The 56,044-nt window shown below is 64.2% G+C and carries 50 protein-coding genes (1 of these 50 cut by a window edge); 20 read left to right on the top strand and 30 right to left on the bottom strand.

The genetic code is table 11. The annotated features are described in order from the left end of the window. The 3 genes from HRL41_RS03160 to HRL41_RS12080 form a co-directional block, all read right to left on the bottom strand. Positions 1–702: the 5' portion of a nitrilase-related carbon-nitrogen hydrolase gene (locus HRL41_RS03160; protein ID WP_172135501.1), read on the bottom strand. The gene continues 135 nt to the left of window position 1, outside the view; 702 of the gene's 837 nt are visible here — the first part of the coding sequence; the start codon lies at positions 700–702; the stop codon falls past the left edge of the window. A gap of 233 nt (positions 703–935) precedes the next feature. Further along, entirely contained in the window at positions 936–1,283 is a 348-nt protein-coding gene (locus HRL41_RS12085; RefSeq protein WP_253904672.1) for a helix-turn-helix transcriptional regulator, read from the bottom strand. Then, the gene (locus HRL41_RS12080) at positions 1,171–2,430 is read right to left on the bottom strand and encodes a hypothetical protein (protein WP_253904671.1); all 1,260 of its coding nucleotides are present in this window, start codon (positions 2,428–2,430) and stop codon (positions 1,171–1,173) included. The genes HRL41_RS12085 and HRL41_RS12080 overlap by 113 nt, the downstream gene beginning before the upstream one ends. Positions 2,431–2,666: 236 nt before the next feature. On the opposite strand from HRL41_RS12080, the gene HRL41_RS03150 reads away from it, so the two are divergent. From HRL41_RS03150 to HRL41_RS03105, 10 genes are all read left to right on the top strand, one after another. After that, positions 2,667–3,911 carry an MFS transporter gene (locus HRL41_RS03150; protein WP_172135499.1) on the top strand — a complete coding sequence of 415 codons (1,245 nt, stop codon included), beginning with the start codon at positions 2,667–2,669 and terminating at the stop codon, positions 3,909–3,911. A gap of 258 nt (positions 3,912–4,169) precedes the next feature. Continuing rightward, on the top strand, positions 4,170–4,406 hold the full coding sequence (locus HRL41_RS03145; protein ID WP_172135498.1) for a hypothetical protein: 237 nt from the start codon (positions 4,170–4,172) through the stop codon (positions 4,404–4,406). A gap of 38 nt (positions 4,407–4,444) precedes the next feature. Next, positions 4,445–6,781, top strand: a complete 2,337-nt coding sequence (locus HRL41_RS03140) for a molybdopterin-dependent oxidoreductase (protein WP_172135497.1) — start codon at positions 4,445–4,447, stop codon at positions 6,779–6,781. A gap of 35 nt (positions 6,782–6,816) precedes the next feature. Continuing rightward, positions 6,817–7,149, top strand: a complete 333-nt coding sequence (locus HRL41_RS03135) for a 4Fe-4S dicluster domain-containing protein (protein WP_172135496.1) — start codon at positions 6,817–6,819, stop codon at positions 7,147–7,149. Between the two features lie 67 nt (positions 7,150–7,216). Next, positions 7,217–8,719 carry an MFS transporter gene (locus HRL41_RS03130; RefSeq protein ID WP_172135495.1) on the top strand — a complete coding sequence of 501 codons (1,503 nt, stop codon included), beginning with the start codon at positions 7,217–7,219 and terminating at the stop codon, positions 8,717–8,719. Positions 8,720–8,889: 170 nt separating this feature from the next. Then, positions 8,890–9,141, top strand: a complete 252-nt coding sequence (locus HRL41_RS03125) for a hypothetical protein (protein WP_172135468.1) — start codon at positions 8,890–8,892, stop codon at positions 9,139–9,141. Between the two features lie 101 nt (positions 9,142–9,242). After that, a complete protein-coding gene (locus tag HRL41_RS03120) occupies positions 9,243–10,541 on the top strand; it encodes a trigger factor (protein WP_172135494.1) in 1,299 nt (432 codons plus the stop codon). Positions 10,542–11,251: 710 nt separating this feature from the next. Continuing rightward, the gene (locus HRL41_RS03115; protein WP_172135493.1) at positions 11,252–13,558 is read left to right on the top strand and encodes a molybdopterin-dependent oxidoreductase; all 2,307 of its coding nucleotides are present in this window, start codon (positions 11,252–11,254) and stop codon (positions 13,556–13,558) included. A 2-nt stretch (positions 13,559–13,560) separates the two neighbouring features. After that, on the top strand, positions 13,561–13,920 hold the full coding sequence (locus tag HRL41_RS03110; protein ID WP_253904670.1) for an oxidoreductase: 360 nt from the start codon (positions 13,561–13,563) through the stop codon (positions 13,918–13,920). Between the two features lie 113 nt (positions 13,921–14,033). Further along, positions 14,034–15,200 (top strand): MFS transporter, encoded by a 1,167-nt coding sequence (locus tag HRL41_RS03105; RefSeq protein WP_172135492.1) that lies wholly within the window; start codon positions 14,034–14,036, stop codon positions 15,198–15,200. Positions 15,201–15,208: 8 nt separating this feature from the next. Here the strand turns inward: HRL41_RS03105 and HRL41_RS03100 are convergent, their stop codons facing one another. The 4 genes from HRL41_RS03100 to HRL41_RS03085 form a co-directional block, all read right to left on the bottom strand. Continuing rightward, positions 15,209–15,742 (bottom strand): hypothetical protein, encoded by a 534-nt coding sequence (locus HRL41_RS03100; protein WP_172135491.1) that lies wholly within the window; start codon positions 15,740–15,742, stop codon positions 15,209–15,211. A 22-nt stretch (positions 15,743–15,764) separates the two neighbouring features. Next, complete coding sequence (locus HRL41_RS03095) at positions 15,765–15,968, bottom strand: helix-turn-helix transcriptional regulator (RefSeq protein ID WP_172135490.1); 204 nt, start codon at positions 15,966–15,968, stop codon at positions 15,765–15,767. A gap of 746 nt (positions 15,969–16,714) precedes the next feature. Further along, positions 16,715–17,188 (bottom strand): zinc ribbon domain-containing protein, encoded by a 474-nt coding sequence (locus HRL41_RS03090; RefSeq protein ID WP_172135489.1) that lies wholly within the window; start codon positions 17,186–17,188, stop codon positions 16,715–16,717. Between the two features lie 545 nt (positions 17,189–17,733). Then, complete coding sequence (locus tag HRL41_RS03085; RefSeq protein WP_172135488.1) at positions 17,734–18,378, bottom strand: TetR/AcrR family transcriptional regulator; 645 nt, start codon at positions 18,376–18,378, stop codon at positions 17,734–17,736. Between the two features lie 555 nt (positions 18,379–18,933). Here HRL41_RS03085 and HRL41_RS03080 point away from each other — a divergent pair. Continuing rightward, complete coding sequence (locus tag HRL41_RS03080) at positions 18,934–19,200, top strand: hypothetical protein (RefSeq protein ID WP_165170395.1); 267 nt, start codon at positions 18,934–18,936, stop codon at positions 19,198–19,200. A 6-nt stretch (positions 19,201–19,206) separates the two neighbouring features. Here the strand turns inward: HRL41_RS03080 and HRL41_RS03075 are convergent, their stop codons facing one another. From HRL41_RS03075 to HRL41_RS03010, 14 genes are all read right to left on the bottom strand, one after another. Continuing rightward, positions 19,207–21,891 carry a DEAD/DEAH box helicase gene (locus HRL41_RS03075; protein WP_216662483.1) on the bottom strand — a complete coding sequence of 895 codons (2,685 nt, stop codon included), beginning with the start codon at positions 21,889–21,891 and terminating at the stop codon, positions 19,207–19,209. A 407-nt stretch (positions 21,892–22,298) separates the two neighbouring features. Next, the gene (locus HRL41_RS03070) at positions 22,299–23,711 is read right to left on the bottom strand and encodes a sodium-dependent transporter (RefSeq protein ID WP_172135487.1); all 1,413 of its coding nucleotides are present in this window, start codon (positions 23,709–23,711) and stop codon (positions 22,299–22,301) included. Positions 23,712–23,977: 266 nt separating this feature from the next. Further along, positions 23,978–27,199, bottom strand: coding sequence for an ABC transporter permease (locus HRL41_RS03065; protein ID WP_172135486.1), 3,222 nt, complete (start codon positions 27,197–27,199; stop codon positions 23,978–23,980). Next, positions 27,196–27,879 (bottom strand): ABC transporter ATP-binding protein, encoded by a 684-nt coding sequence (locus HRL41_RS03060; protein WP_165170366.1) that lies wholly within the window; start codon positions 27,877–27,879, stop codon positions 27,196–27,198. The genes HRL41_RS03065 and HRL41_RS03060 overlap by 4 nt, the downstream gene beginning before the upstream one ends. A gap of 496 nt (positions 27,880–28,375) precedes the next feature. Continuing rightward, positions 28,376–28,624, bottom strand: a complete 249-nt coding sequence (locus tag HRL41_RS03055; RefSeq protein ID WP_172135485.1) for a hypothetical protein — start codon at positions 28,622–28,624, stop codon at positions 28,376–28,378. A 2-nt stretch (positions 28,625–28,626) separates the two neighbouring features. Next, entirely contained in the window at positions 28,627–29,112 is a 486-nt protein-coding gene (locus tag HRL41_RS03050) for a DUF3990 domain-containing protein (protein WP_172135484.1), read from the bottom strand. Next, positions 29,109–29,333, bottom strand: a complete 225-nt coding sequence (locus tag HRL41_RS03045) for a DUF3791 domain-containing protein (protein WP_165170360.1) — start codon at positions 29,331–29,333, stop codon at positions 29,109–29,111. The genes HRL41_RS03050 and HRL41_RS03045 overlap by 4 nt, the downstream gene beginning before the upstream one ends. A 179-nt stretch (positions 29,334–29,512) precedes the next feature. Then, positions 29,513–30,466 (bottom strand): 4Fe-4S binding protein, encoded by a 954-nt coding sequence (locus HRL41_RS03040; RefSeq protein ID WP_172135483.1) that lies wholly within the window; start codon positions 30,464–30,466, stop codon positions 29,513–29,515. Further along, a complete protein-coding gene (locus HRL41_RS03035; RefSeq protein WP_172135482.1) occupies positions 30,459–31,208 on the bottom strand; it encodes a 4Fe-4S dicluster domain-containing protein in 750 nt (249 codons plus the stop codon). Before HRL41_RS03035 ends, HRL41_RS03040 begins: the two co-directional genes overlap by 8 nt. 57 nt (positions 31,209–31,265) lie before the next feature. Further along, on the bottom strand, positions 31,266–31,970 hold the full coding sequence (locus tag HRL41_RS03030; RefSeq protein WP_253904669.1) for a molecular chaperone: 705 nt from the start codon (positions 31,968–31,970) through the stop codon (positions 31,266–31,268). Between the two features lie 155 nt (positions 31,971–32,125). After that, positions 32,126–32,968, bottom strand: coding sequence for a DmsC/YnfH family molybdoenzyme membrane anchor subunit (locus tag HRL41_RS03025; protein ID WP_172135481.1), 843 nt, complete (start codon positions 32,966–32,968; stop codon positions 32,126–32,128). Beyond that, complete coding sequence (locus tag HRL41_RS03020) at positions 32,965–33,543, bottom strand: 4Fe-4S dicluster domain-containing protein (protein ID WP_172135480.1); 579 nt, start codon at positions 33,541–33,543, stop codon at positions 32,965–32,967. Before HRL41_RS03020 ends, HRL41_RS03025 begins: the two co-directional genes overlap by 4 nt. Further along, positions 33,540–36,473 carry a molybdopterin-dependent oxidoreductase gene (locus HRL41_RS03015; RefSeq protein ID WP_172135479.1) on the bottom strand — a complete coding sequence of 978 codons (2,934 nt, stop codon included), beginning with the start codon at positions 36,471–36,473 and terminating at the stop codon, positions 33,540–33,542. The genes HRL41_RS03020 and HRL41_RS03015 overlap by 4 nt, the downstream gene beginning before the upstream one ends. A gap of 187 nt (positions 36,474–36,660) precedes the next feature. Further along, a complete protein-coding gene (locus HRL41_RS03010; RefSeq protein WP_172135478.1) occupies positions 36,661–37,107 on the bottom strand; it encodes a MarR family winged helix-turn-helix transcriptional regulator in 447 nt (148 codons plus the stop codon). 260 nt (positions 37,108–37,367) lie between these two features. On the opposite strand from HRL41_RS03010, the gene HRL41_RS03005 reads away from it, so the two are divergent. Beyond that, positions 37,368–38,135, top strand: coding sequence for an NADPH-dependent FMN reductase (locus HRL41_RS03005; RefSeq protein WP_216662482.1), 768 nt, complete (start codon positions 37,368–37,370; stop codon positions 38,133–38,135). A gap of 71 nt (positions 38,136–38,206) precedes the next feature. Here HRL41_RS03005 and HRL41_RS03000 read toward each other — a convergent pair whose 3' ends face one another. Both HRL41_RS03000 and HRL41_RS02995 read right to left on the bottom strand, forming a co-directional pair. Continuing rightward, positions 38,207–38,650, bottom strand: coding sequence for a helix-turn-helix domain-containing protein (locus HRL41_RS03000; protein WP_172135477.1), 444 nt, complete (start codon positions 38,648–38,650; stop codon positions 38,207–38,209). A 29-nt stretch (positions 38,651–38,679) separates the two neighbouring features. Further along, the gene (locus tag HRL41_RS02995) at positions 38,680–38,853 is read right to left on the bottom strand and encodes a type II toxin-antitoxin system HicA family toxin (protein WP_172135476.1); all 174 of its coding nucleotides are present in this window, start codon (positions 38,851–38,853) and stop codon (positions 38,680–38,682) included. A 410-nt stretch (positions 38,854–39,263) separates the two neighbouring features. Between HRL41_RS02995 and HRL41_RS02990 the strand changes: the two genes are divergently transcribed. Then, entirely contained in the window at positions 39,264–39,515 is a 252-nt protein-coding gene (locus HRL41_RS02990) for a GlsB/YeaQ/YmgE family stress response membrane protein (protein ID WP_172135475.1), read from the top strand. 353 nt (positions 39,516–39,868) lie between these two features. Next, a complete protein-coding gene (locus HRL41_RS02985; RefSeq protein ID WP_172135474.1) occupies positions 39,869–40,102 on the top strand; it encodes a hypothetical protein in 234 nt (77 codons plus the stop codon). A 180-nt stretch (positions 40,103–40,282) separates the two neighbouring features. Here the strand turns inward: HRL41_RS02985 and HRL41_RS02980 are convergent, their stop codons facing one another. Continuing rightward, positions 40,283–41,503 carry a hypothetical protein gene (locus HRL41_RS02980; protein WP_165170354.1) on the bottom strand — a complete coding sequence of 407 codons (1,221 nt, stop codon included), beginning with the start codon at positions 41,501–41,503 and terminating at the stop codon, positions 40,283–40,285. Positions 41,504–41,765: 262 nt separating this feature from the next. Between HRL41_RS02980 and HRL41_RS02975 the strand changes: the two genes are divergently transcribed. The 4 genes from HRL41_RS02975 (at position 41,766) to HRL41_RS02960 (ending at position 47,052) form a co-directional block, all read left to right on the top strand. Beyond that, positions 41,766–44,273, top strand: coding sequence for a molybdopterin-dependent oxidoreductase (locus tag HRL41_RS02975; RefSeq protein ID WP_253904668.1), 2,508 nt, complete (start codon positions 41,766–41,768; stop codon positions 44,271–44,273). Further along, positions 44,270–45,013, top strand: coding sequence for a 4Fe-4S dicluster domain-containing protein (locus tag HRL41_RS02970; RefSeq protein ID WP_172135473.1), 744 nt, complete (start codon positions 44,270–44,272; stop codon positions 45,011–45,013). Before HRL41_RS02975 ends, HRL41_RS02970 begins: the two co-directional genes overlap by 4 nt. Before the next feature lie 78 nt (positions 45,014–45,091). Further along, on the top strand, positions 45,092–45,556 hold the full coding sequence (locus HRL41_RS02965; RefSeq protein WP_172135472.1) for a VOC family protein: 465 nt from the start codon (positions 45,092–45,094) through the stop codon (positions 45,554–45,556). Positions 45,557–45,861: 305 nt separating this feature from the next. Continuing rightward, positions 45,862–47,052: a CynX/NimT family MFS transporter gene (locus tag HRL41_RS02960; protein WP_172135471.1), complete on the top strand. Its 1,191-nt coding sequence runs from the start codon at positions 45,862–45,864 to the stop codon at positions 47,050–47,052. Between the two features lie 392 nt (positions 47,053–47,444). Here HRL41_RS02960 and HRL41_RS02955 read toward each other — a convergent pair whose 3' ends face one another. The 4 genes from HRL41_RS02955 to amaP all read right to left on the bottom strand — a co-directional run bounded on the left by HRL41_RS02955 (position 47,445) and on the right by amaP (position 49,927). Further along, positions 47,445–47,825: a hypothetical protein gene (locus HRL41_RS02955; protein WP_172135470.1), complete on the bottom strand. Its 381-nt coding sequence runs from the start codon at positions 47,823–47,825 to the stop codon at positions 47,445–47,447. 137 nt (positions 47,826–47,962) lie between these two features. Beyond that, positions 47,963–48,673 (bottom strand): Asp23/Gls24 family envelope stress response protein, encoded by a 711-nt coding sequence (locus HRL41_RS02950; RefSeq protein ID WP_216662481.1) that lies wholly within the window; start codon positions 48,671–48,673, stop codon positions 47,963–47,965. Further along, positions 48,670–49,323: a DUF2273 domain-containing protein gene (locus tag HRL41_RS11930; RefSeq protein WP_216662480.1), complete on the bottom strand. Its 654-nt coding sequence runs from the start codon at positions 49,321–49,323 to the stop codon at positions 48,670–48,672. The genes HRL41_RS02950 and HRL41_RS11930 overlap by 4 nt, the downstream gene beginning before the upstream one ends. 10 nt (positions 49,324–49,333) lie before the next feature. Then, positions 49,334–49,927, bottom strand: coding sequence for an alkaline shock response membrane anchor protein AmaP (amaP, locus tag HRL41_RS02940; protein WP_172135469.1), 594 nt, complete (start codon positions 49,925–49,927; stop codon positions 49,334–49,336). Between the two features lie 498 nt (positions 49,928–50,425). Between amaP and HRL41_RS02935 the strand changes: the two genes are divergently transcribed. Beyond that, entirely contained in the window at positions 50,426–51,610 is a 1,185-nt protein-coding gene (locus tag HRL41_RS02935; protein WP_172135467.1) for a hypothetical protein, read from the top strand. Between the two features lie 494 nt (positions 51,611–52,104). On the opposite strand, the gene HRL41_RS02930 is transcribed toward HRL41_RS02935, so the two are convergent. After that, entirely contained in the window at positions 52,105–52,398 is a 294-nt protein-coding gene (locus HRL41_RS02930; protein WP_172135466.1) for a hypothetical protein, read from the bottom strand. Between the two features lie 385 nt (positions 52,399–52,783). On the opposite strand from HRL41_RS02930, the gene HRL41_RS02925 reads away from it, so the two are divergent. Next, complete coding sequence (locus tag HRL41_RS02925; protein WP_371808788.1) at positions 52,784–54,871, top strand: RecQ family ATP-dependent DNA helicase; 2,088 nt, start codon at positions 52,784–52,786, stop codon at positions 54,869–54,871. Here the strand turns inward: HRL41_RS02925 and HRL41_RS02920 are convergent. After that, on the bottom strand, positions 54,868–55,965 hold the full coding sequence (locus HRL41_RS02920; RefSeq protein ID WP_172135506.1) for a YafY family protein: 1,098 nt from the start codon (positions 55,963–55,965) through the stop codon (positions 54,868–54,870). The two genes, HRL41_RS02925 and HRL41_RS02920, sit on opposite strands and share 4 nt — an antisense overlap. Positions 55,966–56,044: the final 79 nt, after the last annotated feature.

Genomic DNA, 56,044 nt, shown 5'->3' with positions numbered 1-56,044 from the left:
GTCGACCACGCGGCTGCACCCGATGCAGCGCTCGTCGGCGCGCGAGAGGCCCGCCACGTACATCTCGTTCTCGACGGCGCGCGCGGTGAGGAGCGCCGCCCACTGGTCGGCCTTGCGCGGGCCGTCCACCCATGCGGCGGGGAGCACGAACAGCTCGCATCCGACGCAGGCGGCGGCGCGCATCACCTCGGGGAAGCGCAGGTCATAGCAGATGGCGAGCCCGAGCTTGCAGAACGGCGTGTCGATGGGCTCGAACAGCCTCCCGCCCGCCGCCATGCGCTCCGACTCGCGGCAGTCGCCGGCGTCGAACAGGTGCGCCTTGCGGTAGAACCCGCGCCGCGCGCCCGCGCTGTCGACCACCACCGCCGTGTTGTAGGGGAGGTGCGTGCCGGCCGCCTCGGGTGCGTTGCCGTTGGCCGCCTTTGGCGTGTTGCCGTCGGCGCGCTCGTTCATCGTGTAGATCATCCAGAGGCCGTGCGCGGCGGCGATGCGGCTCATCTTGCGGGCGAAGGCGCCGTCGAGCGGCTCGGCCGAGGCGAGGAAGTCCTCGCGCGTCTTCTCGAACGGCGTCATGAGGCACTCGGGGAAGGCGAGCAGGTCGACGCCGGCTGCCTGCGCGTCGCGGGCGCAGCGCTCCACGAGCGCGACCACGTCGCCGTCGGCGGGGTGCGTGCACTGGGCGAGCCCGAGTCGAAACGTCATGGGGAGCCTCCTCTTCGCGGTGCGCGTCGGCTTGCGCGCTCGGGCGCGCGGTGGTCTGCGCGCGGCGCGCGGTCTTGAGCCCATGGTAGCGCATGCGGCGCGAGCGCAGCGCCGTCCTTCGGGGAGCGATGCGCGCCGGCGGTGTTCTTGCAACTCTCCTTCTTCTCGGAATCGCGGGCCCGCCTGGTGCGGGCGCGCCGCGTTGCCGGCGAATAGGGATGCAATGCTGATGACTAGCCTTCGATGTTTTCCACGATGTCCATGAGCTCCTGCTGGGAATGGATGCCCATCTTCTGGTAGATGTGGTAGGTGTGGGTCTTGACTGTGCGATCAGCCACATAGAGACGCTCGGCTATGTGCTTAGCGTTCCGGCCTTTGGCCAGATAGAATAATATCTCTCCCTCACGTGGAGTGAGGCCGTATGCTTTGATTGCCTGAGTGCATTTGCGTTTATAGGGCCGTTCTACCTCAGCAGGCTCGAGGATTGGTGTTGGCTCGACGACTTCTGCTGCCTGCGACGATGTGATGTTGTCTTCGGCGACGGACTCGATGGGGTACTTGTTGGGTTTGATGATGGTCATGGTCACGTAGGCGCACATCAGCAGGATGATGGATCCGGCGATGACGGGCATGGCGCCCCTTCCTGCGTTTGTGGCGAGGAATCCTCCTGTAAGCCAGCCTGCTGCCTGCCCAAGCACCATGAACAAGCGACCCTTGGAAAAGCAGAAGCTCGGTGACACTGACAGCAGGTAACCTCTGATGGAGAGCGATGCGGAGTTGATGTAGTCGAACAGATACATGAGGACAAAAAAACGGCAGCGCGATGATGGTGTTCCAGGGACTGTCCAAAAAACCAGCTAGCACCAGGCCTATTACCATGAGGGGTAGGAATATAAGCTGGCTACGGCCGATGGACAGTGCGTGTGGAACCTTCTTGTCCAGCACGTAGAACGTCAAGGCGACGCAGATGAAGGCAATGCCCATAGCGGCTGAGGGTATGACATCTTTGCTCGCGCGTGCGACAAGGAGTCCCGCGAACACGCCGATGGCCACACCGTCGATGAACAAGACATAGGATCCGTTAGTGCTGAAGCTGCCGTTTTCAGCAAACCATTGCTCGTCATGTTCTTCGGATCTCTCCTGGGCTTCTGCATTATGTGGGAGCAATATGCAGGAGGCTGCACACAGAACGATAAAAGCAATGATGCTTGCTTCGTCGGGGATGGCTAGCACGATGGTCGTGAGAATGCCTGCTGCGGCGAATGACCACAGGTTGACGCGGCGAATGAGCTCCTCGCCCAGCGTATTCAGCGTGTCGATCCATGTGCAGGTAAAATAGGCGCACGCTGTGCCAAATAGAGCCCAGAGCACTAGCATGAAGGGCCAGGCCAGAAGTAATCCTGCCATGTTTTCGATGAGTACTGCACAGGGCAGTGCAACCTCGCAAGCTAGAAAAGTCCAGTGCATCGTATGGGAGCGAATGAGTTTGTCTCGCCGTATGTCGGCACGTGATAAGGCAAGATAGAACGCCGCCATAAAAAGGAACATGGTGCCATGCGTCGCTCCGTGCAGAGACGGGCTCGTGGTGCTAGCGGTCTCAAGCAGCGGGCTGTAGGCGGAGGCTAGCACGACGGCGGTGGCAAGTGCAAATCCCCCGATACTCAGCATTTCTCGCTCAGTGAACGCTGAACCTTGTGACTGGCTTCTTCTTATGGTGATTTCTGCCATGTCGGCCCCCCTCATGCCCTCGCAAAACCATCGCTTTAGCGCCATTATTCTATCGCGAATGGTGTGAGGTCGAGAGTAAGTTTTTCTTGCCAATACGTCGAATTGGTCAATCTAATACTCCAGGTATCAAGACATTGCATGTCCTTCTGGCGGAATATGCCCCACGAGGCTCCGGCGCACTTACGCCGTTGCCTTGACTGCGCTTCACAATCGGAACGAGCAAGGGGGAGACGATCGTGAAAGGGCTGTTTCGAGGAATCGTTGAATACTTCGCGATCGAGCATGCACTGTTCTTGGTTCCCATTTTCGGATTTGCTCTATATGACAGTGTGTTTCAGTCGTTCTCCTCCATTCTGGGTGCGTTGAGCGACTCCTATCCGGATGTCTCAGTTACCACAATCCAGATGATCCTGGCTATCCCGCCTATGGCGAGCATACCTGGCACGCTTGCGTCGGGTCTGCTGTCCTCGTACGTACGTAAAAAGGTCATTGCCGAGATATCGTTGGCTGTCATATTTGCAGGCGGCATGATCCCGGTGATATTTCCGAACCCTACCATCCACGCCATGCTCGTGTGCAGCGCGTGCGTGGGCTTGGGACAGGGGTTCTTGCACCTAATGGCCAACACATTCATCTGCCGGACATGGGAGGGCGAGGAGCGCGGTCGCGCCTTGGGGTTCAAGCAGGCGTTTAACTTTGTCGGAGATGCGCTCATCGCTCTAGTGGTGGGTTATCTTGCGCTTGCGAACTGGAAGAACGCGTTTCTCGTGTACTTAGGCGTCATTCCTGTATTGGCGTTTGCGCATATGCTGTTTCCGCGTGGTGGTCTCGATGAAAAGCTAGTAAGCCGTCACGGGGGAGCTAAAGGCCTCAAAGAGCTATTGAACCCGCGTATGCTGTATCTCGTCGTGCTGTTCATGTTCGCCATGATGTTCCTTTACGGGTTCAATACGAACATCGCTCTGCTGATAAAGAGTCGTGGGCTGGGTACGACGGCCGATGTTTCCAAAGTCGCTTTCATTGTCAGCGTCGTCTCGTGCTGCTTGGGCGTTCTCTACGGCAAGGTGCTGGGCATGATGGGTCGCTATACGCTTACGGCTGGCTTCGGGTTCCTCGCGGCGGGCATGATTCTCGCTTCGTTTGGGACCAGTCTGCTTATCGTCATTTGCGGTGGAGTGCTGTTCGGCGTGGGGTCGGGCATTCAGCAGGTGAGCACGATCTATAACGTATCGAAGGCGGTCGACAAGTCGGCGGTCACCATGGCGATATCGATAGTTTTGTCGTTCGTCTCGTTAGGTGCGGCGCTTTCGCCTGTGGTTATAAACGGCGCTCAGGAGCTCATCTTCGGATCAGTTGCTCCTCACCAGGCGTTGTTGGTGGCGGGATTTGGGTATGTGGCGTTGACCCTCGTGGAAGGTCTCACGACGAAGATGCGGGCACGGGTGCGACAAGGTTGCATCAAATCGGGAAAGCAAGCATGACGGGGCTAATACTCTGCGTTACACATGCTGTGCCAGACTCTGCAAAACACCAGGTAAAGAGCATATTTTCGATTAATACTCATCAGCAGATGCCGAGAGGTAGCCAAGACATAAAAATGGGCTTTGTCGGTGTCAATCGGTTGTAAAGGCTCCAACGCCTCTGTTTTCAAGACGAGGTCTTTCAGCCGTGACATGAATGAGGTGAAGCGCCCGTGAGGGCGGGTTCGCAAGGCCAGAACAAAGAAGGAGGAGGTTTGCATGGCAGAGCAGGAGTTGCTCGACAAGTACGCGCCGACGCTCGACTCGATGGAAACGAAGGAGGCCTACTTGATGGATGGCGATCTGTACATTCGCCATGAGTTTCGTGATCCGGCGGAGCTCCAGACGCGCATGACGTACCACAAGGTGGGCGAGGATAACGTTGTCTCCAATGACAACCTCATCATGCTGGGTGTCTGGGCTCGCGCCCAGAAGCAAGGCGAGCGCGTCAAGTAACGCAAGGTAGAGAGATTAGGTTCTTGGAAGGAGTTTGCATGAGAGATTGCTTTAATCCTGAGGTCTACAAGAAGGATTGGCAGTATCAAGAGGGGGATCTGACGGTCACGCGCTCCACGCAGTGGTCTGCTCCCGGCTGCCACCAGGGCTGCAGCATCCTGTTCTACACGGACAAGGACGGTAAGCTGGTTAAAGTTGAGGGTGATCCGAACTCGCCGGTCACCGACGGCCGCCTGTGCATGCGCTGCTTGGCCATGGTCGAGGCCGTGTATCACCCCGACCGCATCACCCATCCCATGAAGCGAGCCCGTGAGGACCGCGGCCTTGACAAGTGGGAGCGCATCACCATGGACGAGGCGTATGAGCTGTGCGCCGAGATGGTGAAGGACACCACTGAGAAGTATGGCGCGAAGTCCATCTGCACCGGTGCCGGCACAGGCCGTAATGCCACCTGGCAGTCGAACGTACTAGGCCAGGGCGCGTTCGGCACTCCCAACGACAACTGCGGAATGCTCGCTGGCAACTGCTGCTATACTCCGCGCATGCAGGGCATGAACGCCGTTCTGGGCGACACTTTCATCGCCGACTGCGGCCAGCTTAACGAGGCGCGTTTCGACCATCCCGAGTACCGTCGTCCCGACATGTTCCTCATCTGGGGAAACAACCCGCTTCGCGCCAACGCTGACGGCTTCTACGGCCATTGGATCATCGACTGCATGCGTCGCGGTTCCAAGCTGATGGTAGTCGATCCTCAAGTGACTTGGCTGGCTGCGCATGCCGAGCACTACATTCAGGTGCGCCCTGGCACCGATGCTGCGCTCGCCTTGGCCATCGGGCACGTGATGGTAGAGGAAGAGCTCTACGACAAGGAGTTCGTGGACTGCTGGTGCTACGGCTTCGATGAGTACAAGCAGCGCGTGGCTGACTGGACGCCTGAGCGCGCCGCCGAGATCTGCTGGTGCGCTCCTGAGGACATCTACAAGGCGGCCCGTCTTATTGGCACCGTGGGCGTCACCGCGCTGCAGTGGGGCGTGGCCTTCGATCAGAACAAGGAAGCTAACGGTACCGCTCATGCCGTGGTGTGCCTTCAGGCCATGACCGGCAACATCGACAACCCCGGCGGCTTCGTGGGCATCAACTTCGGCTACGTGCAATCCGACATCCGCGAGAACGTCGCCAAGGGTCTGCCGAATGTGCGCGAGGGCCGTCTGGGAGATGACGGCAACTGGGGCCTCATGAACGCCAAGGGCAAAGGCGGCCATGCCATCCCCGAGGCCATTCTCGACGCTTGCGAGACGGGCAAGCCCTATCCGGTCAAGATGCTGTTCATGTGCTCCACTACCGCATTCACCAACATGGCCGGCCAGGCTCGTCGCATCTACAACGCCTTCAAGGAGATGGATCATGTTGTGGTATGCGACCTGTTCATGACCCCTACGGCTATGGCCATCGGCGACCTGTTCATCCCCATGGCCATGGGCTGCGAGCGTAATGGCGTGCGCGGCTGGTACACCCCGCTGCGCGCTATCACCAAGGTCACCCAGACGGGCGATGCCGTGGGCGATGAGCAGATGATGCTTGAGTTGGGCAAGAAGATGAACCCCGACCTGTTCTACTGGGACGATGTGCCCGAGATGCTCGAGTTCTGCACGAACAACATGGCCACCGTGCCCGTGCAGATCACCTTCAGCGAGCTGCGTGAGAAGGTCATCGTGTATCCCGAGTTCACTTACTACAAGTACAAGACCGGTAAGCTGCGTTTCGACGGCACCCCGGGTTTCAACACGCTGTCCGGGCGCGTCGAGTTCTTCTGCAACATGTACAACAACGTCGGCATGGATCCGCTGCCCTACTTCAAGGAGCCGCCGGAGAGCCCCGTATCCACTCCGGAGCTGTTCGCCGAGTATCCGCTGGTAATGACTACCGGCCGCCGCTGCTGGCAGTACTTCCACTCTGAGCATCGCCAGCTGCGCACTATGCGCGAGTTCCATAAGTGGCCGATGTTCGCCATCAATCCGAAGGACGCTGCGGCTGCGGGCATCAAGGAAGGGGATTGGGCAGTCATTGAGAACTCCCATGGCAAAGCCATCGAGGTCGCGCATGTGACTGACACCATGCTGGAAGGCGTTATCAGCGCCGAGCATGGCTGGTGGTTCCCCGAGCGTGCGAAGGAGGAGCCGTCGCTGTTCGGTCTGTGGGATTCCAACATCAACTGTTGCACTGTCCAGGGCGACTTCGGTCCGAGCGGCTACGGCTCGTCATACAAGACGCAGCTTGCCAAGGTGTATCCGGCTCCCGAGGGTTACGGTGCCGAGTTCGAGCGCATCTACGAGGAGTACTTTGATCGCATCTACGCCGGCAAAGACAACCAGTAGGCTCGGGTGAATTATAAGGAAAGGAGTTCAGACGCATGACACAACAAGGTCTTCTGATTGATTACGAGTTCTGCACTGGATGCCATGCTTGCGAGGTGGCGTGCAAGGTGGAAAAAGGTCTCGGCGAAGGAGAGTTCGGCATCAAGCTCACCGAGATCGGGCCATGGAAGATGGGCGAGGGCAAGTGGGAGTGGGACTTCGTACCCATGCCTACCCAGCGCTGCGACCTGTGTGCTGATCGCGTGGCTGCAGGCAAGGTTCCCACGTGCGTGCATCACTGCCAGTCGTTGGTGATGGAGTATGGTCCCGTAGAGGAGCTTGCGAAGAAGGCTACCAAGCCGCGCATGGTTCTTTTCACGGTCGAATAAGGTGCACTGCCCGGCGCCTTGCACTCAAGGCGCCGGGTTTGATAAGCGAGAGGAAAAGGGGAGTTCAATGAGTGAGAAGATGGAAGCTGCGGGTGATAAGCTTGCAGGCGCAATCCAGAACAACGTCTCGCAGGCGTTAGGTCTGATCTACGGCCTCGGCATGTTGACCTGGACCGCGTTTAACCAGATGAACAGCAACTATTGGTCGTACTTCCTGACGGAGATATGCGGCCTTGAGCCTGCCATCATGGGCACGGTCAAGGCTGTCACTGGCGTGGGCGAGTGGTTCTTCGTCATTATCGCTGCCATTATCATCGAGCGTTTCTGGATGAAGCACGGCCAGTATCGTAGCTGGCTTCTGGTGGCACCCCCCATCACCTTCGTCTGCCTGATGATGACGTTCGTGGATCCGGTGTTTCTTGATGCGGGCGCTAAGACAGCGTGGATGATCTTCTTCCAGATCGTGGGCGGCTTCTTCTCGAGCTTCTTCATGATCGCCGCGACGTCCATAGTTCCGGTCATTAGCCGTACCGAGGCTGACCGCACGCTACTCTCGCAGCGCAAAGCCCAGGGCAATATGCTAGTGAAGGTGCTGTTCGCTGCCGTCTCCCTGCCCTTCATCCTGACCATCAACGGATTGGTGTATGCGGTTCCTGCAGGTGAAAACGCTCAGAATGCCGGTCCTGCGGGCTTCACCATTCTGGCGCTTATCTTCGGCATCATCATGATCATCATGTTCATCGTGATGTTCAAGCGCATTGACGGCATGGATCCCACTCAGAAGCTGTGCGAGGAGCGCGCCGCCGCCAAGAAGCGCGGTGAGAAGGTGCCGCCGATCGACCCGGGTGAGAAAGTCAGCCTGTCCGAGATGCTGAAGTACTGGCTGACGAATCTACCGGCGCTGGTGGGTCTGTTCGCCGAGATCATTCGATTCATCGCGCAAATGACCATTCAAAGCATGGCGATGTATGTATTCACCTATGCGTTTGGCGATGTGGCCATGGCTGCCGTCATGCTGACCGCCTGCAACATCACCGGCTTGGTAGCAACGTTCGTGTCCGAGCCCATAGCACGCAAGCTCGGCATCCGCAGCACCTATCTGATAGGCATAGCTATCGGCTGCGTTTCCATGATGGCATGCTATTTCGTCGGCGCGTCCAGCGAGATGGCGTTCATCGCGTGCATTTGCGGTGCGTATTTCGGCATGAACTTCATGAACGGCACCATGATGGGCATGCAGTCCAATGCCGTTGCCTACGGCGAGTGGCGTGATGGCAAGACTGCCAAGGCATTCATCATGTCCACGTTCCAGTGGTGCCCGAAGATCGGCAACGCCGTAGCCGGTCTGCTGACGGGCTTCGGCCTGGCTGCCATCGGCTTTGTGTCCGGCATGGATCCCTCACCAGAGCTGACCCAAGGCATGATCAACATCATCTGCCTCATTCCTATGGTTTGCTTTGCGATTTCCTTCGTCGGGTTCTTCTTCGGATATCGTCTTGACTCGAATAAGATGGAGCAGATCGCCGCTGATCTGGCTGAGCGCGAGGCGGCAAAGAAGGCAGCCGAGTAGCCTTGCTCCGCATAACGGGCTGTCCCTCCACTTTGGCGGCTGACACGTCGGCCGCCAATGCAGCCCTGCGTGCGAACGGGGCATTGAGGGAAAGGGTTGCTGCTTGGGCGAAGAATCGCCGAACAGCAACGAACAACAACGAACAACAACGAAGAAAGGAAGAACGAACTATGTGCTTCAGACCAGCTGCGATTAGCGTGGAGAAGACCTGCCCCGAGTGTGGTGCGCAGAACGACTTCATCAACGAGACGTGCGAGAAGTGCGGTGCCAAGCTTCCGAGCGCCCCGCCCATCGTCGGCGTGCCGGGCGGTACTGGGGTTCCGGGTGCTCCGGGTACTCCAAGCGCTCCGAAGGTGCCGGGTGCCCCTGCGCCGGCACCGGCTCCAGCCCCCGGCGCTCCGAAGCCGCCTGCGGGCAACTAGCAATCGAGAAAGGCTGTTTGCAACAGACCGGCATCGTGTCGGTCTGTTGGTCATGAAGACGCGCCGTTGCGGGCGCGGCACGTCGACGCGAGGACGGACAGATGGACTTTACAGAACTGACGAGAACTGACAGCTTCGAGACCGGCGCCATAGAGATCTCCTTGGCGGTCGCTGCGGGCTCCGTGCACGCGTGTTTGGCAGAGTTCTATGAGGTGGTGGCGCCACATCACGGATTGGCGCTCGATGCTCCATGGAATGAGGTGGACATAGCGGCTGAAGCGCGCATGGGGCAGGAGAACTATCGCGAGCTGCGTCGCGACTTCGTGGTGAACCAGATTGTGAGCGCCGCCGTGCGAAAGCTAGACGTCACGCCGGCGCTCACGCCGCAGATAAGCGTGCTAGACTACCCCCGCGCTGACGATGCCTTTGCGTTCAAGCTCTCCGTGGTGGAGCGTCCCATGCTGATGCTCACTTCGTACGAGCCGGTGGAGGTCGACCCTTATGAGGAGCACGTTACTGATGACATGGTTGCTTCTCGCATCGCGGGGCTTTTGGAGACGCATGCCGCATATGAGGAGGCTCCGGCGCATCCCGTGCGATTGGGGGACTGCATTGCCGTGGACATCATGACGATATGCGAGGGTAGGCCCGTCGCACATATGACGGGTTCTAAGATGTACTTTGAACTGGAGCCGGGTTTCATGCCCGACGAGTTCATGGATGGTGTTGTGGGAATGGACGTAGGCGAGACGAAGGTCATTGACTACCGCGTGCCGCGAGCGCGTGGAATATCGGATGACGACATGGATGAGTTCTCGGCAACGGTGACGGTGCTCTCGCAGCAGACAAAGACGGTGCCAGAGCTGACCGACGCCTGGGTGAATGCCAATGTGGAGAAGGCGGCGAGCGTGGACGAGCTCTATGCTGGCGTGCGGGCAGGCATGGAGGCTGAGATGACCATTTTGAACCGGGACACGTTAGCGCGTCTGGCTAACATTGAGTTGGAAAAGCGCCTGGTGGGCAAGATTCCCGACGAGTTTTATAAGGCCTCAGGCGCAGGCCAGAGAGCCAAGCTCGAGCGTGAGCTGGCCGAGAGGGGGCAGACGATCGACGACTACCTTGAGGCCGAGCATATGAACGAGGAGGAGCTGAGCGTCCAGATGCTTATCAAGTCGGGTGAGAACTTGCGCCAGGGTTTTGCCCTGGAGGCGCTGTTCGACGGTCGCGACATGAGGTTGACCGAGGAGGACTTGCGTTTTTCATGCGAGCAAGCGTTTGGTGCGGGCTCGTACGACCCTGAAGCTCTTCGTCGGACGGGGCGCTTTGCGCTGGTGGAGTCATCGGCCAAGCGCATGCGCGCCCTCAATTGGCTGGCCGATACGGCGACGGTGAGAGGGTAGCCCCCATGTGCTATCCCTGCAGGAATTGCGGTAGCTGCACCAACGACACGTCATCACGCGACTTGCGTTGCCCGCATTGCGATGCAGTGGTGCCGTTGCGCGCGCGGGTCTGCCCAGGCTGCGGCTGGTGTGTGCCGCTACCGCCTGGACAATCATCGAGCGCGGTTAGCGCAAACGGTGTGGCTGCTGTGGGCGAAGCGGTCGATGCAGGCGGTAGTGCGGCGGTACGTTGAGAGCGGTGATGAGAGGGGGCGAGCATTTACCGCCCCTTCTGTTGTTTTAGATGAAAGGATATTCGAAGGTGGAACGCTGCTATGTGTGTAACCATTGCGGCAGATGCAAGGATCCCGACCTCGGCATCTCTTTTCTCGTTCTTGCGTGTCGCGACTGTGGGCATGTGGTGGAGCCGGGTGAGAGTCCGAAGACGTGCGCCGCATGCGGCGGTGAGCATATCGAGTCGCGTGGCAAGCCGGACGCGTAAGGACTGCGCGTGAAAGATCGCCGAAGGACCCGCAGAGACGTGCGCCCCTATGCCTCCGAACTAATACCTGTGGTCTTACGGGCGGATCTCGCAAGTGGTATTTTACATTGCCTGAACAGGCAATACGCCTAATTCCTACCAGTGAGCAGATGATGTGGGCGCGCCGGACGTGAAAAATGGGCTTTGTTGGGTAAGCCAACGAGAAACGAAGGAGAGAGGAGCAAGCAGGATGAGTGAATTGACGCGAGTTTCCGAAACCCCGCGCGTCACCGAGCTTGAGGACGGTACGTTGGTGTACCGCACGGCTCAATGGTCGCCTCCGGGATGCCACGGCGTCGGTTGCGGTCTGAAGGCGTTCGTCAAGGACGGCAAGCTGATCAAAGTTGAGGGCGACCCTGACCAGCCCATCACAAATGGCCGCCTTTGCATTCGCTGCCTCACGATGCCCGAGTACATTTACCACGAGGATCGTCTGCTGTACCCCATGAAGCGCGAGCGCCAGTTCCGCGGTCAGCCCGACAAATGGGAGCGCTGCACATGGGACGAGGCATACGATATTATCGTCGAGAAGTACCACGAGCTGACTGAGAAGTACGGCCCCGATACGGTTTCTGTGTGGACAGGCACTGGTCGTGAGGCGAGCGCGTATCAATTCCAGACGTGCAACCAGGTGTTCCACAGCCGCACCGCCATCCATGCAAACGGTGGTTGGTCGTGCGTTATCCCGCGTCAGACCGCGATGGACTGGTTGCTCGGCTGCGCTTACGTTGAGTACGACGGCGCATTCGGCTTCAAAGACCGCTTTGACGATCCTCGCTACGAGTTGCCAAAGTATATGTTGATATGGGGTCGTGATACCCTGTGGTCGAATCCCGACGGCTTGTTTGGGCACAGCACGGTCGACATGATGAAGCGCGGCATGAAGATCATCGTTGTCGACCCGCGTGCCAACTGGCTTGCGCGCCATGCTGAGATCCATTTCCAGATTCGTCCCGGCACTGACGCAGCGCTCGCCATGGCGTTGAATACTGTCATCATCGAGGAAGATCTCTATGATCACGAGTTTGTCGAGAAGTGGACGTATGGATTTGACCAGTATGCTGAGCGTTGTCGCACCATGACACCTGAGATGGCTGCTGAGATCTGCGAAGTTCCGGTTGAGGATATCTACAAGGCTGCCCGCCTGCTTGCGCAGAAGCCCTGCACGGCGTCAGTGGGCCTGAAAACCGATCAGAATCCCAACACGCTGCAGATTTGCCATGCGATTTGGGGCATATTCGCCATCTGCGGCAATTTGGATAACCCTGGTGGCATTAAGCTCGGCCAGACGATGCTTAACGGCGGTTCCACAGGTCGCAAGGGTGTTGGCATGCAGGTGAACGAGGAGGATACCAACCCCATTCCGATTGCCGGCCATGACCAGTATCCCGCGATGGACTTCATCATTAATACTACACAGCCTGATTGCACGTTGGATACGCTGCGCACCAACATCCCCTATCCGATTGAGTTTCTGTTCATCCAAAGCTCGAACTTCATCTCCTCCTGCATTACGCAGCAGCCGATGCAGTGGATGGAGGCGTGCCGCCACAAGGAGTTTATTTGTGCCACCGACATCTTTATGAACCCCACCATCCAGGCGCTTGCTGACGTGGTGTTGCCGGTTTCCACGTCGCTTGAGCATGAGGGCATCGTCACCTTCCACGGCTGCAATCAGCCTGGCCAGTTCCATGCGCTCACGCAGGTGCTTGAGCCTTTGGGCGAGTGCAAGAGCGATCTGCAGATCATGCTCGATCTCGACCACCGCATCAATCCGGATCGCACCGAGGATGCTGAGAAGTGGGCTGACGAGCGCGGTTACCTGGACAATAAGATCCAGAACATTCCCTATACGGCAGATCCTGAAACGGGCGAGCCGATGACCTACGAGAAGCTCCGCGAGTGGGTGTACGGCCGCTACGAGATTCCCTACTACCAGTACGAGAAGGGTCTGCTGCGTGCTGATGGCAAGTCGGGCTTTAAGTCTCCTACTGGTCGCGTGGAGCTGTGGAGTACTGTGAAGCAGCATCTCGGTGAGGATCCCCTGCCCTACTACGAGGAGCCTCGCTTCTCGAAGCGCTCGCGTCCCGAGTGGATAGAGGAATACCCGCTCGACTTCGTAACTGGAGCGCGTCGTCCCACCTCGTTCCACACTGAGCATCGCATGATCAAGTCCCTGCGTGAGATTCGCAAGGCTGCGACGGTGGAGATCAATCCAGTGACCGCCGAGAAATACGGCATCAGCCAGGGCGATTGGGTGACCATCGAGAATCCATGGGGTAAGTGCAAGATGATGGCTGACGTAACTCCCATCGTGAAGGAGGGCGTCATCGGCTGCGACCACGGCTGGTGGTATCCCGAGGACAAGGACACCGAACTGTTCAGCGTACGCAAGTCCTCAATCAACTCGCTCATGCCGTGGAAGGAGATTGGCAAGTTGGGATTGGGATCCCACTATGGCGCGCTGCCGTGCAAGATCTATCGCTCTGAGAACTAAACATGGAAAAGAAAGGGGGTAATACGATGGCCACCTATGGATTGATGATTGATAACGAGTACTGCACGGGCTGCCATACCTGTGAGATTGCGTGTCGCAACGAGCTTGGTTTGCCTCAGGGCCAGTGGGGTATTAAGCTTTTGGAAATGGGTCCGTGGCGTAAGATGGACGGCAAGTGGGAAGGCAAGTATGTTCCTGTGCCGACGACTTACTGCACTATGTGTGAGAGCCGCGTGGAGGCAGGAGGCGTGCCGTCGTGCGTGCTGCATTGCCTAGCGAATGCTATCGAGTACGGCACGCTCGAGGAGCTGGCTCATAAGATGGCAGAAAGAGGAGAGCAGTGTTCGATCTTCCTGCCCTAATCGCCTGATAGACGTTGTGTGGAAGACGCGATAAGTTTTGGTGAGATGATTATTGCGACCCCGGGTTTCGCTTCAGCGGAAGGCCGGGGTCGCGTGCTTGGGGGCGAAGAGTCATGAGTGGCGAGAAGATGTGGAATAGTCGATTTGTACAGCTGTTTCTTGTTGAGGCAATGTTGCAGATGGGAGCCTTTCTTACGCGTCCGCTTGTTTCTGGTTACGCGGTATCGCTCGGTGCTTCCGTGCCTGTGGCGGGCTTCCTTGCAGGTCTTCTTGCTACGTCTGCGTTGGTCATTCGTCCGATAAGCGGGGTTGTATCAGATTATGCAAGCAAGAAGGTTCTGCTGGTGGCATCCAGCGCGCTGTTTTGCATGGGTGCGTTTGGATGCGCGTTGTTTCGGTCGGTACCAGCCTTGGGCATATGTTTGGCGTTGCAGGGCTTTGCGTTCGCGTTCAAGTCGACGATCGTTGTCTCGTTGGTGCCGCTAATCGTGCCGCATGCTCGTGTGGGCGCTGCGGTGGGCTGGATGGGACTTGCTTACACTGCTGCCGTAGCGGTGGGGCCTGCAGTGGGCTCCGAAGTGAAGGCAACCTGGGGGTACGCGGTTTCGTTTGCGGCTTCAGGAGCCCTTTTGGCAGGTGCGCTGGTGTTGGCGCTGCAGTTTCGGGTTCCAGGAGGAGAAGGCGATGGCATACGTGGGAGTATGCCCGGGTGCGCGCGGCAACGCTTCTCGCTTCGCACGTACTTCTACCTGCCCGCTGCTCCTTTAGCGCTGGTTGCGGGTATGTTGATGGTGGCGCAGGGAACCACGTCGTCTTTCATTCTGCTTGCCAGTGAGTTGCGTGGCGTCCAAGCAGCCTCGCTGTACTTTGCGTGCTACGCGATGGCAACGTTGGGAGCGCGTCCTCTGGCGGGACGTGCGAGCGATGCTTGGGGGGTGCGGTGCGTGACTCTGCCTATGATAGCAGTGGCGGCGTTGGGGATGCTGTTGCTGGCCGCGTTTGACTCAGTTGCCGGTGTGGTGATCGGCGGCATCTGCATGGGGATAGGGCAAGGCTCTGCCTATGCTTCCATCCAAGCGGAGTCAGTGCGCAATGTGCCTGAAGCCATGCTCGGGCGCTCGGCGAACACGTTCTTTATCGGACCTGATTTGGGGATGGGCTTAGGCCCCATAGCTGGTGGAGCGGTTCTGCAGACATGGGGGCCTTCAGCCATGTTTTTCTTCAACGCTGCAATGGCGCTGGCGGCTCTCGCTCTTTTTGAGGCGATCTATCATAAGTAGCTTGCGGGCTACTCCTCCTCTTGCTGGGCGAGGCGGTCCTCACGCGCGCGGTAGCTGCGCCAGGTGAAGTACTGCACCACCATGAACAGCGTGCCGAACATGCCGAACATGAAGACGAACATGGCGATGTCCCCTGCCCAGGTGACCCCGCCCCAGCCGAAGAAGGCCACCTCGTTGTAGAGGCGCCCGCCCACGGCGGCGATGCAGATGAGGGCGGTGACGCCGAGGGTGGGGGCGATGGCGCCCGTGTCGAGGAAGCTTCTCGCCTCCAGGTAGCGCAGCGAGTCGCTGTAGATGCCGCGCCTCGCCATGAGGAGCGCGACGAGGGTGCAGGCAGCCACGAGGAAGGCGAGCTCGAGGGAGCTTGTCGCAAGCGGGGTGCCGTCGGCGTCGGTCTGCGCCAGGTAGTTGTAGCGCGTGAAGACGTCGAAGAGGATGCCGAACGCGAGCACGTAGAAGCCGGCCTTGTAGATGGGGCCGAGCTGCGCGGATACGCGCTCGTCTTTGGGCGAGGGGGTGAAGAGGCGCTTGAGGGTGTTCATGGGGATTCCTTTCATCATAATATCACTCTTCCCAGAAGAGCTCGTCGAGCGTCTTGCCGAGCGTCTTGCAGATGCACACGCACAGGTTGAGCGTGGGGTTGTAGCTGCCCGACTCGATGAGGCAGACCGTCTGCCGCGTGACGCCCACGGCAGCGGCCAGCTGGGCTTGCGAGAGCCCCGCCGCGCGTCGCGCCTCCCTGAGGCGCACGTTCTTGGTTCCTTCCATGCAGTTCCTTCCTGCGCATCGCGCGAACGAACTTCAGCTTGTAGCAAGTGGAGCTTGGCAAGGCACAATGAGCGCTCCGTTGCACCTTGCCAAGCTCCAGCTTGCGGCGATACGTCGCTTCGCTGTTGCCGGTTCTCAACTTCCAGCGGCGTGTTCGCTTTGCTGACGTCTGACCCTGTTTGCGATGACGTGCCGCTTCGTTGGCGTCAGGTTTCGGCCTGTGGCAGGATGTTGGCTTCCCCTGCGGGATTCCTCTGATCTCTGCCGGGCTCGATGTCGGAAATATATGACATTTCAAAATATGTGTCAACTATATCTGACAAATTGTTTTCAGGATTCCCTCATCCTTCAGTTCGGAGTTGTCTCTTTTCGTTCGTCCCGTATCTCGAAAAGAAGAAGGCGCCTATCGACCAAGAAGCCGACAGGCGCCAAATTCAGGGCGGTTTTAACGGTTGCGTTTCGCAAAACACGTTTCGCGAAACATGTTTTGCTGGGTACGATTCGCGAAACTCAATCTGCTAAACGCGATTCGCTAGGTACGATTCGTCAAGCATGATCCTCTAAGTACGATACGCTGGGTACGATCCGCTAAACGCGATCTACTAAACGTGATCCGCAGATTGCTATTCTCAAAGCGGAACGCTGGGTTGTAGCTCGTGAATCACGACCCGCAATCACGGCACGAAAAGCGCGTTTCGCAAAACGCAAAGCGGGTTGCGGATTGCGGGTCGTGCGTGTGCTTGGGATTAGGCGGAAGCGCCCTCCTCTTGCCAGCGCTTGAGGTGGGGGAGGATGGCTCCCATGATGGAGACGGCCTCCTCGTAGCTGACGTGGGCGGACTCCATCATGTAGGGCGCGCAGCGCTCGATGAGGTCATCCATCGACTCCTCGCCTTGAAACGCGCCGTTCTGGTAGCACCACGTGCAGTACTCGTCTGACATGCTTCCATCGGCGTTGGTCCCGTGCGTCTCGGGATCTCCGAAGAACCCCATGCCGCAGCTCTGGCAGTACCCGTCGATGCTCTCGGGCGCCTCAACGAGGTGCATGAGCGGCACGTCGAGCGTGACCGCGATGAGCTTGCACATGTCGATGCCGGGCGTCGTCTCGTCGTTCTCCCAGCGCGACACGGCCTGCCGCGTGACGTAGAGCTTGCGCGCCAGCTCTTCCTGGGTGAGTCCGCGTGCCTTGCGATGCGTTGCGATGGCGTTTCCGATAGCCATGGGGGCTCCTTTCGTGAGAGTGCCCTCACATTCAACCATGATATGCGACATGCGTAAAGCAACGCGCTGTTGCGTGACGGGCGTCGCATGCAGGTTGCTGCAGCTTGCGGGCCGTTGCCGCACCTCTCGCGCGAACGAATGTTTCACGTGAAACATTCGCGGATGACGAGTTAAATCCAGGGGTAGCTTTTCCGAAAGGTAGCGAAAGGTAGCGAAAGGTAGCGAAAGGTAGCGAAAGGTAGCGAAAGGTAGCAGTAAGCGTCCTTTTGATCCATCCCCAAGCCTAAGCGACGTATCACGCAACGTGCCACGCAAGGCGCATGACGCTCGTTTCGTATGTGAGAAGGCGTACTCCAATGAACGAACGAATGTTTCACGTGAAACATTCGCGGATGAGCTGGTGCGCTGCGTTTGCGACAACGCACGAAGAGAGGCAGATCAGGATGACAAAGCATGATGAACGTCGTGTCGGGGTAGCGTACATGAGTGCTGCGTCAGGGCAGCGTGTAGAAACGAAGCGAGGAGGTGATGTGGTGGACGCTGCGTCAGATATTGCGGTGAGTGCTGTGTTCAGCGCGGTGGGCTCGCTCGAAGGCGCGCAGGATCGCTCTCAGGCGCGGCATGGCCTCGGTCCACGAGAGGTTCTGGCTGAGGAGGACGAACGCAGCGCCGTGGAGCTCATAGGCGGCGAGGCGCGCGTTGCACTGCGCGAAGAGTCCTTGGGACACCATGCGGTCGAAGAGCGTGGTCTGCAGGCGCAGGGGCTGCTCGATGAATACGGCTTGGTAGAGCTCGCCTGCGTGCGGGTCCTCGAACTGGTTGACGGTGAGCATCTTGCGCAGGCAGATGAGTCCGGCGTCTTCGAAGAAGGGACGGTAGCTAGAGAAGATCACAGCTTCGAGTTCGTCGTCGCTTTGCGCGAGAGAGGATGCGGGATCGATGGTCACTTCATGGGGCGCACCGTCTTGCTCGAAGAGATTTTGGAGGTGCGCGAGCTCGCGTTCGACGATGGCGTCGAAGATGGCGCGCTTGCTCTTGAAGTGGTTGTAGAGCGAAGCGTCCTTGACGCCGACACGTGCTGCGATGTCCTTCACGGTGGTGGCGGCGAACCCCTGCGTTGCGAAGAGTTCCATGGCGGCGTTGAGGATGTCGTTGCGCGTGTCGCGGGCGGGTCCTGCTGGTCTCGGCATGGTGACGTTCCTCTCGTTGCGATTCACAAAACACACGATAACTAGTAAAGACTAGTATAAATATAAAATAAGTAAACGCTAGATATAAATGTAAAAATGCTGGTATATGCTGGAGATAGCGATGCAAACTCTAAAGATAAGCAACCTTGTCCCAGATGTTTCTAACCGAGTGAATGCTCGTATATTGATATAAGCTAGCAATTATTAGTTAAGTCCAAAATGAGGTGCGATAACCGATGAACGACAGCCAATGAGGTAGCGCGCTGGCGGTCGTTCTGATGTGCGGCCGCTCGCTTATGCCGCCAGGCACAGAGGCCATGCCGATGCTTCAGCCCCCTGTCTCATGCGGAGACGCTGTGGGCTGTTGACAGGGCGTTGTTGTGAACGAAGGACGCTGTGGGCTGTTGGCAGGACGTAGCTACGTGCGCGAGAGGCGGCGCGAGACGAGGATGGTCGCGACTCTGTGGACGAGGGGGCCGGGCGTGCGTAGGCGAAGGGGGCTGCGTGTGATATGATCGCGCTGATGTCCCCGAGCAGTTGAAGGAGGTGGGGTGCATGTCGAAGAAGCGACGCGCGGATGCGCGCGGCAACGCGAACGTGGTGTGGCGGCAGTCGGCTGAGGAGGCCACGCTGGCGAAGAAGCCGCGCTACAACGGGTTCGCCTGCGGGCATGGCGCGCAGGGCGACGTGAAGTACAACCGCGCACGAGCCAAGCGCAGCTGGCGCGATCAGATGAGACAGGAAGGAGCCCCGCGGGGCTCCTTCCCTTGTCTGCGGATGAGTTCGCGTCAGTTGGCGCGAACTTTTTACCAGCTCGCGTGACGGGCGCTACTTGATGCGCGTGTACTTCTCGCGCAGCTTGCGCTCGCCGAACGCGCGAATGCCGTTGGGGTTCGCGGGCGCGCCCGCGTCGCGCTTCGGCTTGCCCTTGCCCGCGTCGTGCTTCTTGGCGCCCTGGTAGCCTTGCCCGTCGCGGCTGGCGAAGCGACGGGGCTTCTTGTCGAAGTCGCGTCCGCCGCGCCCGCGGTCGTCAAAGCGACGCTCTCCGCCGTGGCGCTCGTCGCGGCCCTTGAAGCCGCCCTTGCCGCCCTTGCGGTCGTCGCGATCGAAGCGACGCTCCCCGCGGCGCTCGTCCCTGCGGTCGAAGCGACGCTCGCCGTCACGGCGGTCATCCCGTTTCTTGCCGGCGAACCCGCCGCGACGATCGTCATGCCTGCGGTCGTCGCGGCCCTTGAACCCGCTCTTGCGGTCATCACGGTCGAAACGACGTCCGCCGCGCTCGCCTTCGCGCTTCTTGTCGAACCCGCCGTGACGGTCATCGCGCCTGCGGTCGTCACGGTCGAAGCGGCGCTCGCCGTCACGACGATCGTCCTTCCGGCCGAACCCGCCCTTGCGCTCGCCGAACCCGCCGCGCTTCTCACCGCGGTCGTCGCGGCCCTTGAACCCGCCCTTGCGGTCGTCGCGGTCGAAGCTGCGCTCCCCGCGATGCTCGTCCTTGCGGTCGAAGCGGCGCTCTCCGCGGCGGTCGTCCCTGCGATCGAAGCGATGCTCCCCGCCGCGGTCGTCCCGACGCTCGTCGCGTCTGTCGAACCCGCCGCGCTTCTCGCCATGCTGGCGGTCGTCGTGCTCGAAGCGCCTCCCGTCGCGGCGTTCGCCACGCTCGAAGCGGTCGTCGTGGCGGCTGCCTCCGCGGTCATCGCGCCTGCGATCCTCGCGGGGGATGATGCCCTTCTCCTCGAGCATGCGGCGCTCGCGGCGCTCCTCGCGCTCCTCGCGGGCGCGCTCGCGCTGCCAGTCGAGCTCGCCCTTGTAGCCCTTGCGCTCGCCTTCGGAGCGCTTCGGCTTGCGCTTCTTCTTCCCCTTCTCGAGGATGGAGAGGTCGAGCTCGTAGGTCTCCATCGGCATCACGGGGATGTCGCGTCCGATCAGGTCCTCGATCTCGCGCAGGATGCGGCGCGAGTTGGCGCTCACGAACGAGATGGCGTAGCCCGACTCGCCCGCGCGGCCCGTGCGGCCGATGCGGTGCACGTAGTCCTCGGGCATGTCAGGCAGGTCCAGGTTGATCACGTGGTCGACGCCGACCACGTCGATGCCGCGCGCGAGCACGTCGGTCGCCACGAGGATGTCGGTGCGGCCCTTGCGGAACGCGTCGAGCGCGCGGCGGCGCTGCCCCTGCTTCTTGTCAGAGTGGATGGACTCGGCGGTGAAGCCGGCGTCGATGAGCGCCTGGGCGCACTCCTCGCAGCGGGTCTTGGTGCGCGCGAACACGATGACGCGCTCGTGGCCCTTCTCGCGCAGCACCGCCTCGAGCAGCGCCTGCTTCTCCCTGTAGGGGACCGGCATGATGAACTGCTCGACGGTGGCCGCCGTCTCGCCGCGGTGCGCGATCTGCACCATCACCGGGTCGTGCAGAAGCGAGCCGAGGTTCTTCTCGATGGACTGGTCGATGGTGGCGGAGAACAGAAGCGTCTGGCGCTCCTTCGGCAGCGCCTCCACGATGGTGGTGACGTCGGGCAGAAATCCCATGTCGAGCATGCGGTCGGCCTCGTCGAGCACGAGCGCGCCGATCTGCGTGAGGTCGACCACGCCGCGCTCCATGAGGTCGCACAGGCGCCCGGGCGTGGCGATGAGCACGTCGGTGCCGCCCTTGATCTCGCGGATCTGCGGGGCGTAGGGCGTGCCGCCGTAGACGGTGGTGGCGAAGTGCCCGGTGGCGCGCGCCACCTTGATGCAGGTGAACGCGATCTGCTGCGCGAGCTCGCGCGTGGGCGTGACCACCAGCACGCGCGGGGCGCGCTTGCCGCGGCCGGCGCGGGGCAGGTTGCTCAGAAGCGGCAGCAGGAAGGCGGCCGTCTTGCCCGTGCCCGTCGAGGCGGCGGCGATGAGGTCGCGGCCCTCGAGGACCACGGGAATCGCCTGCTCCTGCACGGGCGTGGGGTTCTCGTAGCCGAGCTTCTCCACGGCGCGCAGGGCGTCCTCGGACAGCCCCAGGTCAGCGAAGGTGACGGCGACGTCGACGTCGGCCTCCTCGGTCTCGGCAGCCGCCTCCTCGGGGTCGAGCTCGTCGAGGTCCGCCTCGTCCTCGACATCGGCGTCAGCGTCGGAGAGGTCGTCGGCGTCGGTGAGGTCGTCGGCATTGATGGCGTTGTCGTCGGCGTCGGCGAAGCTGTCAGCGTCAGCGGAGTCGTCGCTGTCGGCAGCCTCGGTGGTGTCAGTGACGTCGCTGTCGCTGTCGATGAGTTCAGAGTTGGATTCAGCTTCGGGAGTCAGTTCGGTCGCAGCTTCAGCAACCTCAGCAGCAGGTTCGGCCGCGATTTCGACAGCAGGTTCGGTCGCGTCCTCAGCAGCAGGTTCGCCAACTTCGACCTCAGCTTCGGCTTCGGCCTCAACCTCGGCTGCGGCCTCCGCCGTCGGCTCGGCCTCGACCTCGGCCTCGACTGCGGCCGAGGTGGCAACCCCGGCGGCCGCTTTGGCAGCCTCGCAGGTCAGATCCTTCTCGATAGGTTCAGTCATGGGGGAGTTGCTCCTTCTCTCTCATGACGCACGTGCCCAGGGCATGCGACGGGCGCGGCACAGCGCCGCCCCGCGTGTTCGCAGGCTTGGTGATTGCGTCGTTTCTCTTCCGGTCCGCGTTTGCGCGGCGCCGTCGCACCCATCCCCGTGGGGTGCTCTTTGCTTTACTCGAGCCGCTTTCTGAAATCTGCAAGCGAGGGCGGCTTCCACATGGCCGCCTGAGCGTGAAGAGAAACGAGAAAGAATTTCGCGTGAAGCAGCCGACTAGTATGAAGGAAGAATCAGGCGCGCGCGGCGAGAAGGGGAAAATCGCGCCGAAAGTCCCCAAATCTCCACGATCAAGGCATCCCTTTCCTGTTGCTTCGCGCTTCCGCGCCCTACGTCCCGCGCCCCCGCGCCCTGCGCGCTTACGCCATTCCCGTCCAGAGCATGATCTTCGGCACGTACCCCATGACGAAGATGACCGCGATGAGCGCCGGCAGCCCGAAGGTGAGCCAGCCGCGCGCCCAGCGCGGGAAGCGGGCGCCTTGGCCCTTGTCGGCCTCGGCGAGGAAGTTCTCCCAGCCCCAGCCGCCGCGGCTCAGGCAGAACACCACGTAGAGCAGGCTGCCGAGCGGCAGCAGGTTGCTCGACACGATGAAGTCCTCGACGGACTGGATGTCGCCGATGCCCGGCACCGTCACGCCCGAGAGCACGTTGAACCCGAGCGCGCAGGGGAGCGACAGCACGGTGACCAGCGCCGCCGTGCGCGCGAGCGCCTGTTTGCGCGTGAGCCCCCACTTCTCCATGGTGAAAGAGATGAGGTTCTCGAACACCGCGATGATGGTGGAGAGCGCCGCGAAGCTCATGAACACGAAGAACAGCGCGCCCCACAGCTGCCCGAGCGGCATCTGGTTGAACACGTTCGGAAGCGTGACGAACACGAGCGCGGGCCCCTGGTCAGGGGCGACGGCGAAGGCGAAGCAGGCGGGGAAGATGATGAGGCCCGCCACGATGGCCACGGCCGTGTCGAGCGCGCAGATGCGGATGGCCTCGCCGGTGAGCGAGCGCTCGGGCCCGATGCGGCTGCCGAACACCTCCATGGCCGAGATGCCGAGCGACAGCGTGAAGAACGCCTGGCCCATGGCGGCGTACACCACCTCGCCGAAGCCGGCCAGGCCGCCGGAGAGCATGCGCCCGAAGTCGGGGATCAGGTAGAACGCGAGGCCCTCGGCCGCGCCGGGCAGCGTGACGCTGCGCACCACGAGCAGCGCCATCACGCCGAGCAGCGCGAGCATCATCACCTTCGTGATGCGCTCGACGCCCTTCTGCAGGCCGAGGCTGCACACGATCAGGCCGATCACGATCACGGCGAGCATCCAGCCCACGAGCTCGACGGGGCTCGCGAGCATGGAGGAGAACACGCCGCCGACGCCCGCGGCGTCGAGCCCCGCGAAGGCGCCGGTGGCCATCTTCGCCACGTAGGCGAGCATCCAGCCGCATACCGTGGTGTAGAACATCATGAGCAGCAGGCAGCCGACGTACCCCCACCACGAGAACCAGTGCCAGCGCCGCGAGGGCTGCAGCGTGTCGAAGGCGAGCGCCGAGGTCTTCTGGCTGCCGCGACCCACGGCGAACTCCATCACCATGACGGGCAGGCCGAGGACCACGAGGAACACGAGATAGAGCAGGATGAACGCCGCGCCGCCGTGCTCGCCGGTGATGTAGGGGAATCGCCAGACGTTGCCCAGGCCGATGGCGCAGCCTGCGCTGATGAGGATGAAGCCGAGGCGCGAGGCGAAGTGCTCGCGCGGTGCGTCGGTGGTCGTCTTGCCTGTCATGTGCCGTTTTCTTTCCTGCCTCGGGGCGTGCGGCAGGTGCGCCCGCGCGCCTTGGACGAAAATGCAAGCCTGCCCATTCTACCCGATCAGCTCGGCCGCGGGCGGCGGAAACTCAGCCTGTTGCCCAGGCATCAGCGGGCGGGTCGGCTGCCGCCCGCGGCTCTCCTGGACAGCAGGCTGCGTCCCCCCTCCCGGACAGCAGGCCGCGATCTCTCTACCAGGCATCAGCGGGCTGCCCCGCGCTGGGGGCGGGGCAGCCCCTTCCCTCAGGCTATGTCCATTCGCAGCGCCTCCACCACGTTGTCGGTCCGGCAGCGGCGCAGCCCGTAGGCGACGCTGGCCGCCATGATGAGCAGCGTGAGCGCGCAGGCGAGCGCCATGTGCCCCCACGGCAGGGCGAACGCAACTCCCTCGACCGACTTCGCCAGCGCGTTGAACAGCAGGAACGACACGATGGCTGCGACGATGACGCCGGGGACGAGGCCGCGCACGGCGTATCCGGCGCATTCGCAGGCGATCATGCGCCGAAACGCGCGGCTGCCCATCCCCACCGAGCGCATCACGGCGAACTCGCGGCGGCGCAGGACGAGTCCGTTGGTCACCGTGTTGAACACGTTGCCCATGGCGATCAGCATGAGGATGCCCGTGAACAGCAGCGAGAACACGTTCACCACCACGACGAGCGTCCCGTAGCCCTCCTGGACGGCCGCGTTGTCGCCCACGTAGAGGTGCGTGCTCGCGAGCGCGCCGTCGCCCCCGGGGTCGAGGTCGAAGAACTCCCTGCCGGCGGCTTCGAGGTCAGCGGCAGCGGTGACGTGCTCGTCGGCGTTGAAGCGCGCGACCATCTGGACTGACGTCATGAGGGACCCGGCGGTGCCGCGCGTGGCCTCGGCGAGCGTGTCGGCGGCGCTCAGGGGCAGGACGACGGTGGGGTAGTCGGATCCCCTCCCGTCGGGCGCCTGGTCGGTGACGGCGATCGCCTCGACGGGCAGGTACGTCAGGTCAAGCGCGGAGAGCGGCTTGCCCTCAGGCTCCTTGTCGGCTGCGGCGTAGTCGGAGGGCAGGTAGGCGGAGAAGGCGGCCTCGCGCGCATCCGCGTTGCCGTCAGGGCTCTTGGCGTCGGCGCCCGCGCGCCCTCCGCTGTAGACGAAGCCCTCGACGGGAACTCCCTCGAACGTCGCTTCGGTGATGCAGCTTATCGTGCCGGGCGCCTTGATCATCTCGCGCTGCACGTACGCCTGCCCGTTGTTCGAGTAGCCGGTGGAAAGCGCGATGCCGCGCATCGCGTCGCCAGAGAACGCGTCGGGGCTCGCGCCGACGCTGCGCGCGTAGGCGGCGAACGCCTCGTTCTCGAGGAACTGCAGGTTCACGTGGCCGAAGTAGGTTCCGTCGGGCTGGCGGACGACAGGGGACGAGCTGTTGAAGCGGCCGCCGTCCTCGGCCATGCCCGTGCCGACCATGTCGGCGGGCATGACGGCGGGCATCGTGGCCACCGCCTGCCAGCCGAGCGGCTGCACCCCTTCGACGCTCGAGAGCTTCGCGTAGAGAGCTGCATAGGCTTCGAAGGGGCTTGACGCGCCATCTGCGCTCGCGTCGGCTGCTTCTCCGGTATCTTCGCCGCCTGCGTCCGGATTGCCGTCGGCCGCGCTGTCGCTGTCGCTCGCGCCGTCACGAGCGCCCGCGTCCGCCGCTTCGGCGTCTGGCGAGTAGCTGCGGAAGGTGCTGACGGTGATGTCGCAGGTCTCGGAGGAGGCGATGGCGGCGCCGGTCATGACGTCGAGCGTGGTGCTGAGCGAGCCGGCCGTCATGAGCAGCACGATGGCGAGCGCGAGCGACACGCTGGCGGCGCGGCCCTTGGCGCGCCCGCGCTTGCGGTTCGCCCAGGCGATCTGGCCCGACACGCCGAACAGCCGGTGGATGCCGAACCCACGGGGCTTCCAGACGTCAGCCGTCGCGGCGGCTGACGAGCTCGTCTTTCCAGTGCGCTTTCGCGCGGGGCGCACAGGACGCACGTCGCGCGTCCGGCGTATGGCGTCGATGGCGCTCGCGTTTCCGGCGCGGCGCGCGGGCAGCCATGCGCTCGCCATCACGGTTATGAGCGTGAGGACGGCGGCCAGGCAGATCATCGCCGGGTCAACCGCCACGCCGAAGGCGACGTCCTCGCGCTCTCCGATTATGCTCTCGAGCGAGGGCCCGAGAACCCCGAGCACCGCGGCGGTGCCGCCGATGCCGGCGAGCAGGCCGAGCGGGATGCCTGCTGCGGTGATGACGGCGGCTTCGAACGCGATGGCGCGCCTGATCTGCCGCCTCGACGCGCCGATGGAGGACAGAAGCCCGAACTGGCGCGTGCGCTCGGCCACGCTGATGGCGAACGCGTTGTAGATGAGCGACACGCACGCCGCCGCGATGACGCAGGCGAGCACGGCTGCTATCTGGTAGAACGTGTTCCAGATAGCGCGGTCGCTCGTGATGCCCTCATAGCGCAGCAGCGCGTCGTGGTGCGCTATGTTTGCGGAGTCGAACGAGCTCTTCATGGCCTCGTCGATCTCCCCGGCGGTGCGAAGCCCCGCAGTCGCCACGTACACCTTGGCAGCGCCCGCCGCGGTCGGGTTCGCACCTGCCTCGCCCGCGTCCGCGCCCGCACCGCCCGTGCCCGCGTCCGCGCCCGTCGTGCCCGCGCCCGCGTCCGTGCCCGCCGCGCCCGCGTCCCAGCCCGTCGTGAGCGCGGCGTACCCCACGCCCGTCGAGCTGGCGATGTTGCGCGTGTCGTAGAATCCCACCACGGTGAACGTGCGTGGCTCAAGCTCGACGAGCTTCTCGCCGAAGCCGCCGCCGTCAGACTGCGGGTTTCGGTAGCGGTCTCCCGAGTCCAGGCGGTCGCCCGCCTCGTCAGGCTCGTACCCCGTGCCCTCGATGGGCGTCTCGCCAGAGCGCGTGCGGTCGTGCCCGGCGAGCGCGCTGGGCTCATCGCCCGCATCCGCGCCGGCCGCCACGAGCTCGCGCTGCCCCAGCTCGACCTCGAGCGTCGAGCCCACCTTGATCGCGTCAGCTCCGAACGCCGACGTGCCCTTCCACGAGCTGGGCAGCATCACCTCGTCCGGCCCTTCGGCCGCGCGCCCCTCCGCGGGCTTGACGGCGCAGATGCGCGCGAGGTCGCCTTCCGTGCTTACGAACGGCAGGTACGCGCCGTAGCGCATCGCTGCCTCGTCGGGGTCGACGAACCCCACGTCGCGCATGACCACCAGGTCGGACGTGCGCGCGTCGGCGCGGGCGTGGGCGATCTCGTCTTCGCCCTCGGTCCAGGCGCTGGCCGTCCAGATGCCGTTGTCGGCTACCTCGCAGTTGTAGAGATAGGCGTTCAGGCTGGTCACGCTCGTGAGCACGGCGGTGAGGAGCGCCGCGGCCAGCGCCACTCCCGCAACGGTCACGCCCGTGCGCACGCGGTTCTTCGCCAGCGAGCGCAGCGTGAAGTTCGACATGACGCTCATCGGCGGATCCTCTCGTCGGAGGCGATCTTCCCGTCCTCGATGGAGATGATGCGGTCGGCGGACAGCGCGATCTCCTCGTCGTGCGTGATCACCACGAGGGTCTGCCCGCTCTCCTTGTTCGACGCGGCGAGCAGCGCCATGATGTCGCGGCTGTTCTTCGAGTCGAGGTTGCCGGTGGGCTCGTCGGCGAGCACCACGGAGGGCGCGTTCATGAGCGCGCGCCCGATGGCCACGCGCTGCTGCTGGCCGCCCGAGAGCTGGTTGGGGAGGTGCCGCTCGCGTCCGCGCAGGGACAGCGCGTCAAGCAGCACGTCGAGGCGCTGCTGGTTCACGACGCGCCCGTCGAGCGCCACGGGCAGCGTGATGTTCTCCACCACGTTGAGCACGGGGATCAGGTTGTAGAACTGGTACACCAGCCCCACCTCGCGGCGGCGGAACACGCTGAGCTCCTCGTCGGTGCGGGCGTACACGTCCTGCCCGTTCATGAGCACGGTGCCCGACGTGGGGCGGTCCACGCCGCCCATCAGGTGCAGAAGCGTTGACTTGCCCGAGCCTGACGAGCCCACGATGGCCAGGAACTCGCCCTGTGCCACCGAGAACGACACGTCGTCGAGCGCGCGCGTGGCGGAAGCGCCTTCCCCGTAGACCTTGGTGAGATGGCTGACGGTGAGGATGTCCATGTGCATACCTTCCTTCGTTTCCTCGCAGGACAGCTGCTTTCAGCATGGGGCATGCGCCTTGTGCTCTCCTAACGCGCGCATTACAGAAGTGTAATGGAAGCGACCCCGCCGCACGGGGTGCGTCGGCTCGCGTGGTGGATTGCGCGCAGGCCAAAGCGGACGAAACTCGCAGGGCCTAGGGGCTTTCTGCGCAGCGTCGTTCGTGCGAAGGCGCGAGAAACACACGATCTGATACCGAATTTCTGGAAAAACGATGCGAGAAGGCGCTGCATTGGCGCAAGGAAAACGTACGACCAGGCAAAATGCTGGCGGAAGCTGGGACCAGTCGACTTGGCGGGTATCAGATCGCGTGTTTCTCGCGCCTTCGCACGCCGTTTTGCGCAGCGCCCCCCGCCTCACCGCGAAGCAAGGCGGGGACGTGAGAATCAACGGATGCGCGACTGCTTGATTTTCGGCAGGGGAGCGGAAGATATGCTTGAGGGGCGGGCTGCTCTCCCTAGGGGCGTAGAATACGCGCAGAGGCGGATGCGGCATTTTTGAGCACCTCGTCCGCTAGGTAGGAAGCGGGCAGGTACTGCATCCCCAGCGAGCCTTCCTCGACCGCTTCGGCGATCTTGCTTCCGTAGTAGATCCCCATAGCCTCCTCTGCGGAGACGTTGAGGCGCTCGGCGATGCAGAACGCCACGTCAGCTTCCAGATGCTCCTTCAAGAACGATCCCAGGCTCTCAACGACGCGCTCGTCCACCGCTATCTCCCCGTCTCGTATGCTCTTCGGAAGGAAAGCAAGGCATCGACGGCGGCCTGGGATACGAAGCAGTACTGGTCGTTCTTGTCGTAGTATTTGAGTGCCTTGAGCGTGGTGTCGATGTCCCAATATCCCCTGAAGTACATGTTCACCGCTTCGTACACCTTGTCGTTCGCGACGCATCCAATGATGACGTCGTATTTTTGGTATGCATTGCCGCCGCGACGGCAGTCGCATACGAACTTCACCCAGTCGGCGTCGCTCTCGTCGAATCGGAGGACAGCGAAGTTCTCGAGGGCGCGCTCGGCGAACTCGTACTCGTTGACCACGGCGCTTGCGTCCTCGAGCATGGCCTTGCGCTTGGCCCAGCGCTCAGCTTGGGATCTGTGGGACGTCAGGTAGAATCCCTGGCCGAAGTCGAGGTTTTTCCGAGCGCGCGCTGGGTCTGGATGGGGAACCTCGACGGTTGAGCCGTGGTAGAGGATCATATGACGGCTCCTCTCCTGCGCGCGAGCTCGGTGATCTCGTCAACCAGGCATTGCTCGCCCTGGGTGTGGAGCACGTCGTAGAAGGGGATGACGTAATCGCCGAGGACGTTCAAGTCGGCGAGGGTTCGGTAGGTCTCGGGCACGGTTTTGCCCCAGCTCTCGGCGAGCCGATATATGAGGAAGACAGCGAAGTCTATCTCCCTTCGGGTGCTCTCGTTCATCTCAAGCCTCGCTCTCAGCTCGTCAGGGCCGCCTGCGGAAGGGGCCCTGCGTCTAACAGGGACGATTATAAACCATCGCAGCTCTCGCCGTGCTGAGTGCGCGTGGGGGCGCGGGCGCTTGTGCGGCAACGCCTTCGCAACGCCTCGGGTGCTGTGGAAGAGGAGCGCCGCCGCGCTTCCTACGTGCGATCCTTCTGGTTGCTGTGGCGGGCGGGGGAGGGGGTGAGCGCGTGGGCGGGGCAGTGCTCGGCGCAGTCGAGGCAGAGCGTGCAGTCCTCGCGGTCCGCCGGCGCGGCGGCGGGCAGGTGGATGTTCTCGGGGCAGACGTGCTCACAGGCGCGGCAGCCCTGCGTCATGCGGCAGGCGTGTGCGTTGAGGCGCGGCAGTGCGGGCAGGTGGAGCGCGGTGCGGGCCTTCGCTGCCAGCCCGAAGAAGAACCCGAGCGGGCAGATGGCGCTGCACCAGCGGCGCAGCGCGAGCGCCTCCACGAGCAGCATGGCGGGGAACGCCAAAAGCTCGAGCTCAGGCTGCCAGGTCATGAAGGTGCGGCTTGCGGCGAACACCGTGCCCATGGCCAAGCCGATGGGGCAGATCAGACAGAACACGGGGAAGTGCACGGCGAAGGACACCGCGAGCAGCACGGCGAGCACGATGCCCTGCGTGGCAAGGTTGTTGCGCTCCCGTCGCGGTGCCTCCGCAGCTGAGGAAGCGTCTGCGCCGCCCGAAGCCGCCGCGCCGTCTGCCGCCGCGCCCGTGCTGTCGTCCGCAGCCGCAACAGCTCCCGTGCCGCTACCCGTAGCCGCAGCAACAGCGCCTCCATCCCCGGCTGCCTCCTCGCCCGTGCGGCCTGTGAGGCCACGGGGATGTCGTCCGCCGAACAGGTTGCGCGTGAGCGAAGTGGGGCACACCCACGAGCAGAACGCGCGCCCGAGCGCGAGCACTGCGAGCAGCAGCACGGCCATGCCGGGCAGAAGCGCCCAAGGAACGCTGCCGCTCGCAAGGCTGATCTCGAGGACTCCAACGGGGCACGGCACGCACAGGGTGCCGCTTGCCATGTTGAGCTCCGTAGACGCGCAGATCAAGGCCAGGACCAGAAGCGCGCAGGCCACGCGCGCGTAGCGCATCTTATTCATGGGCGGCCTCCTTCGGCACCGCACGCGTCCGTCCCTCGGTGAGCTGCGCGCTCGTGACAGCGCCGGGAATGGCGGCCACCTGGCTTGCACGCGGCACCACGCAGATGGCGCGTTCGGACACGGATGGATCATATGCTCGCAGCGACGAGGAAGGGCACGTCGTCTCGCAGAGGCCGCACCCGTTGCACAGCGCCTCGTCGACCACGGGGCGGCCATGCTCGTCCATGGCAAGCGCGCCCTCGACAGGGCATGCCTCCTCACACGCTGTGCAGCCCGACCACATCCAGGCGACGCACGCGTCGCTCACCACCTTGGCCACGCCGATGTCGGACGTGCTCGGCGCGTCAGCCGCGAGGGCGCCGGTGGGGCATGCCTCCCAGCACTTTCCGCAGAAGTCGCAGTAGTCGTTGCGGAAGATCAGGCTCGGCGTGCTCACTGACGTAAGCCCCGCCGTCATCGGCAGCGGCTGCACGACGCCGCGCGGGCATGCTTGGACGCAGCGCTGGCAGCGGTTGCAGCGCGCCTCAAGATCGAGCTCGCCTGCGCCCCCCGGCGGCCTGAGCTGCGCCCTGCCCTCGCGTCCGAACGCCACGCCCGCGGCGCCCAGGCACGCCACAATCGCCGAGACCGCGCCCGCGGCCACGAACCTGCGGCGCGACAGCGACATGCCGGCCGCGTTTCCGCTGCTCGTCGCACGCGCACTGCCTGACGCCTCGGCGTCGGTGTACCTCTTATCGCTCATCCTCGCTTCCTCCTCACTGCATGTTCGGCGCACCCGAAACCGTCCCTGCTTGCCCCTCTACGCCTGCCCTCGCTCTTGCTCTTGCCCCACCAGGTCGCGCAGGAACGCGCGGTCACTCTCGGCGAAGCGCAGCAGAAAGTCCGCCAGGTGGAGATAGAAGCCCTCCTCAGCCCCTTTCCGCAGGTCAGCACAGAAGCGCGGCAGCCAGTTCAGAAGATGGCCCTCCAAGAAGGCCGCCTGGCCGCGCACGCTCGCTGCGACCGCGTCCTCGTCGCCCGTTGCGAGTGCCTCCGACGCCTGGCGCGCGCAGAGCGCCATGAAGGCGAGCTCGACAGCCAGGTGGTCCTCGGGCTCGGTGAAGCGCTCGTTCTTGCGCAGGCGCATCGTGCGGTAGAGCCTCGTCGCCTCGGAGTAGGCGTCCTGCATCATGATGCCGCGGTCGGAGGTGTACACCGACTCGTACGGAAACGCCTTCTGGGCCGCCCTCGGGCCCATGCCGAAGAACACGCGGTCAAACACCACCGCGAGGCGCTCGATGCCGTCCGCGTCAATGCCGTCGAGCTTCGCGCGCATCTGCGCGAAGCTCTCCGCGAGCGCCTCATCGTCAGTCTCGAAGGCGAACGCGTGCGCGAGGCTCTCGGCGAACTCGGGCGTCACCTCGGTCTCGAAGCAGCGTGAGAGCAGGTCGTAGACGTGCGCGCGGCTCTCCATCAGCGCGCGCAGCTCCTCGCGGGCGCCCGCGTCAGTGGTGCATGATCCCATGTTCTTCTCCTATCCAAAAGAATCCTCAAGGCGGCCCACCCGCCGCGGGGACAGCGGGCGGGCCGTGCGCAGCCTGCCGCCGGGGGTAGCGGATAGGCTGCGCAGAGCCTGCCCGCCGCGGGAGCGTCAGCGGGCAGGCTCCGCGAAGTCCGGCGCTAGTAGATCAGCTGCTGCACAGAAGTGGCAACCGCGTACATGATGACGCGCAGGGCCACGCTCCCTGCGAGCAGGCAGACGAACGCTCCGCTCACGTAAGCGAGCATGCGCTTCGCGTCGGCGCGGCGCGCCATCCAGCAGAGCACGCATGGGGCCACGACGCCCAGGGCCACGGCGCCGATCCAGAAGAGCGCGGCCAGGTCACCAGCTGCAAGGCGCATGATCGAGCGCGATGCGTCGGGGTAGGGGGCCAGCGCCACCCAGGCGACCCAGATGAGCGCCGTCACGGCAGCGGCCGCAGCGCCCGCGAGCGCCAGCTTGGCGGCGAACGCTCGCTCGGCAGCCTCGGCGCCCTTCGCGCAGGCGATGGCGGCGGCCAGCGTGAAGCCGAGGCCGAGGCCGCCTCCCAGGTACATGAGCGGCAGCGTCGCGCTGTCCCATGTCGGGCGGGCGGCCATCATGAAGGAGCTGCCGGCGATCACGGGCAGGACCGCGCCCACTACGATCGCGCAGAAGCCGAGTCCCTTCGCGGCGGAGGCGTAGCTCATCCTCACGCAGACGGCGTAGGCCAGCGTCACCACGGCGGTGACGCCCACGCCGATGAGCTCGCGCGAGAGACCCGAGCCCATGTTGCCCATAATGTGCAGGGCGCGCTCGGGATGCCCCAGGTGGAACGTGGAGGCAATGCCGCCTACGCCCAGAAGCACCAGCGCTGTCAGGGCGATCATGAAGCTCGCCGTGGCGCGGCGGCCACGCGCCTCGTGTATGCCCAGGTACACGAGCATGCCCGACGACGTGCCCAAGAGCACGCTAAACAGAAGTAGAGGCCACTGTACGCTCATGCTTGCTCATCTCCAATCCACGTGCAGTTGTCCATGCAGAACACCACGCCCGGGTGGTTGCCCACGTCGGTGAGCTTGTGGTTGGCCTTCGCCGTCACCAGCTTGCTCACGTCGCTGTCCGGGTCGTCGAGGTCGCCGAAGAAGCGCGCCTGACCGGGACAGTGACGCACGCATGCGGGCACCTCGCCCGCGTCCACCAGATGGGCGCATAGCGTGCACTTCTCGATGACGCCCTTGTCGCGGCTCTCGTCGTAGGTGCGCACTCCGTAGGGGCAGGCCATGACGCAGTATTGACAGCCGATGCACTTGCTGTGGTCCACGAGCACGATGCCGTCCTCGCGCTGGTAGCTCGCGCCGGTCGGGCACACGTCCACGCACTGGGGGTTGTCGCAGTGCTGGCAGGCTACGGGCAGGTAGTACATCTCCAAGTCAGGGTAGGTGCCCGTGGGCCCGATGGTGAGCACCTTGTTGTAGAACGTTCCCAGCCCCACGTTGTTCTCCTGCTTGCACACGACGGCGCAGGAGTGGCAGCCGATGCAGCTGTCCAAGTCAATCGCCATGATGTTGCGCGTCATTGTTTCGCTCCCTTCACGGTCGGCATCTTCACGCCGTCGCCCTGCTCGTCAGCGGCGATGTCCTCCGCGCTCAAGGGCAGGAAGATCTTGAGGTCGTCGCTCGTCAGGCAGATGTTGTCGGGCGCGCCCTCCTCGGCCTTGTACACCTTGCACAAGCCGCCGAAGTTGTCGGTGCCCACGGCCGGGTCGTAAGGGCCGTTGTTCTCGAACAGGACGTTGCAGTTGGAGTCGAGGGCACCATGCAGGTCGTCGGTTGCCTCGCGCTCGGGGAACCACCAGTCGTGCTCGACGTGGATGGTGTCAGGGCTGATGGCCTCGGTGAGGTTCGCGCGCTGGCGGATGCGGTCTACGTACGTCTCGATCCAGCACCAGTCATCCTGCTTGATGCCGAGCTCGGCGGCGGTGGTGGGGTTGATGTCCATGGTCGGGAACATGTGCACCTCGCGCATCCACGGGGAGTTGCGGTACTCGGTGTGGAAGAACGCGTGGGAGCGGCCGCCCGTGATGAGCGTGAACGGGTACTCGTCCAGAAGGTCGGCGCGCGAGCGCTTCGTGATCGGCGGCTCGATGTACATCGGGAGCGGTCCGTTGCCGTACAGCAGCAAGTCCTCGCTCCACAGTTCCATCTTGCCGTTGTCGGACTGCGGGTGAGCCGGGATCTTCGTGCCGTCGGGCAGCGTGGTGCCGGGGAAGCGGTAGACCGAGCCCATTTTGTTGCCGCGGTACATGGTGTTGAAGCCGGGACGGAAGTCGCTCGTCTTGCGCATGAAGCCGGTCTCGTACTTCGGCGCGCCCTTGACGTCGGTCATCTGCACGCCGGTCACGCTGATGCGCTCGCGGAAGTCCTCGAAGCTCGCGCAGCTCAGCTGCGGCGGCAGCGTGGCGGGGCCCTTCACCATGTAGTCGAAGAACTCGTACTTGTCCTTCCAGTACATATCGACGTCCATGTACTTCGCGAACTCGAAGCATATGTCCATGTCGTCCTTGGCCTCGCCGAGCGGCGCGTGGAACGGCTGGCGGATGAGGTAGGTGTGGCTCGTGGGGTAGCCGTGGCCGGAGTGCGCCCACTCCACGCGGTCGACCTCGTTGGGATGCGCGGCCGGCAGGATGATGTCGGCGAGCTCGCCCGACGGCGTCATGAAGATGTCGACGTTCACGAAGAACTCGAGGTTCTTGAAGCCCTCGATGATCTCCTTGCCGCCCTCGATGGAGAGGATCGGCTCGGAGGTCTGCTGCCAGTAGCCGTAGATCTGGAACGGGTCGCCCTTCGCCATGGCCTTCGTAGTGGCTGCGCCGAAGCCGCCCTGCTGGCCGTAGATGACCTGGCCGCCAGAGTTCTGCGTCACCTCGCGCAGCTCGCCCGTGGCGTCGTCGGCCTGCAGGATGGTCTGGTAGCCGGTGTTCTGGCACACGGAGAGCTTCTTGATGTTCATGGCCGTCTGCTTGCGGCGCTGCCCCATGCGGCCCTGCTGGTTGGGCACGACGTCGAACATGAACGAGTCGTAGCCGGTGGCGGGCTCGCGGCCGATGTTGTTGCCGCCCTTGGTGTCGAAGTTGCCGGCGAGCGCGATCATGATGGTGAACGCCTGGGAGATGCCGGAGGTGTTGATGGAGAACTCCACCTTCTGGCCGCGCGTGAAGCACGCGTGCGGGCTCGCGTCGAGGTAGGCGCTGACGGCCTCGCGGATCTTGCCTTCGTCGAGCTCGCAGAACTCGGCTGCGCGCTCGATGGTCCAGGGCGTCACGTGCTCGACGAGCAGGTCCCACGCGGTGCGGTAGACCTTGCCCTCGATCTCGCGCCCCTGTCCGTCGGGCGTGGTGAGCGCAGGGACGGCGTCTTCCACGATGTTGCCGGCCTCGTCGAGCCACTTGAACGCCCTCTCGCCGCCGACCCCGTTCTTGTCCTGCCAGTCGCCCGACCAGTAGATGAGCTGGCCATGCGCCTCGTCCCATGCGGGGTAGAGCTCGACGTTTCCGCCTTCGCGCATGATGGACTGGCGCAGCTGGTATCCCGTGCCGTTTCCGCTCTCGTCCTTCTCGTCGATGAAGAACGGGGCGTTGGTGTACTGGCGCGCGAAGTCGAGCGCGCACTTGTCCGAGTGGATGATCTCGTTGATGAACGCGAGCACGAGTGCCATGTCGGAGCCCGGGCGGATGGGCAGCCAGATGTCGGCCTTCGCGGCCGTGCAGGTGAAGCGCGGGTCGACGCAGATGACCTTCGCGCCGCGCTGCTGCGCGCGCTTGACGGTCAGCCAGTCGTAGTAGCCGCGGCTTCGCTCCTGGCGGCACCAGATCAGGATGCAGTCGGTGTTGTTGCCGTCCCAGCCGGTGTACTGCGTCTCGTCGCCGTAGATGCGCTGGCTGGTGAAATAGCTGCCGACCCAGCACAGGTTGCCGACGCCGAACGTGGCGGTGCTCCCAAGCTCGAGCCACAGCTTGTTGATGGCTTGGAACTGCAGCATGTCGCGGCCGGTGCCGTACTGGTGGGCGATGGTGTGCCAGCCGTGCTTCTCGCCGATCTCGGTGAACTTGTCGGCGGCCTCTTGATACGCCTCCTCCCAGGTGATGCGCTTCCACTGCCCCGAGCCCTTCTCGCCGACGCGGCGCTGCGGATAGCGCACGCGCGTGGGATTGTAGAGCTCCTGCGGGATGGCGAACGCGCGTCCGCAGAGCGTTCCCTCGCTGAACAGGTCGGGATTGCCCTCGATCTTGGTGAGGCGTCCGTTCTTCACGGTGCCGAACAGCGCGCAGCGCCCGTAGCATTGGCGGCAGGCGCTCGGGATGACCTTGATGTCATCATCCGAGGCGTCGTTCTGCGTTGCGTCCTCGTCGGCGAAAGCCCCTGCGGCACCGGTGCCCACCAGCAGCGTCGAGGCAGCGATTCCTCCTGCTGCCTTCAGGAAGCCGCGGCGGCTCAAGCGTAGTGCCATTTCCTCCTCCTTTTCCTCTTTTCTGCAGGTAAAAACTGCGCAAGTATATAATTGACTATATAATACTTGCATAGCTAATTATATGGATAGCAAGATAAATTGCACGATGCGAAACAAGGAATAATTATGAACAGGGGAAACGGGAGGCTGTGCTCGCTGCTAATGGGAGGTTAAACCCGCTGCTTGTCTACTCGGAGTCCTTCTTTCGAGCGTTGTCCCTCACCTGGTTGAGGACGCGGAAGAACACGGCGAGGTCTGCGGGGTCAATTTCCGCGATCGTGCTCTTCGCGGCGCTGATCGCGTGGGGCTCGATCTCGGTGAGCAGCTCCTGAGAGGCGGGCGTGAGGCTCACGATGTTGGCGCGGCGGTCCTTCGGGTCGGGTGTGCGCGTGACGAGCCCCTTGCGCTGCATGCGGTCGACGGTGCGCGTGATGGTGGCCTGCTCCTTCTGCAGCGCCTCGGCCAGGCGCTTCTGCGAGAGCGGCCCGTGGTGGTCGAGCTGGTTCATCGCGTTCCACTCGACGGGCGTCACGCCGAACGGCGCGAGCGCGCGCTCAAGGTTCTGGAAGAGCGCGCGGTGGGCTTCGTACACGCGATAGCCCACGAATTCGTCATGGTGACGCGGCTTTGTCATGCGAGTGTGTCCTTCTCGGTGAGGAGGTTTTGCGATCTGCGGCAATTGTACGCTTGGGGAATAACGGCTTCTCGGGAAAGCCGCGTGACGTCGGCGAAAGACCACACTTGCTGCGCTTGCTGAGTGCGCATGGGGGCGCGGGCGCTTGCGCGGCAACGCCTTCGCAACGTCTTGCCTTCCGCTGTGTCCCGCGCATGCGGCGCCCTGGCGGGCGGCCCTATCATGGGAGGAAGCAAAACGGCACGTGAAAGGATGATCCCATGGAGAGCAAAGCTGTTGAGATAGGAAAGGGCGCGGCGGACGGCGGCGAGGGAAGGCTGCGCGCGGTGGACGGCGAGACAGGGAAGGATATTGCCGCTGGTGGTGTCGGAGCGAAGGGCGCGAGCGGTGGCGCCGAGGCGAAGGACGCTGCCGTCGGCGGCGCGGCGGAGAGGGCCTCCGCTTGCGGCGGCGAGAAGTCGGTGCTCATGGTCGTCGGGTCGCTGCGGGCGCGCTCGCTCAACCGCCAGCTCGCCGAGTGCGCCGCCGCGGTGCTGAGCGGCTGCGTACGCGTGTCGTTCCTCGAGTACGCCGACCTGCCGTACATGAACCAGGACGTCGAGGTCCCCGTGCTCGAGCCGGTGCAGCGCGTCCGCGACGCGGTGGAGGCGGCCGACGGCCTGTGGATCGTCACGCCCGAGTACAACCACGGCCTGCCCGGCGTGCTGAAGAACCTGCTCGACTGGCTCTCGCGCCCGGCGTATGCCGACGGCACGTCGGTCATGCACGGCAAGCCCGTCACCTACAGCGGCGCGGCCGGCTCCTCGCAAGCGCGCTACGCCTTCGCCTCGCTGTGGACGACGCTCGACTTCATGGGCGCCGACGTGGTCGACGTCATGCCCACGGGCATTCTGCTTGACCGCCGCGCGTACTCGACCGACCGCCTCGTCCTCGCCGAGCGCGACCGCGAGTCGCTCGAGCTGCAGGCGAACCTCCTGCTCATGCACATGGGCGTGCCCCGCCCCCTCATCTGCCGCTCGATCACGTAAGCTTGCGCCGCTTGGCATGGCGTGAGGCAGTGTGCGGCAGCGTTCGCGGCGTCGATGCGCGCTGTTCTCGCTCAGCCGAGGGCGCTCTTGCGCGGCCTCCCAGCTTGGGGGCGCTCTTCCAGGCGCGCTTCAACGGAGGCGCGCAGCACGCGCCTGCGAGCCCCTTCTTTCCATGAGGTCAGCTGTCCGCTTTCGCACATCTGCGACACTCGCGCGGTGCTCACGCCCAGCAGGCGCGCCGCGTCGGCGGCGCTCACGGCGTCGACGCGGGCGAGGTCGCAGTCAACTGAGACGGCTATGACGATGCCGCCGTGCTCGGGCGTATGTCCGAAGGTCCCGCTTCGAGGGGTCTCTCCGCGCATGAGCGCATATTCGATCTCGCTGCGCAGCCAATCCGTCGCCATGAAGACGGCTTCGTCAAGGCTGCTGCCGCACGTTGCCCCGTCATGGTCGAAGGGGACGGCGCATATCATGCCCTCGGCTTCGTAGAACTCGAACTCGTTGAGGTATATCATGGCAGCTCCTGATCACGTGCGGAGGTTTTTCATCTCAAGCCCGCTTGGCGCAAGATGCGCTTCGCCGTTTCGTCGGGTATCTCCCGATGGCGGGGAACCATGACCACCTTCGCTCCTTTGACGAAGTGCTCGTGGTTCGTCCCTCCGTCGCTGACGTAGCCGTCCTCGACGAGCGCCCTCACGATGTCGCGTCGCTTGGTCATCGGGATCCCCTAAAATATTAACAGACGCTAATGATATCCTCAACAAAACAGGGAACTTTCTCTTGCAATTATAGCACAAAAGTTCGTACTCGTTTTCAATAAGCGAACTATTGTTTGTGCATTACATCAGGATGACAGGAACGCAAATGAGCCCTAACTTTTCATTCCCATCGCAACACCAGGGTGCGGTTACTTTGTGAAGTTACCAACGTAAATGAGCGTTTGCGCTTTGCCATCAGCTGGCGTCTTGCTGCGTTCGCAAGGAACAAGGGGCTGCGCTCTTGCGGCAGGCACCTCGCGGCAGGCAAACGGCCTGCCAACGAGGCAGCGACGGGTGGGGGAGCGTGGCGCGGGCGCGCCGGCGGGGTCGCTAAGCTGTTCTTCGTTGGCAACGCGAAAGGAGCAACCTCATGAGCATCATCGTTTGGGTTATCATCGGCGGCTTGGCCGGCTGGGCGGGCGGCGCCCTCATGGGCCGCGAGGGCGGCCTGGTGAAGAACATCGTCACGGGCATCATCGGCGCGCTCATAGGCGGGTTCATCATGAGCTTCATCGGGGCCGAGGGCTTCACGGGCCTGAACTTCTGGTCGTTCTTCGTGGCGCTTCTGGGCTCGGTCGTGCTCATCGCCATCATGAACGCCCTCACCAAGCGCACCGCCTAGCGCAGCCTGCGCGAAACCCCTGCGAGGGCGCCCGCCAGGGCATGTCGGCGGGCGCCCTCGCTGCTCATCTGCCGTCCCGAGCGGAATCTTCGGGCGGTCCTTCCCGTGGGATGCGGGATGCGGGATGCAGGGCAGGCTTCGCCGGCAAGCTGCGACGAAAGTCGAAGCTTGCCAGCCCCCCAAAGGTCGCGGCTCCCGCGGGACATATTGCAGAAAAGGGAAGATACGGGCATATACAGACGCAGATATGCTTCAGGCGCTCTCCCATACGGGCATATAGTGGTGAAGGCAAGGGGCTGTTCGTACAATAGCGTCGAGCTTTGCCCGACCTGCTCAGACAAGGAGGAGCTTGTATGACTCGCGACGAATTCATGGCGCTCGAATCACCGGCGAAGGCCGATGCGCTGAACGCCCTCATGGATGCCGGCAAGACCGAAGACGAGGTCATGGCCGAGTTCGGGATCACGAAGAAGGACCTCATGAGGGCTCAGGTGTTCTACAACAAGACCGCCGGGAGGTTCAAGTCCAACGCAGTTGGAGGGTACTCCAACTTCCACAGCGACGTCACGGCCGATTCTGCGAAGTAGGGCTTCGCGCGGCACATCGGTCGGATGATACGATTCTCGCAAGGAGGCGGCTGCCGGCACGTCGGCAGCCGCCTCCTTTTCGCATGAGCCGCAGGCCGCGCACCCGGACGGCTCGCTGGGCCCGGGCGACTCGCCGCCCGCCGCCCGCCGCCCGGGCCACCCGCCGCCCGCGGCGCCCGCCTAAAACTTCAGCTTGTCCTCCGTGAGCTTCCACTCCAAGGGCGTCATCTTCACGGGGTTGAGCTCGGAATGCTGGCAGATGTCGGTGAGGTGCTCGACGAAGCTGTTGATCAGATCCGACGCCTGGTCGCAGACGAAGACGCGCTCCCGGTTGTCGAGCGCGACCTCGCGGGTGATTCCCGCGGCGGTCAGCTGGTGAATGGCCTCGCTCGTCGCCCCGTAGCTCTTCCCGATTATGCTGGCGGCATGCTTTATGGAGAGCTGCGGGGCTCCCAGCATCACGTTGATGAGCTTCTCGATGGCCGAGTTCGACGGGATGCGCAGGCCGCTCGACCTCCAAGCGGAGTGCAGGAGCTCCGCCGCGTCGAGGAACGAGTCGGTTATGTGCACCGAGTAGTAGGTGTTGCGCGCGTTGAACATGGCCCAGTCCTCCCGGTAGGATTCGTACGTCTCGCTCGTGGTCTCGCCGCGGGAGGAGATGCGCATCTTCGTGCGGTCCTCCCGGTTGGCCGACGCGCCCCAGCAGATCGGCGCTATGAGCCCGTTGGGGAACAGGCCGCGCTTGAACAGCGCGGAGAAGGCGAGGACGAGGCCGCAGAGGTTCGTCATGGCGTCGAACGGGGCGATGCGCTCGAAGATGTGGTTGATGGCCGACGCCTGCCCGAGGGGGGAGAACACCTCCTTGTTCATGAAGCTGCACAAGTCGTTGATCTCGGAGGGGATGGCCGAGGGGTCCGCTCCGCCCTTGTTCGGCAGAGGCGCGCTCCTGAATCCTCGGAAGTACCCGTCGTTCTCGAAGCCGCTCATGAGGTACTCGTGCAGGCGCAGGACCGTCTCGATGGTCACGGTGGTGTCGGCGCGGATGTTGTCCGAGATCCACTCGATGGTCTGCATGTAGTGCAGCGCCTCCACCGCGAGCTCGAGCTCGTCGTCAGACGGCTGGAAGCCGATGCATGCGTTCCAGTAGCACTTCCTCAGGTTGTTGCGGTCGCCCTTGCGCTTTGACAGCTGGAACGCGGCGAGAAGGGGGACGATCGGGATGTCAGCGTCCTTCGAGATGCGCATCGCGAAGACGGCGTCGATCGCGAGCAGGGCTTCCTTTATGTACCGGGCGAGTTCGTTGCGCGCAAGCCTGCTGTCAAGCCGAATGATCTCCGACTCCGCCTTGTAGAAAGCCGCCTGCGTCGACGCGGAGTAGTGATACGCGTCAAGGTATGTCATGCTGCTGCACCTCCCCCGGTGACCGTCTCCGCCATGAGACAATCACATGCACAAACCATCTATGTTATAAGGCTTCGGGCCGATAAAAGCGAGGAGATTTCAATATTGGCGGGGAACGGCGATTTCGCGAAAGCCCCAGGTTTCGGGGTCGCCCGGAAACAGAAACAAGCTTGCTGCCCGCTGCCGGCCTCCCAATAATAGGCTTGGGCGTGATATGTCGACAAAAGCGCGCATCTGACAACTGCATAGCGAGAGAGGGGGCATGATGTCCAGAGAGTCAATTGTTGAAGAGCTCGGCTCGCGACATGAGGGAGTTGAGTACTTCTACACGACGTGCCACAACAACGGGTGCTGGGACGCGACGTGCTTGATCAAGTGCGGCATCAAGGACGGGAAGGTCGTCTCCATCGAGCCGGACGACTCGGTCAACCCGGGCGTCGCCAGGGAGGACGACGACGAGAACGCCATCCAGACCGGCATGATCCAGGCGCGCGCCTGCCCGATGGGCCATGCGTGGCGCCAGGAGCTGTACTCTGAGAACCGCCTGCTCTACCCCATGAAGCGCGTGGGAAAGAAGGGCCCGGGGAAGGGCCGCTTCGAGCGCATCTCGTGGGACGAGGCGCTTGACACCATCGCCGACAAGATGAGGAAGATGGCCGAGGAGAACCCCGACCACCCGTGGCTCTACTACTGCTACTACGTGGCGTTCGAGAGCTCCGACTTCCCGTTCGCCTCGTACCTGAAGGGCACGATCACCGGCTGGGGCGACCACTCGACCTCGGGCGGCGCGGCGGCTGAGGACTTCCACCTCGGCGTGCGCCTCACGGACTGCCTCATCAAGGGCACGAGCGACGCCTATCCCGGCTTCGAGGCCCCCGACCTGCTCAACTCCAAGCTCGTCGTCCTCTGGGGCTTCGACCCCATGGTGAGCTGGTTCGGCCACGTGCCCTACTACATGAAGCTCGCCCAGGAGCGCGGCTGCAAGTTCATCCTCATCGACCCCGTCTACAACGTGAGCGCCGAGTGCCTGAACGCCCAGTGGATCCCCATCCGCCCGGGCACTGACACGGCCTTCGGGCTCGCGGTGGCCCACGTCCTCTACACCGAGGACCTCTACGATCACGAGTACGTGGAGAAGTGGGTTGAGCCGGAGGGCTTCGAGGAGTGGCGCAAGTACGTCGTCGGCGAAGTCGACGGCGTCGTCCACGACCCCGCGTGGGCCGAGCCCATCACGGGCATTCCCGCTGAGACCATCGCGGAGTTCGCTCGCTACTACGCCAGCATGAAGCCGGTGCACCTGCACCAGATGTACAGCGTCTCCAAGCGCAACCTGGGCGACTACGCCGCTGCCGTGGCCATGCTGCTCCAGGCCATGACGGGGAACCTCTCCATCGCCGGCGGGTGCGAGGGCGGCGGGGCCCTGCTCGTCACGCAGCCGCGCATCTTCGCGCCGGTCCCCCAGACGGGCCAGATCCTCGGCGACGTCGTGAACCCGATCACCAACAACAACAACAAGGTCACCGAGGTCATGTACTGCCAGAAGCTCTACGCTGCGGGCGAGATCACCGAGGAGGAGTTCCGCAGGCGCATCGGCTGCCCGCCGGGCAACCCGCTGCCCCACATCAAGATGGCCATCGTGCCCAACAACTACATCAACAACCAGCATCACGTGAGCAAGCGCATGGCCGGCTTCGCCGACCTGGAGTTCTCCTGGGGCTGGCAGTACTTCCACGACCAGCCGTCCATCGAGTTCCTCGACATCGTGCTGCCGTCGCCGGTTATCCAGTTCGAGTCCACTGACCTGCACTTCTTCGGGATCAACCGGTTCTGGGGCGCTCCCTCCGGCATGAACAACTACTTCCTGTTCGCCGGCAAGGGCGTGAACCCCCCCGGTGAGGTCCGCTCGAAGGACTGGGTCTGGATGGAGCTCGCGCGCAGGCTCGGCTTCGCCGACAAGTTCAACCCGAAGATGCTCGACGTCACGGATTGGCGCGATTGGGACGAGCAGGTCATCGAGCGCATCTACAAGCCCGCCTACGAGGAGTGGGCGAAGGACGAGTACGGCTATCTCGCGTACTATGACTACGAGCCGCCGACCTGGGAAGAGTTCCAGAAGATGCCCATCGTGCGCGTTCCCGGCGAGCCTGGCGAGTGGTTCTACCCCTTCAAGAACACCGTCGAGTTCGGCCGGTCCCCGTTCAAGACGCCCTCGGGCAAGATCGAGTTCGACAGCTCGTACGTCAAGGAGACCGACCTCACGAAGACGCGCTACGGCGGGCATTACGACTCGTTCCCGCGCTGGCAGCCGACCTACCAGGACGTCACGGCGAACGACAGCTACTACCATCCGTGGACGGAGTTCTTCCCGCTCTCGATGGTGACCCCGGTCTCCTCGTACCGCCAGCACTCCGCCAACGACCAGAACCCGTGGCTCAAGGGCGACTGCTACGAGCACATGATCAGGATGTCTCCCGCGGACGCAGCCGACCGCGGCATCAAGTCGGGCGACCGCGTGCTGGTCTACAACCAGTTCGGCGAGGTGGAGATCACCGCCTACGTCTCGTCGAAGCTGCTTCCCGGCACGGTTTCCATCGGCCATGGCGAGTGGTCGAAGTTCGACGACACCAGGAAGTCGAAGACGATGTGCTACGGCATTGACACGGCGGGCAACTGCAACCTCCTCATAGGGGACGCGCACCTTCCCCACATCGTGGGAGCGCTGCTGACGGCCGGCCTCGTCGAGGTCAGGAAAGTGGGTGATGAGCGATGACTCAGTACGGATTCTTCTTCGACCAGGGCCGTTGCTACGGCTGCAAGGCGTGCTCGGTTGCCTGCAAGGACTGGAACGACATCGGGCCGGGGCCTGAGAAGTGGATGAGCGTCTACATGTGGGAGACCGGCGCGTTCCCCAACGTCTCCATCGGCATGCTCGCGTTCAACTGCGGGCACTGCGACAACCCGGTGTGCGTCTCCGCATGCGAGCACTCCGCCATCTTCAAGGAGGAGAAGTACGGGGCGGTGCTGGTTGACCGCGACTTGTGCGAGGGCGACCGCAACTGCTTCGACGCGTGCCCGTATGGCGCGCCGAAGTTCGCGAGCGACGAGCCCGGCACCAAGATGAGCAAATGCACCATGTGCATCGACCGCCTCGAGAAGGGCAAGCTGCCCGAGTGCGTGGCGAGCTGCCCGATGCGCGCGCTCGACTTCGGGCCCGTTGACGAGCTCGTCGAGAAGTACGGCGACTGCCGCCAGATCGAGACCATGCCGTCTCCCGAGGCGACGTCTCCCAACTGGATCGCGAAGGCGAAGCCTCCCAAGGAGCAGCTCATCCCCTACGACGCCGAGAAGGCCGTTAAGCTCACGAAGCCGCGCAACGCCGCAGGCGACGTGTACTCGGACTACCAGAACCTGACCGACTTCGACGGCCAGGTCATCGCCCAGACTGAACTGCGCATGAAGAACGCCACGGTGGCCGAGGTCATGGCCAGGACCGCGAGCGACCAGGGCTAGATGCGCGCGTAGCGGGTACGGCGGGGATAGGGCCGCATGCGGGCCGTATCCCCGCATGGGGAGGAGGAGGTGTCAGGCGTGAAGCTTGAGTTTCAGCATGCGGGGATCTACTGTCGCGACATAGAGGAGTCGCTTGCGTTCTACGAGGACGTCCTCGGCTGCCGGCTGCTGTTTCGGGCGGATGCCATGGAGGGCGACAAGCCGCTCAAGATGGCTTGGGTCAAGGGCCTCGGCATGGCGTTCGAGCTGCTCGAGACGGAGGACAAGGCGAGCTGCGATGCGGCAGCCCAGGACAGCAACCACATCGCCCTGCGCGTGGACGACTTGGACGCGTTCGTCGCGCACCTCGAGGACAAGGGCGTCGTCGTGGAGGCCGGGCCGCTTGACCCGCCCTTGGAGTTCGACCGGCCGCTGGCCGAGGAGGATTCCGACCTGTTCGTGAAGCACGGCGATGCGGGCACGCAGTTGCGCATCATGTTCTTCCGCGGGCCGGGGGGCGAGCGCTTCGAGGTGCTCCAGGACAACATAGCGCCGCTGCCCTGACGCAGCTGTGGCGGCGACGTTGTGGCGGCGCTGACGCGGCTGTGGCGGCGCTGCTGCCGCGATGCCGCTGCCCTGGCGCGGTTGTGGCGATGCCGCTGCCGTGATGCTGTTGCCGTGATGCTATTGCCGCGATGAGTTCGGGATTATGTTTCGTGAGCGCGCTTCAAGAGAGCGTGCTCTAGGCAAGTGCGCTTCAAGCAATTGTGTACCAAGCAGTCGTGTACCAAACCATTACGTACCGAGCAATCGCATCGGTGCGGTCGAGCAAGTCAAGCAGTTTCTAAACTGAATAAGGAGGGGTATTCATGGGCGTTGCAAAGAAGTATCGCAACTGGGCGCTCATTGCCGTCGTCCTGCTGCTCTTTGGCACGGCGGTGGCTTCGTCGCAGTACAAGGTGCCTGTCATCATGACGGGCCTCATGGAGCAGTTCTCAATGGATGCCGGGAGCGCGTCGTGGCTGATGTCCATCTTCACGTTCGTCGGCATCATCCTGGCAATCCCCACGGGCGCGCTGGCCAAGAAGTACGGGCCCAAGGCGCTGCTGCTCGCCGCCGGCGGCATCCTGCTGGTCGGCTCGCTCGTCGGCGTCTTCGCGGCCGACGGCACGATGCTCATCGTCTCGCGGGCGATCGAGGGCGTCGCGTTCATCCTCGTGACCATCTGCGGCCCGCTTGCGGTGCAGAAGTACGTTGCTCCTGACAAGATCGGCTCCGCGACGGGCATCTGGGCCCTGTGGGTGTGCCTGGGTTCCGTGGTCGGAGGCATCGTGACGCCAACCGTCTCGGCGCTCTTCGGCTTCGTGGGCGTGTGGATGGTCTACGCCGTCTTCGCCGCCGTCTTCGCCGTGCTCGTCGCCGTCGTCGTGAGGTTTGCCGACGGGAGCGACGGGCCCGAGGCCCCGCAGGAGCAGGTGGCTCAGGAGAAGGCGAGCTACGCTGAGCTCCTCAAGCCGAACACGCTTCTGTTCTTCCTGGCGTTTCTGCTCTTCAACCTCGTGCTCCTCGCCATGCTCGGCTTCTCGCCGACTTGGATGCAGAGCCAGGGCATGGACGCCTCGCTCTCGGGCTTCCTGAGCACGCTTCCGATGCTTCTGGCCGTCATCTCGTCCCCGCTGTTCGGCACCTTGTCCGACAAGATGGGGCGCTGCAAGCCGCTTTACATCATCGGCATGCTCGCCATGGGTCCGAGCGCGTTTCTGCTGCTCACGGGCTCGGGCCCTGCGCTGTGGGTCGGCGCCGTCATCATGGGCCTGCTGGGGCTCGGCGTTCCGGTCATGGCGTTGACGTCGTTCGGCCAGGTTCTGGGCAAGCCGGAGCTCATGTCGATCGGCATGGGGTTCCTGATGCTCATCCAGAGCCTCGGTCAGTTCCTCGGCACCTTCCTGGCGCCGATCATCCTCGGCGCCAACCTGGACCAGTGGATGACGCTCGGCGTCGTCATGTGCGTCATCGGCTTTGCGGGCACGGCGTGCGTCGCGCTCTGCAAGTTCAAGTAGGCTGCAGCTCAGCGCTTCCGCTGTGCGGCTCGAGGTGACGCGAAAAGCGGCCGGAGGTTGGTATCCTCCGGCCGCTTTCGGGTGTGCGCGGGACAACGGGGACGGAACCTTTTGCCCTTGGCGCCGTGTGATGCGTGACGCGGTTGTAGCGCCGTGGAACGCGGCAGATGCGCCGTGTGGTGCGGCTGATGCGTCCCTTGGCGCCGTGTGATGCGGCCGATGCGCCTCTCTGCGTTGCATGATGCGGTTGACGTGCTGCTCTGCGTTGCGCGCTGTGGTCGGCGTGCTGCTCTGCGTTTCGTGATGCGGCCGACGCGCCTCTCGTCGTGTGGGAAAAGGCTCCGTTCCCGTTGCCCCGTTGTCCCGTTGTCCCGTTGTCCCGCGCGTTTGGCCTACAGGACGAGCGAGTCGTCCCTCATGCTGCAGGCCGTGACTTTCTCGATCTCGTCGAGTTGGTCGATCTCGTCACGTGCGTCGCGCGCCTCCTGCTTGATCTCGCGCTTCGCCTCGCGCTGCGCGTGCTTCAGGTCGCGCTCCGCCTCGCGTTCGGCATGCTTCGCCTCGCGTTCCTCCTCGCGCGCCTCGCGGGCGATCTCCTTGTGCTGCTCGTGCTCGGCGTGCTTCAGCTCGGCTTCGGCCTTCGCGTCCTTGGCCGCGTTCTTCGCGTCGTGCGCCATGTCTTCCACGGCGTTCCTTGCGTCATGCGCGGCGTCCTGCGCCGCCACCTTGGCGGCGTGGGCGGTGTCCTTGATGTTGTCGATGAGCGAGGTCATGCGTGCTTCCTTTCGGCTGGGTTCGGGTCGGGTTTGACTGGGTTGGGTTCGGCTGGGCTCGGCCGGGGTGCTCCCGGTTCGGTTGGATCATCCCACTTCGCTTGAGCTCGGCGGGGCTGTCCCCGGCTTCGCTCGGGCTAGTCCTGCGCGAGCGTCACGTGGGAGCGGCGGTCGGGCTTCTTCTCGTCGTCGGCGGGCGCGTGCTCGGCGTCCCACGCGGCCTTGTCGGCCACGTCCACCACGTTCACGGTGAGCTCGACCACCTCGAGGCCGGTCATGTCGTGCACCTGGCTCACGACCGTCTCCTTGATGGCGTCGAACACCTCGATGGCCGACCTGCCGTACTCCAGGATGATCGAGAGCTCGACGGTGGCCGTTCCGTCGTCGACGTCGGCGTCGACGCCCTTCTTGTCGGCGCTGCCGCCGAGTCCCTCTTGGATCATGGAGAACACGCTGCCCTTCATGTCGACGATGCCGTCGACTTTCTGGGCGGCCAGCGACGAGATCTTCTCGACCACGCCCTCGTCGATGGTGAGGGTGTACTTCGGCTCGCGCGCCGTGGGGCCGTCCTCGTCGGAGGTGAGCGAGGTCACGGCGTCGGAGATCTTGTCGGCGGCGGTTGCGGGCGAGGTGACGTGCAGCGTGGTGCCGTCGTCGGCCTTGCCGGCGGCGGGGCTGCCGGCGGTGTGGCTGCTAGCGGTGTGGCTGCCGCTGGTGGCGGGGCTGCTAGCGGTGGGGCTGCCGGCGAGGCTGCTAGCGGTGTGGCCGCCGCCGCTGCCGCCGGGGCCGCCGCCGCTAGCAGCGGCGTGCTTGTCGTGCTTGTCGCGGGTGGTGAAGGTGTCGGTCATAGGGAGCTCCTTTCCTGTGGTTTCTTTCCGAAGGAGGCGGCGATGCCGCGCGCCGCGTTGCGCATGCCCGCGTCGCCGTCGCGGTAGCGTCCGATGGCGAAGCCGACGGCGGCGAACAGCGCGACGAGCAATGTGGGCAGAAGCCCGATCCCGATGATCAAAAACGCCGCCGCAAGGCCGAGAAGGCCGTAGGCCACGGCGTGCTCGTGCCTGCTCAAAAACGGCCTTGCGGCAGCGCGCACGTCCTCGAGCACGCCGCGCGCGGAGCTGCCGGATGGCGGGGAGCCCTCGTGAGGCGCAGAGCCCCCAGGTGGCGCGGCCCCCCCATGCGGCGCAGAGCCGTGCCGTGCGCGGGCCGCGCGCTCGTCGGCTGCGGGGGAGTACGCTGCCTGCGACGCGGGGCTGCCGCGGCCGGCGCGGCCCGCAGGCTCGTCGGCTTCGCCGGGGCCGTCGCAGGGGTCGCCCGCGTCGAAGTCCTGGGCTGAGGAGTTGCCGGGCCCGAGGTCGCACGAGGTCGGCGTGGCGCGCCACACCTCGCCCGCCTTCGTCACGTAGGGCCTCGCGCCGGTTCCCCGCGTGCGTTCGGCACCGGTTTCCCGCTCGCGCTCGGCGGAGGAGCGCATCTTCACTCTTACGTTGGTGTTGGACATGGTTCACCTCCTAGGCGGTGGTCAGGGTCGTCATGCGCGCGGGGCGGGGCGCGGCGTGGTCGGCGCGCGCAGCCGTCGAGGCGTCGGACGTGCTGGTGAAGGTGATGTCGACGTTCTCGACGGGGTAGCCAGCCAACGCGCCCACGCTCTCAGCCACCTCGCGCTGCATCGCGGTTCCGAGCGAGGTCAGGCCCACGTTGGAGGAGGGGTCGACCTTCGCGCGGATGCGGATGCGCGGGTTGCGGCGCCCGCGGATGTCCACGCGCGTGCTCTTGCAGGTCATGCCGCGATGGCCCTCGATGGTGCGCGTGGCGGTGGAGCTGATGGCCTCCTTCGTGATCGCCACGCGCCCGCCCTCCTGCTCGAGGCTCAGCTGCGAGCCTCGGCCCGGCGTGGCGACGGCCGCGACGAGCATCGCGACCACGCCGAGGGCCGTGATGGCCAGGAGCACCAGCAGCGTCACGTCGAACCAGCCCATGCGGGCGAGCCAGATGGCGAAGGGGAGCAGCGGGTCCCAGGAGAACCACAGCGTCGCGAGCAATCCCGTGCCTACGCATGTGGCCAGCGCGAACACGATCATGGCCGCGCGGGTGATCTTTCGCATGGGTGCCACCTTTCTCTTCGTACGCGTCGAGCGGCGGGCGCGGGCGCAGCGCAGGCGCGGGCGCAGGCGCAGGTGCGAAGGCCGCCCGGCTGTCCGCGCCCGGCCCGCGGCCCGACGCGTGTCCTGAATGACACGCCCCACTCTAGGGCGCGTCGCGCGGTGCGAGAACCCTCTGTACCGCCCTGTTGAGAACGCGGGGCCGTCCCGTAGTCGGCCGCGGCAAACGTGGAGTGAGGGTGTGGGGGTGGTGACGTTTTGGTGTCGGTTGCGCGCGCGGCGCGCCTGGCATGGACAATGGAGGGTATGAGGCCACGTCAGCCAGCCGGCGAGCGGCTGAGGCTGCGGGCGCTGGTGCGCGCGTGGACAAGGTCGCAGGTGGTAGCCGGCATGCGGGTCGCCGGTGCCGCGGGTGCCTGGCGGCTGAGCGACTGAGGTTGCGGTCGCGGGCAGCTGGGCGGTTGGAATTGACGGTGCGAAGCGAGCGGAAGGGGTGAGCGCATGGCGGGCGCGGACAGGGGCAAGAAGGCGCAGGCGCTGAGGACGCTTTTCGACGACCTGTCGTTTGCGCAGGTGGGAGCCGGTGCGCTTGCGGCAGTGACCTCCATGCTGCTCTCGTCGCAGATCGGCATCGCGGGCTCGGTCATCGGCGTGGCGGTGGGCTCGGTGGTGTCGGCCGTGTCGTCGCAGGTCTACAAGAAGTTCCTCGCGGCCTCGGCGGAGAAGATCAAGGAGATCCCCGCGGCGGTCGGCGTGGTGCCGGGCATGACGTCAGCTGCGGTGATCGTGGACGCGAGCGCGTTGTCGCGCGCGAGCGAGGATGCGGATGCAACGGGCGTCGGAGCAGGCGCGACGGCGCATGCGGAAGCCGCTGGATCAGGCGCGACAATGCATGCGGAAGCCGCCGGTGCGGGCGGGGGCGCAAGCGTGCCGGGTGCAGGCGCCGGCGCCGGAGCAGGCGCGGAAGGCGAGCTCGCGGGCGCTGGAGCAGGCACGACGGAGCGTGCAGAAGTCACAGGCGCGGAAGGCGAGCACGCGGAGGGCGCGGAAGGCGAACGTGCGAAGAACGCGGAAGCGGCCTCGGCGGCGATCACCTCGCAGGGCTCCTCGCCCAGCAAGACCGACGTGCTCGGCCCGCTGAACGTCACGAGCGACGAGGCGCAGGTGACGCCCGCGGCTACGGTGGTCAAGGCGCGCATCGAGCGCGAGAACCGCAAGCGCCGCCGCATCCTCGCCGTCGCTGTGGCCTCCTCGTTTGCGGCGGTGCTGGTGAGCGCGGGCGCGGTGATGCTCGCGACGGGCGGCGAGGGCCTCGGCGCCAAGCCGCAACCCTTGCGGTCGCCTTCGCAAGCACAGCCTGCGGCATCCTCTGATGTCAGCAGTTCGAAGGAAGCGGCGCAGGATGGCGAAGGCGCGAAGGCGTCCTCGTCAAGTGCGAGCTCGGGCTCTTCGGCGCAGGAGTCCTCGGCGTCAAGCAGCGCCTCGAGCTCGGCAAGCTCATCGGCAGGCTCGTCGACAGCGAGCTCTGCCGGCGACGAGGGCCAGAAGCCCTCGTCAGGTGCGAGCTCCTCGGCTTCGAGCAGCGCGTCGAGCTCGGCGCACTCGGCGACCTCGTCGTCAGCTTCAACAGGTGCGCAGGCGAAGCCTCACAAGGCTCCCGCTGAGGGTGCATCAGGTCAGCCGTAGGCCAAGCAGCCCAGATGTCGCCATACATTGAGCCTTGCGGGAAGCTGAGGGCGCGGCAGGTTAGCCGTAGGTCAAGCGCCTGCCCTCGTTTTGGATCGCTCTCGTTTCCTAGGCGCGAGGAAGGGGAGGCCGCGCCCCTTCCCTTTGAGGTGAATGAGGGATGTGGCTGCAAAACCAGCGTTGTCGGTGGTTTGCACAAGCGAAATCGCCGATAACGCAGCTTTTCCATCCACTTGAGCCCCTCAAACTACCGACAACGGCCCTTTTCCATCCAGGATTCCTAAAGAGTGGCTGGAAAACTCGCGTTGTCGGTAATAGGGTGGCTGCAAAACTCGCGTTGTCGGTGACGGACTGGCTGCAAAAACGGTGTTGTCGGTGATGGCGGTGATAGCGGTGATGAAGCGGATGCGGAATCGGCTGCAGAACCGGCGTCATCGGTGATAGCAGTAACAGAGGCAATAAAGCGGCTGCAGAACCAGCGTTATCGGCAATCCTCACGCGAGCTTCGCCGCGAGGCGGCGGCCCTTCGAGCAGCGGGGCTTCGCAAGCGGGCAGTGCTTCGAGCAGCAGGGGCAGATGACAGGCGCCGCCTTCTGCTTCTTGTTGCCCTCCCTCGCGCTTTTGCCGCCCTTGCTGCCCTCCTTTGCGCTTTCGTCAGCACCCTTCTTCGTGCCCTTGCCGTCAACCTTCCCGCCCTTCTCCTTCGCTCCCTTCTGTGACTTCGCGTCTTTCTCAGCAGCCTTGCCGATGCTCTTCTTGCCGAGCTTCCCGTCGCTTTTCTTCGCCATGATGAGCCTTTCTCTCTTTTTCGGCCAGTCTACCAGCTGGGTGATCGTGAAAACTCACCAACGGCTAACTTTTGCTCTCATCACAAATACTACTAAATTAGTAACATATGAGATGGAAAGACGATTCGTGATGTATTCGCTTTATCGTGCAATTTCAGGCTGCTATACTGATGCGGAAAAGGAAGAGGGCGAGTGGGCGCGAGGATGTATGGATGAGCTTCAAGGAGGCGCGGCAAGCCTGCGCGGAACCATGGTCAGCGTGTGCAAAGACGCAGCAAGCCTGAGCGAAGGTGCAGCTGGTGCGTGCGAGAAAGCGGCCGGCGCTTGCGGAGGTACGGCCGGCGCGCGCGGAACCATGGCCGTCACGTGCGTTGGCGCACCTGACATGCGGGCGGCTGAGCGGGCGCTGCGGGACCATTTCGGCTACGCGGAGTTCCGGGCGGGGCAGCGCACGCTTGTGGAGGCGGTGCTCGCGGGGCGCGACGTGCTCGGCGTGATGCCCACGGGCGCGGGCAAGTCGGTGTGCTACCAGGTGCCGGGGGTGGTGATGGAGGGCGTCACGCTCGTCATCAGCCCGCTCGTGTCGCTCATGGGCGACCAGGTGCGCTCGCTGCTCGACGCGGGGGTGCGCGGCGCGTACCTCAACTCCACGCTCACGCCCGCGCAGCAGTCCACCGTCATGCGCCGCGCGCTCGAGGGCGCCTACGACGTCATGTACGTGGCGCCCGAGCGGCTGTCCGACCCGCGCTTCCGCGCGTTCGCCGCGAGCGCCGCCATCCCGCTTCTGGCGGTTGACGAGGCGCACTGCGTGTCCCAGTGGGGGCAGGACTTCCGCCCGTCGTACCTGGCCATCGGCGCGTTCATCGAGAGCCTGCCCGTCCGCCCCGCCGTGGCGGCGCTCACTGCCACCGCGACCGGCCGCGTGCGCGCCGACATCGTGCGCCTGCTCGGCCTGCGCGACCCGCTCGTCTTGGTCACGGGGTTCGACCGCCCGAACCTCTTCTTCGGTGTGGAGCGGCTCGAGCCCAAGCGCAAGCTCGCGCGCATCGCGGCGCACGCGCTGGCGAACCCGGCCGACGCGGGCATCGTGTACTGCTCCACGCGCAAGGACACCGAGCGCGTGTGCGACGCGCTCGTGGAGGCGGGCGTGGCGGCCGTGCGCTACCACGCGGGTCTCCCCGCCGCCGAGCGCGAGGCCAGCCAGCGCGCGTTCATCACCGACGACGCGGCCGTGATGGTGGCCACCAACGCGTTCGGCATGGGCATCGACAAGTCGAACGTGCGCTACGTCATCCACCACAACATGCCCGGCTCCATCGAGGCGTACTACCAGGAGGCCGGCCGCGCCGGGCGCGACGGCGAGCCCGCGCGCTGCCTTCTGCTCTGGAGCGACGGCGACGTGTCCACGTGCCGCTTCTTCATCGACCAGGAGTCGGGAAACGACGAGCTCACGCCCGAGGAGGCCGAGGCCGTGCGCGCCACGCGGCGCCGCATGCTCGAGGCCATGGTGGGCTACTGCTACACCACCTCCTGCCTGCGCGAGTACATCCTGCGCTACTTCGGGGAGAAGGAGCCCGCCGAGGCGGGTGCCGAAGGGGAGGCACGCGCAGGCGTGGCGGCGTCGGCCGCGGGTGGCGAAGGGGAGGCGCGCGCGGATGCGGCGGCAACGGGTGGCGAACCGGCGGGTAAGCTGGCGGCGGGCGTGGCGGTTGCTGGTGGGGAACCGGCGGGTGAGCTGGCGGCGGGCGGGCAGGACGCCGGGTCGCCGGCTGCCGCACAACATTTCTGCGGCAACTGCTCGAACTGCGACGGCGACTTCGAGGCCGTCGACGTCACGCTCGAGGCGCGCGCCGTCATGCGCTGCGTGCACGAGCTGCGCGGGCGCTTCGGCAAGGGCATGGTGGTCGACGTGCTGCGCGGCGCGGACACCGAGCGCATCCGCAGCCTGGGCCTCGACGGCGCGCGCACGTACGGCGCGCTCGACGCCTCGGCGGCGCTCGTCAAGGAGGTCATCGAGCTTCTGGCCGCGGGCGAGTACCTCGTCATCACGGAGGGCACCTACCCCACGGTGGGGCTGGGGCCGCGCGGGCGCGAGGCCGCGCGCGACGACTTCTCGCTCACCATGAAGAAGGCGCTGCGGCCCGCCGACCGCAGGCGCCGCGCGCGCGAGAGGTCGGCGGTCGCCGGCCCGGGCGCGCACGTCGGCACGGGCGTCGGGCGCGTCTTCGGCGCGGGGTCCTTCGGCGACGACGAGCTCTTCGAGCGCCTGCGCGCGCTGCGCAAGAGCCTGGCTGACGCCATGGGCAAGCCGCCCTACGTGGTGTTCTCCGATGCCGCCCTGCGCGACATGTGCGCCAAGCGCCCCGCGACCGACGAGGAGTTCCTCGAGGTGTCGGGCGTGGGCCTTGCCAAGCTCAAGCGCTACGGCGAGGACTTCCTCGCCGAGATCAGGGCGTTCGAGAAGGAGGGCTAGCAGCCGGGATCGGCGTCCGGGGCCGGCTCAGGCTGCTCGGAGTCGCAGCCGGGATCGGCGTTTGCAGTCGGCTCGGGTTGCGTGGATTCGCAGCTGGGGCTTGCCTCCGGGGCCGGCTCAGCCTGCGCGGGGTCGCGGTACGCCGCGAGAGCCTCCTCAAGGTGCGCCGCATAGGCTTCGGCCAGCTCGCGCGGCCCCTCCACGCGCACGAGGCCCCCGAACTGCGCGAGCCACCCGAACAGCGCCGGGCTCTGCATGACCGGTGCGCTCACGCGCGCCCATGCGCCGCCGTCCGCGCCTTCGCCTGCGTCGCGGGCGGGCGTGATGATGACGCCCTTGCCGAAGCGGTCGATGACGCCGCTTACGGCCCGCTCGTGCACGAGCAGCGTCATCGGCTGGCGCTTGCCGTGGTACATGCCGAACGCGCAGCTCAGGTACTCGCCCGCGTTGAAGGCGCGCGTGGCCTCGTTGCTCGTGGCGCGCTCGTCGAGGCAGATGAGCGAGCGCATGCGGTCGACGCGGTAGTGCGCGAAATCGGCGTGCTTCTCGTTGTAAACCACCAGGTAGTAGAAGTCGTTGCTGTAGATGAGCGCGACGGGCGTCTCGACGTACGCGTCGCCGCCGTGCTGCAGCTGCTCCTTCGCGTGCACGTCGTACTTGACGTAGTGGAAGGAGATCTTGCGGCGGGCGCGCAGCGCCTCCTGGATCACGTCGACGTTGCGGAAGACGCTCGCGTTCTGCGTCCTGACGCGCCCTTCGACGTGCACCTGTGAGGAGAGCGCCTTGGCGTCGTACTTCGAGGCGAGCGCCTTGATGGAGCGCATGAGCGAGGCCGCCTGCGTCTTCGTGAGGAAGCGGGACGACTGCACGGCGTCGGCCACGAGCAGTAGCTCGGCCTTCGAGAAGCGGCGCGTGGCCAGCGCGTACTCGACGGGCCGGCGCGGCAGGGTCACGATGTCGAAGCCGAAGGAGCGCAGCGCGTCGACGTCGCGGTAGATCGCCTTGCGCTCGGCGGTGATGCCGCGCTCCTGCAGGTACTCGAGGATCTGCGGCATGGTGAGCCCGTGGTCCTCGTCGGTTTCCCGGAAGAACATGCGCGCGAGGTGGAGCAGCTTGAGCTTCTGCGGCTCGGCGGGGCGCGGCGGCGCGGGCGCGGCGGCGTGCGCCGCGGGC

The organism is Adlercreutzia sp. ZJ473 (assembly GCF_013185065.1).
Lineage (GTDB): Bacteria > Actinomycetota > Coriobacteriia > Coriobacteriales > Eggerthellaceae > CAAEEV01.
The sequence above is the reverse complement of the archived record's forward strand: the minus strand, read 5'-3'. Positions and strand labels throughout refer to the sequence as shown.

What these genes read in the sequence shown, in the direction of transcription:
- HRL41_RS02935 (WP_172135467.1), top strand. Translation starts at nt 50,426, where the DNA reads ATGGCGGGCGCGGACAGGGGCAAGAAGGCGCAGGCGCTGAGGACGCTT.
- HRL41_RS02950 (WP_216662481.1), bottom strand. Translation starts at nt 48,673, where the DNA reads ATGACCGACACCTTCACCACCCGCGACAAGCACGACAAGCACGCCGCT.
- HRL41_RS11930 (WP_216662480.1), bottom strand. Translation starts at nt 49,323, where the DNA reads ATGTCCAACACCAACGTAAGAGTGAAGATGCGCTCCTCCGCCGAGCGC.
- HRL41_RS03030 (WP_253904669.1), bottom strand. Translation starts at nt 31,970, where the DNA reads ATGGGATCATGCACCACTGACGCGGGCGCCCGCGAGGAGCTGCGCGCG.
- HRL41_RS12080 (WP_253904671.1), bottom strand. Translation starts at nt 2,430, where the DNA reads ATGGCAGAAATCACCATAAGAAGAAGCCAGTCACAAGGTTCAGCGTTC.
- HRL41_RS03075 (WP_216662483.1), bottom strand. Translation starts at nt 21,891, where the DNA reads ATGACTGAACCTATCGAGAAGGATCTGACCTGCGAGGCTGCCAAAGCG.
- HRL41_RS02990 (WP_172135475.1), top strand. Translation starts at nt 39,264, where the DNA reads ATGAGCATCATCGTTTGGGTTATCATCGGCGGCTTGGCCGGCTGGGCG.
- HRL41_RS02980 (WP_165170354.1), bottom strand. Translation starts at nt 41,503, where the DNA reads ATGACATACCTTGACGCGTATCACTACTCCGCGTCGACGCAGGCGGCT.
- HRL41_RS12085 (WP_253904672.1), bottom strand. Translation starts at nt 1,283, where the DNA reads ATGACCATCATCAAACCCAACAAGTACCCCATCGAGTCCGTCGCCGAA.
- HRL41_RS03110 (WP_253904670.1), top strand. Translation starts at nt 13,561, where the DNA reads ATGGAAAAGAAAGGGGGTAATACGATGGCCACCTATGGATTGATGATT.
- HRL41_RS03010 (WP_172135478.1), bottom strand. Translation starts at nt 37,107, where the DNA reads ATGACAAAGCCGCGTCACCATGACGAATTCGTGGGCTATCGCGTGTAC.
- HRL41_RS02985 (WP_172135474.1), top strand. Translation starts at nt 39,869, where the DNA reads ATGACTCGCGACGAATTCATGGCGCTCGAATCACCGGCGAAGGCCGAT.
- HRL41_RS02925 (WP_371808788.1), top strand. Translation starts at nt 52,784, where the DNA reads ATGCGGGCGGCTGAGCGGGCGCTGCGGGACCATTTCGGCTACGCGGAG.
- HRL41_RS03045 (WP_165170360.1), bottom strand. Translation starts at nt 29,333, where the DNA reads ATGAACGAGAGCACCCGAAGGGAGATAGACTTCGCTGTCTTCCTCATA.
- HRL41_RS03020 (WP_172135480.1), bottom strand. Translation starts at nt 33,543, where the DNA reads ATGACGCGCAACATCATGGCGATTGACTTGGACAGCTGCATCGGCTGC.
- HRL41_RS03115 (WP_172135493.1), top strand. Translation starts at nt 11,252, where the DNA reads ATGAGTGAATTGACGCGAGTTTCCGAAACCCCGCGCGTCACCGAGCTT.
- HRL41_RS03070 (WP_172135487.1), bottom strand. Translation starts at nt 23,711, where the DNA reads ATGACAGGCAAGACGACCACCGACGCACCGCGCGAGCACTTCGCCTCG.
- HRL41_RS03095 (WP_172135490.1), bottom strand. Translation starts at nt 15,968, where the DNA reads ATGGAAGGAACCAAGAACGTGCGCCTCAGGGAGGCGCGACGCGCGGCG.
- HRL41_RS03040 (WP_172135483.1), bottom strand. Translation starts at nt 30,466, where the DNA reads ATGAATAAGATGCGCTACGCGCGCGTGGCCTGCGCGCTTCTGGTCCTG.
- HRL41_RS03090 (WP_172135489.1), bottom strand. Translation starts at nt 17,188, where the DNA reads ATGGCTATCGGAAACGCCATCGCAACGCATCGCAAGGCACGCGGACTC.
- HRL41_RS03145 (WP_172135498.1), top strand. Translation starts at nt 4,170, where the DNA reads ATGGCAGAGCAGGAGTTGCTCGACAAGTACGCGCCGACGCTCGACTCG.
- amaP (WP_172135469.1), bottom strand. Translation starts at nt 49,927, where the DNA reads ATGCGAAAGATCACCCGCGCGGCCATGATCGTGTTCGCGCTGGCCACA.
- HRL41_RS03000 (WP_172135477.1), bottom strand. Translation starts at nt 38,650, where the DNA reads ATGATATACCTCAACGAGTTCGAGTTCTACGAAGCCGAGGGCATGATA.
- HRL41_RS02975 (WP_253904668.1), top strand. Translation starts at nt 41,766, where the DNA reads ATGATGTCCAGAGAGTCAATTGTTGAAGAGCTCGGCTCGCGACATGAG.
- HRL41_RS03100 (WP_172135491.1), bottom strand. Translation starts at nt 15,742, where the DNA reads ATGAACACCCTCAAGCGCCTCTTCACCCCCTCGCCCAAAGACGAGCGC.
- HRL41_RS03140 (WP_172135497.1), top strand. Translation starts at nt 4,445, where the DNA reads ATGAGAGATTGCTTTAATCCTGAGGTCTACAAGAAGGATTGGCAGTAT.
- HRL41_RS02970 (WP_172135473.1), top strand. Translation starts at nt 44,270, where the DNA reads ATGACTCAGTACGGATTCTTCTTCGACCAGGGCCGTTGCTACGGCTGC.
- HRL41_RS03125 (WP_172135468.1), top strand. Translation starts at nt 8,890, where the DNA reads ATGTGCTTCAGACCAGCTGCGATTAGCGTGGAGAAGACCTGCCCCGAG.
- HRL41_RS02995 (WP_172135476.1), bottom strand. Translation starts at nt 38,853, where the DNA reads ATGACCAAGCGACGCGACATCGTGAGGGCGCTCGTCGAGGACGGCTAC.
- HRL41_RS02930 (WP_172135466.1), bottom strand. Translation starts at nt 52,398, where the DNA reads ATGGCGAAGAAAAGCGACGGGAAGCTCGGCAAGAAGAGCATCGGCAAG.
- HRL41_RS03025 (WP_172135481.1), bottom strand. Translation starts at nt 32,968, where the DNA reads ATGAGCGTACAGTGGCCTCTACTTCTGTTTAGCGTGCTCTTGGGCACG.
- HRL41_RS03120 (WP_172135494.1), top strand. Translation starts at nt 9,243, where the DNA reads ATGGACTTTACAGAACTGACGAGAACTGACAGCTTCGAGACCGGCGCC.
- HRL41_RS03035 (WP_172135482.1), bottom strand. Translation starts at nt 31,208, where the DNA reads ATGAGCGATAAGAGGTACACCGACGCCGAGGCGTCAGGCAGTGCGCGT.
- HRL41_RS02960 (WP_172135471.1), top strand. Translation starts at nt 45,862, where the DNA reads ATGGGCGTTGCAAAGAAGTATCGCAACTGGGCGCTCATTGCCGTCGTC.
- HRL41_RS03130 (WP_172135495.1), top strand. Translation starts at nt 7,217, where the DNA reads ATGAGTGAGAAGATGGAAGCTGCGGGTGATAAGCTTGCAGGCGCAATC.
- HRL41_RS03015 (WP_172135479.1), bottom strand. Translation starts at nt 36,473, where the DNA reads ATGGCACTACGCTTGAGCCGCCGCGGCTTCCTGAAGGCAGCAGGAGGA.
- HRL41_RS03050 (WP_172135484.1), bottom strand. Translation starts at nt 29,112, where the DNA reads ATGATCCTCTACCACGGCTCAACCGTCGAGGTTCCCCATCCAGACCCA.
- HRL41_RS03080 (WP_165170395.1), top strand. Translation starts at nt 18,934, where the DNA reads ATGTCGAAGAAGCGACGCGCGGATGCGCGCGGCAACGCGAACGTGGTG.
- HRL41_RS03085 (WP_172135488.1), bottom strand. Translation starts at nt 18,378, where the DNA reads ATGCCGAGACCAGCAGGACCCGCCCGCGACACGCGCAACGACATCCTC.
- HRL41_RS03065 (WP_172135486.1), bottom strand. Translation starts at nt 27,199, where the DNA reads ATGAGCGTCATGTCGAACTTCACGCTGCGCTCGCTGGCGAAGAACCGC.
- HRL41_RS03135 (WP_172135496.1), top strand. Translation starts at nt 6,817, where the DNA reads ATGACACAACAAGGTCTTCTGATTGATTACGAGTTCTGCACTGGATGC.
- HRL41_RS03105 (WP_172135492.1), top strand. Translation starts at nt 14,034, where the DNA reads ATGAGTGGCGAGAAGATGTGGAATAGTCGATTTGTACAGCTGTTTCTT.
- HRL41_RS03060 (WP_165170366.1), bottom strand. Translation starts at nt 27,879, where the DNA reads ATGGACATCCTCACCGTCAGCCATCTCACCAAGGTCTACGGGGAAGGC.
- HRL41_RS03005 (WP_216662482.1), top strand. Translation starts at nt 37,368, where the DNA reads ATGGAGAGCAAAGCTGTTGAGATAGGAAAGGGCGCGGCGGACGGCGGC.
- HRL41_RS02920 (WP_172135506.1), bottom strand. Translation starts at nt 55,965, where the DNA reads ATGTTCTTCCGGGAAACCGACGAGGACCACGGGCTCACCATGCCGCAG.
- HRL41_RS02955 (WP_172135470.1), bottom strand. Translation starts at nt 47,825, where the DNA reads ATGACCTCGCTCATCGACAACATCAAGGACACCGCCCACGCCGCCAAG.